The sequence below is a fragment of the Bhargavaea sp. CC-171006 genome (assembly GCF_009761675.1).
Lineage (GTDB): Bacteria > Bacillota > Bacilli > Bacillales_A > Planococcaceae > Bhargavaea > Bhargavaea changchunensis.
Genome location: NZ_QUZH01000008.1, coordinates 1 through 53,480 on the forward strand (window position 1 = coordinate 1; position 53,480 = coordinate 53,480).

Here is a 53,480-nt window from a genome sequence, read left to right on the forward strand (position 1 = left end):
AAGAGTAGGACGTCGCTGGGCACAAGGCCGTCTCCTTATGGAGGCGGTTTTTTTGTGCGTAAAAAGTCCGAAGGACTATTCACAGAAGTGCTCATAGAAACTCGGCGAGCGCTCATAGAAGACCTGCAAGCGCTCGTAGAATGGACGGAAGCGCTCGTAGAAATCAATGAGCGCTTATGTGGTGGTATCGATTTTCAAATCAATGCAAAACCATCTCCACAAGGAGATGGTGCTTTTTGTATTTTGACCTTATTTGCAGAGTGAAAAGACGGAAATTGCCGAATTATCATTCTAATAGGTCTTCCTTTATGGTATTGTGGAGGGGGATAATTCTAAAGACAGGGGGGCTTTTGAATGAAGGGGTTTAAATATCTGCTGACACTGGCGGCGCTGGTTCTGTTCCTTGCAGCTTGCGGCACCAGTGATGATGGAGCATCTGAAGAAGAGGGCAGCTCGGGTGACGGCGGCGGTGACGGCCAGACGTATACAGTCGGCATTGACACGACCTATCCGCCATTTGAGTTTGAAGACAGCAGCGGGAATTACAAGGGGATTGACGTTGACCTGATCAAGGCCATCGCAAAAAATCAGGGGTTCGAGGTAAAGCTTGAGCCGATGGATTTCGGCGGAATCATTCCGGCTCTCCAGGCAGGCCAGCTGGATGTTGCGATTGCCGGGATGAGTATTACGGATGAACGTAAGGAAATCGTTGATTTCTCCGAACCTTACTTTGAAGCGGGGCTGACGCTTGTCGCCCAGAAAGACAACAATGAGATCGAGGCACTTGAAGACCTGGAAGGCAAAACAGTTGTCGTCAAATCCGGCACGACTGGTGCCCAGTTCGCCCAGGATAATCAGGATGAATACGGTTATGAAATCACCGTGCTTGAAGACAGCCCGTCGATGTTCCAGGAAGTGTCGAACGGCAATGCGGATGTCCTTATCGAAGACTATCCGGTGATCGCGTATGCCATCGCTGAAAGCAACCTGGATCTGCAGATTGTGGGTGACCGTCTGAACGGGGACAACTATGGTATTGCCGTCCTGAAGGGTGAAAACGCGGATCTTCTCGACAAGATCAATGCGGGGCTTCAGGAACTGAAAGACAGCGGCGAGTATGACGAGATCCTGAACACGTACATCTCGGAATAAGGCGGATTGGCAAACGGCGCGCTGGTGCGCGCCTTTTCCATTTATACAACAGAGATCTGCAACGACGGGGGAGTGAATAAATGGATACGATCATTGAGTCCCTTCCCATGCTGTGGGAAGGCTTGAAAATGACGCTTTATATTTTTGCAATCGCCATAGTCCTAGGATTTCTCATCGGCTTGATCATGGCGCTTCTGCGGCTGGCGCCATTTAAGGTCCTGAACTGGATCGCCAAGATTTTCATTGACGCAATACGGGGGACGCCGTTTATTGTCCAGCTGTTCTTCATCTACTTTGGGCTGAACTCATTTTCTTGGGTATCCCTCGATAATGTTTGGGCCGGAATTGTAACCGTTGCCATCAATGCGGGGGCTTACTTCGCGGAAATCATCCGTGCCGGAATCCAGTCGATCGATAAGGGGCAGACGGAAGCGGCAAGGTCGCTGGGACTGAACCAGTCCCAGAACATGCGCTATATCATTCTGCCCCAGGCTTTCCGGCGGATGCTGCCGACGATCACGAACCAGGCGATCATTTCACTTAAGGATACTTCTCTCCTTTCAATCATCGGAGTCGCCGATCTGACACAGCGCGGGCGGGTTATCGTCAGTGCGACATTCGAGCCATTCACCATCTACCTTGCGCTCGGTGTCATGTACTTTATCATCATCTATCTGTTGTCACTCTTGTCCAGTTATCTGGAAAGGAGGTTTGTCCTGCGATGAGTATGATTCAAGTAAGCAATCTCAAGAAGTCATTCGGGGATCTGGAAGTCATAAAAGATATGTCAACTGCTGTCGAGCCTTCTGAAGTGGTGTGTGTGATCGGGCCATCCGGTTCCGGAAAAAGCACATTTCTCCGGTGCCTGAACCGGCTGGAGGAGATATCGGGCGGTCACGTCTATATCGATGGTGCAGATATCACCGATCCGAAAAACAACATCAATGAAATCCGTCAAAAGGTCGGGATGGTGTTTCAGCACTTTAACCTGTTTCCGCATATGACGGTACTGGAGAACCTGACACTCGCCCCGATCAAGCTTGGCAAGCTGAAACCGGATGCCGCCGAGAAAAAGGCGCTTGGCCTGCTGGATAAGGTCGGTCTGGGTGCCAAGGCGAAGTCTTATCCGGGTGAATTGTCAGGCGGCCAAAAACAGCGCGTGGCCATTGCAAGATCCCTTGCCATGGATCCGAAGGTGATGCTGTTCGACGAGCCGACCTCGGCTCTCGACCCGGAGATGGTAGGGGATGTTCTCGGCGTAATGAAGGACCTTGCAAAAGAGGGCATGACAATGATTGTCGTGACGCATGAGATGGGCTTTGCTGCCGAAGTCGCAGACAGGGTACTGTTCATCGACGGAGGCTACATCGTCGAAGAGAATATACCGAATGAACTGTTTGGCAACCCGCAGCATGAGCGGACCAAAGCTTTCCTGAGCAAAGTGCTATGAAAATATTCTAAAACCGTCTCCCTTGCAGGAGGCGGTTTTTCTGACTTGGCGGCAGCCGGTTAATATTAGGTTCACAAACGACCGTGAAAGCCGGCAGATTGTCGGAGTGCGCGCACCTCTCCTGCTTGTCCCGTTTCCCGCCATGTTGCACAATGGAGTCAGGAAAGAAGGGATGAACGTGAAGATTCTGGTAGTCGATGACGATCCGGGAATCCGGGAACTGGTCCGGATCACCCTGCAGGATGCCGGATACGCGGTCGCTGCTGCGGCAGAGGCCATCGGCGCACTCTCGATGCTGGAAGCGGAAAATCCGGATCTGGCGATTGTTGATGTCATGATGCCCGGCATGGACGGTTTTGCGCTCACAAGGGAATTGAAGTCGTTCAAAGATATGCCTGTGCTGCTCCTGACTGCGAAAGGAGCGCTGGAAGACAAGGAACGGGGTTTCCGGGCGGGGTCCGATGACTATGTCGTGAAGCCGTTCGAGCCGAAGGAGCTTCTGTTCCGGGTGGAGGCGATCTTGCGCCGCTATGGGAAGGAGGAGGAGGCGCCGATTTTGGCGGGTCCGCTTGAAATCGACCGGCAGAGCTATGAAGTGACATGCGGCAGCCGGACTCTTCTGCTTCCCCTGAAGGAGTTTGAGCTGCTGACGATTCTTGCATCGCGTCCCAATGTGGTATTTGAGCGAGAACGGCTTCTGGAGCTTGTGTGGGGGCTTGATTATGAAGGGGATGGCGGGACGCTGTCCGTGCATATCAAGCGCATCAGAGGACGCCTGGAGGGGCTTACGGATCGCGTCTCGATCGTAACCGTCAGGGGCGTCGGCTATAAGATGGAGATCCTCCCATGAAATCGCTCTATGGCAAATTCGTCCTGGTTTCTGTTCTCGTACTTACAGGAGGACTGGTTTTGTCGTACCTGATTGTCAACTCGGTGTATCACCGTGTGATGAAGGAAGACAATGACGCAAAACACGTTGCGATTGCAGATTCGATGGCTACATTTATCGGGGAAAACAGCAATCTCGACCTTGATCAGTATATGAGAACCCAGGCGGATGCCGGCTATATCCTCTATGTGACAGACCGTGAAGGGGACGGCAGCTTCTACGGCGGACCCTTTGATGACAAAACCCTTCCTCCCGGAACGGTCGAAAAAGTGCTGTCCGGGGAAACCTACCACGGCATGCGGGACCTGCCTGCGGAAACATTCTGGGCAGGGTATTTTGCCAATGACCTTGCAAACACAGCAGGAGTCCCATTCACATATGACGGCCGGCCGCATGCACTTTTTATCCGGCCGGATATCGGTCTCCTGTTCAGTGAGCTGCACTGGCTGACGGCGATTATGCTCGTATCGATCGCGGTGATCGGTTTTCTGGCGGTCCTGGTTACGGCCAAGCGTCTGATTCGTCCGCTCACAGAGCTGACTGAGGCGACCAACCGGGTGGCTGAGGAGCAGTTCAAGGACCTGCCCGATATCCGCCGGGCAGATGAAATCGGCCAACTGTCCGACAGCTTCCGGAGAATGGCCGATAAGCTAGCGGAAAATGACCTTGCGCGAAAGGCCTTTATCAGTGATGTTTCGCACGACTTCCAGTCACCACTTCAGAATATGAGAGGGTATGCGACCCTTCTCATGAATCCGGAGCTCTCCCGCGACCGGCGCCTGGAGTACGCCAAAATTATCCATGACGAGTCAGGAAGGCTGTCAGGACTGTCCAGGCAACTGCTTTTGCTCACTTCAATTGACCAGTTCACAGCACTTCCGGAACGGGTCAGCATCAATGTGACCCGGCAGCTCAAGGAAGCTGTTCGGAAATTCCGGTGGTCCTTTGACGAAAAAGAGCTGTCGGTCTCCATGGAAGCAGAGAATATGGAGATCTGCGGGGACCGGGAACTTCTGGAGAAAGTCTGGGAAAATCTGTTGTCGAATGCAGTGAAGTACACACCTGACGGGGGAGAGGTCGCGATTGTCCTGAAAAAAGAGGATCATCAAGTCACCGTCACAGTCGAGGACTCGGGACCGGGCATCGCGCCGGAAGACAGGCAGCGGGTTTTTGAACGGTTCTACCGGACGGAAAAAGCCAGAGGCAAGGAAGGTGGGACAGGGCTCGGCCTGTCCATCGTGAAGGAGGTTGTCGGTCTGCATGGCGGAAGTGTTGTGGCCAGTGTCAGCGATCTGGGAGGGGCCAAGTTCACGGTTACTCTTCCGGGACGGTAATCCAATAGTTTGAAAACCGGCACCCAGTACTGGATCGATGGCGGAATGGCTGCTCTCTGAACCCATCCGCCGACCAAACCGCATGGAAACATGCGGTTTTTTTCTATATTGTCACCCCGAGTTCATCTTCCGTTCAACTTGGAGATTTATAATGAAACCATCAAGTGAACGGAGGGATTCAACATGCAAGAAAAATGGAGTCTGCGCCTCATGCGCATCGCAGCCATTTTCGGGCTGATCGGTACGGTGATCGGCTCCCACATGGCAGGAGCGGGATCCTATGCGTTCCGCCCGATCCACGCTCATATCCTGCTCGTCGGCTGGCTGTCGGTGTTTTCCTGGGGCGTCTTTTATAAGCTTTACGCAGTACGGTCTCAGAAACTGGTCGCCATCCACGGCTGGACAGGAATCCTCGGGGCGATCGGCCTGACCGCGGGGATGTGGCTGCAGTTCATGCAGCCGTTCGGAATCAATGAAACGTTCTCGCTCATCTTCTACATCGTAGGTGGGACAACTCTGCTCGTCGCATTCGCATTGTTTGTTGCGATAACCTTCATGACTGAGAAAGAAGGAAATCGCCGATGAAAGGAAAACGGAAGTATTGGGCGACCCTGCTCATCTGGATCATCGCGGCGTCGGTGCTGTCCATGGTGGCACCCGGGGCAAGGGACTTTTTCGAGCCGAATGAAAACTCCGGACTTCCTGCGGATGAGCCGTCGATTGTCGCTTCCGAGCGGATCAACGATTACTTCCCTTCGGAGGAAGGGGTTCCCGCTATCGTTGTTGCAGAAAACTCGGATGGGCTGACCGAAGAACAGATCACCGCCTTTGCGGAAGCGATCGGCGGGCTTTCCGAAAACGGGTCCTATGAAGACGTGACGGTCATCCCGGCACAGGCGCTTCTTGGAACAAGGGATACGTTCCTCTCCGAAGATGGAACGGTATTTTTTGCTCCGGTCACCCTGCCTGGCCTGGAAGGGACGGAGCTGAAGGTTCTTCTGGACGACATGAAAGAAACCGTCGCCGCGGAAGCGGGAGACGGCATGGAAATCTATTGGACCGGGCCGGCGGGTATCGCTGCCGATGCTGTCGAGCTGTTTTCACGGGCGGATGTCGTCCTGATCCTGTCGACTGTCGCCATTATCCTGGTCCTGCTCCTCATCATCTACCGCTCGCCGCTTCTGGCGCTGATCCCGCTTATCGGGGCATCGATCGTCTATACGGTCGTCGATAAAGTGGTCGGACTGGGCGCGTCGGCCGGCTGGTACGTCACCGAGAACCAGTCCATCTCGATCATGCTCGTCCTGCTGTTCGCGGTCGTCACCGACTACTCGCTGCTTGTATTCTCGCGATTCCGCGAAGAATTGCGGACGCATGAGGACACAGCGGTGGCCATGGATGCCGCTGTACGGGGCGTCCGGGAACCGATCTTCTTCAGCGGAAGCACCATCTTCCTCGGTGTCCTTACTTTGTTCGTCGCGCTTTATGAGTCTTACCGGAACTTTGCGCCGGTGTTTGCCATTGCTACTGCGATTATCCTGATCGCCGGCCTGACACTGCTTCCGGCTCTGTTCGCCATTGCGGGGCGCAAGGCATTCTGGCCGAGGATCCCGGCTTACGGCGAACAGAAGTCAGACAAGAAAACCATCTGGGCGCGCATTGCCGAAAAGGTCACGGCCCGCCCGGTTGCATTCCTGATTCCTGTGCTGGCCGTGCTCGTCATCGCTTCGATCAACACGGTCAATTACAAGGAATCGTTTGACCTGATCAAATCGTTCCCGGATGATCTGTCTTCACGCCAAGGGTTTGAAGTGCTTGGTGACACGTTCGGCGAAGGGGAACTGGCTCCGGGAACGGTGCTTGTTGTGTCAAAAGACACGATCACGCCGGACCAGGCTGCGGAACTCGCAGACGCCATCGAAAAAGAACCGGGCATCGCAGGAACCTCCTTCCAGGGCATGCCGGTCTCTGAAGACGGCGAGGCGGTCCAGGTCACGGTCACGTTCGACTCGAACCCGTATGAAAGCGATGCTCTTGATGCGGCGAACCAGTTGAGGGACCGCGGCATGGACATCGCCGAAGAAGCTGGGATCGATGCCGCCGAGTTTCATCTGGCGGGCCAGAGCGCGATCAATGCGGACCTGAGGGACATCAATGACCGTGACACGCTGATCATCATGATTGCTGTCGCGCTCCTGATCACGCTCATGCTGGCGTTCCAGACCCGCTCGGTCATCGCGCCACTGTATCTGATCGGCACGCTGCTGCTGTCATTTGCGGCCACGCTCGGGCTATCGATCTTCCTGTTCGATGTGTTCTTCGGAACGGATGAAATCAGCTACCGCATCCCGCTTTACACATTTGTCTTCCTGATCGCGCTTGGCGTCGATTACTCCATCATGCTCATCGCCAGGATCCGGGAAGAGCGGAAGCATCATGAGCTGAAGGAGGCCGTCAAGCTCGGTGTCGAGAAAACGGGCGGCGTCATCAGTTCGGCAGGGCTTATTCTGGCCGCGACATTCCTTGTGCTCGGTACGATGCCGATTTATGAACTTAAGCTGTTCGGCATCATGATGGCACTCGGCATCCTGATCGACACATTCGTCGTCCGGCCGCTGCTGATTCCGGCCATCATCCTCCTGCTCGGGAAAAGGAGCGGAATCTGATTAAACGAATAAAACCGCAGGCCTCGTCACGTTGACCGGGCCTGCGGTTTTTTGCATGGTTATTCGATGATGATTTTCTTGGACGGCATCGTGTGCTGGCCGCGGGCGGTCGTATGAGGGATCACCTTATAGGTGCCCGGCTCGTCGAAGGTTTTCGTGATGGGGTAAGCTTCTTCTCCGTCGAATTCGGCCACGATCATTTCGCTTTCTCCGGCCTCGTTCTGGATCTCGTACTTCACTTCATCCGCGTCTTCAACCACTTCATCACCCAGTGTGACGACGGTGCGGATGGTCACTTCTTCCCCGACAGCCGCTTTCTCCGGCAACTGCATATCCACGGTGAGCGGGTGTACGCCTTGTGCGGCATCCGTCTCTTCGTGTCCGGCATGGTCACCACCGGTTTCTCCCGACTGGTCATCAGAGGTGCCGCACGCGCCGAGCAAGAAAATCAGGAAGGCAGACAAAAGAGTGAAAGTCATTTTTTTCTTCATGAAAGTACCCTCTTTCCATTGATCTACTGACTCTATCAAACCATATGGGCATCCGAAAAACATGACAATCAAAAGGCGATTACGGCGATTCAGTGACGATGGGCGTGGCGGAACGCCTCCGTTCGAACAGCGAGGGCACGATCATGCCGATGAGGATGACGATGATACCCACGAGCTGCACACCCGAGAACGGTTCATGCAGGAGCAGCACGGAAACGGTGACCGCGACCGGCAGTTCAGTCGAGCTCAGGATCGAGGACAGGCCGGAGCCGACATGCGGAACAGCCATTCCGAACAGGACAACGGGTGCGATGATTCCGAAGACACCGAGCAGCAAGCCGTACATCCAGAGGCCGTCAGTCAGGCTTCCGTTCCAGAGAATCTCCGGAGACTGGAAGATGGAGATGATGACAGCTGCGACAAATGATGTGATGAGCAGCCTTGTGAGCGTATCCATGCCCTCGACCGTTTTGCGATTCGAGAAGATAAAAAGAGAGAAGGTGAGTGCCGCGGCCATCCCCCACGCCCAGCCCTGCCAAGGAATGCCGGTCAGATCGGTGCCGATCAGTCCGGCTGCAAGGACCGTGCCCATAAAGAGAAGGACGAGCGAAATAACTTCCGCCCGGTTGGGCAGCCGCTTTCTGGCGATGCAGTCAATCAGCATGCCGATCCAGGTAAACTGGAACAACAGGACGACGGCAAGCGATGCGGGCAGGTAGACCAGCGATTTTCCGTATACGATACCGGTCGCCGCCGTGAAGACGCCTGCCGGGATCAGTGCCGCTGCTCCTTTCAGGCTGGGCAGCCGCCGGTTGATGACGGCAAACAGGATGAGCGCCAGGAAAAAGCCGGTCATATATTGGGCGGTTACCGCCTCGGACGCCGTAAAACCGGCGTTCATGGCGAGCTTGATATTGGTTGACAGGATGCCGTAGCAGGACGAGCCCACTGCGATCATCACGGGATAAATCCATTTAGGCATTTCTTTGTTTCCTCCATTCCAACCGATAGTATAGCATGGCCGGAGGGTATGGAGGGAATGGGAGCGTTACTGAAGCGGAGCGGCAAAATTTTCTTCCGGACGAAACTTTGCCATCCGACGGAACGTAGAATAATCATCATGATTTTGGAGGGATTCCCATGTCCTTTACGGAACAGCTTGCAGAGATTCCATGGGGGCTGATCTGGCCGCTGATCGTCATCCAGCTCATCCTCATGACGGCAGCGCTGATCGACCTCAACAGAAAGCGTTCGACAAACGGGCCGGTCATTCTTTGGGTATTCATTATCATCTTTATTAATACGCTCGGACCGGTCCTTTACTTTACGGTCGGGAGGCGGCATTCGTGAACATGGTGCTGGAGGTATCCGGGCTCACCAAGCAGTATGACGGATTCCGTGCGGTCGACGGGCTGACATTTTCGCTTGCGGAGCATACGGCGACGGCACTTATCGGGCCGAACGGCTCAGGCAAGACGACGACGCTCTCCATGCTCGCGGGACTGCTCCGGCAGTCATCGGGATCGATCCGGTTCAGCGGTACAGGGAAGGATCCGCGCAGCGCCATCGGATTTCTGCCCCAGTATCCGAATTTCTTCCCCTGGATGACAGCAACCGAGTACATGGAACTGGCGGCAGGCCTGAGCGGAATGGGGGGACGTGATGTGCGTTCCGAATGCGAGAAGACGCTTGGGTTTGTCGGGCTCGGGGATGCCGGGAAAAAGAGGATTGGCGGATTTTCCGGAGGAATGAAGCAGAGGCTCGGTCTGGCCCAGGCCATCATCCACCGGCCGGCGCTTCTTCTACTGGATGAACCGGTGTCTGCACTTGACCCGGCGGGACGGCGCGAAGTGATGGAGATGCTGAAGGAGCTCGGCGAATCCACGACGATCCTTTACTCAACCCATATCCTGAACGACGCAGAAGAAATGACCGATCAGCTGCTGTTTTTGAGGGGCGGAAAGCTGATTGAGAAGGGGCCTCTCCGTGAGGTCAGGGAAAAGCATGGCGGTTCGGGGTACAGGGTCCTATTCAGCGGGCAGGAGGCCGCGGAGCGGTTTGCAGATGCGGTCCCGTGGGCTGCAAGTGCCGACGGTTCGGCCGTCATGATTTCCGGGGAAACGGTTACGATGGAAGAACTGCTCCGGTTCGCCTCGGAACATCCGGCCGGCATCACAGACATCGGCCGGACCGCTGTCCGGCTGGAAGAAATCTTCATGAAGGTGGTGGGGAAGCCATGAGTCAGTTCAGTCTATTTCTTGGCAAGGAGTGGCGTGAGCAGGCAAGAAGCTTCAAACTTGTCTGGGTTCCGCTCGTCTTCATCTTTTTCGGTGTGTTGGAACCTCTAACCTACCACTTCCTTCCTCAGATCCTGGACAGTGTCGGCAACCTGCCTGAAGGGTCGGATTTCACACTTCCTGAAATGACGGGAGCTGACGTCTACGCTTCGCTCACCGGGCAGTATCAGACAATCGGACTGCTAGTCCTCGTTCTGGCATTCATGGGTTCGCTTTCCGGAGAACGAAAAAGCGGCACCGGCACGCTTTTATACGTGCGTCCAATCTCCTATGCGGCCTATTACATGTCGAAATGGACGGCAGCCGTGCTGCTCGCGGTCGTTTCCCTGTGGCTCGGATACGGCATGGCGGCGACCTATATCGTGCAGTTGTATGATCATGTGCCCGCTTTTTCGGATATGGTCCTGTTTCTCCTGGTCCTTGCGGTATGGATCGGTTTCGTCGTGACACTCACGCTGACGGCAAGCTCGGCGCTTCCGACGGGAGGTGCTGCCGGAGCGGCACTCGGCATCCTGTTTATCGGCATGATGATCGACAGCCTTGTCGGGACGTACTGGACATGGTCTCCGTGGAAGCTGCAGGCTTATGGTCTGGCGTTTCTCACAGGCAGTCCTGATTCCGGCGATCTGGCAGGTGCGCTCGTCATGACCGCCGTCCTGGCGGCATTATTGGTGCTTTTCGGCATTCTGCAGGCCCGAAGAAATGCGGCAAAAGCAAAAGTATAAGAGGGGGAGGAAGATGACAGCCAGAAATTCCGAACGGTTCCTGGTCGCCTTTAACCGGATCGAAAAGGCACTTGAGAAGATAACCGGAACCGGCTCTTATGTCTCTTTTTTCAAGCTGATTGACTTTGCCAAGAAGAAGAACGCCATCGTCCGCCGTTTTGAAGATGACTTGCGGGAATATGGTGACTTGCGCAATGCGATTGTCCATCACCGGACCGCCGTGGAATACGCCATTGCCGAACCGCATGATGAGGTTGTGGAGAAGATTGAGCGGATTGACCGCACGCTGACCGAACCGCCTGTTGCAGGGGATCAGTTCCGCAGGCGGGTTCACATCTTCAGTCCTGGCGATTCATTTGCGGAAGCACTCAGGATGGCAGGGAAGAAGAAGGACTTCCAGATTCCGGTTTATGATCGGGGTGAGTTCCGCGGACTGATTTCTCCTTCCGGACTCATGGAATATTTGGCGGACACAATCTCTGAAGACGTCATTTCCGGGGAAATAACGACGCTTTCCGACATTCTCCGGCACATCCATACCTCGCGCTCATATGAATTCATCCCAGCCGGCCTTTCCATTTACGCCGCCGAGGAAATGTTTTCGGAAGCCGTCGTGAAAGGCCGCCGGCTGGATGCGCTGCTCATTACGGAAAATGGCAGGGATGACGAGAAGCTCCTTGGTATCATTACGCCCTGGGACCTGGTCAAAATCGAATAACATTAAGAAAAAGCCCCCGGGTGGCGAATATGCCGCCCGGGGGCTTCCATGTCATCTGTTTTAGTTTTCGTCTTCCAGCGTTTCCTCGTTTTGCGCATAGTCGGCACCGGGGAACTTCTGGGTGGTTGAGGAATCATGTTTGCTCATCCGGTTATGATTTTCCTCGATCTCTTCCTGTTTCCGGTCCTCTATCGGTATCGCATCGACATGCTTCATATCCTCGTCCTTTTCGTAAATGCTTTTGCCTTCCAATCCTTTCATGTTTTCAGGGTTGTCCTTGTTCTCGGGAGTCAGGTCCAATTCCTCTTCGACTCCCCAAGTTTCCTCTACTTTTTTCTTTTCTTGACGATTTTCCACATTACGCACCTCTTTCCTTTATTAACCGGTTGTTACCGCGTTTTGCACGGGTATTCCGGAGGTTTTCCTACCTTTATTATTTCCTTGCGTACAGTGCTTCAAACCACAAGCGGCGGGCTTCCCGCATGACGATTCTTTCATTTTTGTAATAGTTTCAGACTCTGTCACCCGGGTAAACATCAAGTAGTCGCACCTCAACATCAACAATGAAAAGATGGAGGGATTCAGAATGGTAAACAGAAAGTATATCGGTACGTATCGCACAGAAGAAGAAGTCATGAACAAGATCGAGCAACTGAAGACGGAAGGTTACGACGAGTCAAGCCTTTACGTCGTCACAAACAACTCGGACAATCTGAATACGCTGCGGGGACGGATGGACGTCGACGCACGTGGTACGGATGATGACCGCGGCTGGCTCGACCGCTTCATGGACTTCCTCGGCGGTGATGAATCGAACCGCGGAGCTTTCAACGACATGGGCTTCACGGAAGAAGAAGCGAACCAGTACTACACTGATGCACGCGACGGCGGCATCCTGCTGTTTGCTGATGAAGAGTACGGGCATGCCGGAGGAGATATGATGGACAGCACGAACGTCGGCCATTATGACTCTGGCGTGGTCAACGAAGACGGCATGACAGTGGATACACCTCCGCTCGGCGAGGGTCGCGGTGAATCTGTAGGTTCCGGCCGCTTCACTGAAAACGCCCATCTGCATACTCATGAGCATGATCACCACGACCATCTCCATGAAGACGATGAAGCCCGCCGGCTGCGCCTTCACGAGGAGAAACTGAATGTCGACAAGGAGCGCGTGCAGACGGGTGAAGTGGATATCGACAAACATGTAGTTACAGACGAGCAGTCAGTGGAAGTTCCGGTCACCCGTGAAGAAGTATACGTCGAGCGCCGCAAAGTGGACGGCGAGATGGCAGACGGCGAAGTCTTCGAGGATGATGACAGCATCCATATCCCGGTAACGGAAGAGCGGGTCGAAGTGACAAAACGTCCAGTCGTCAGCGAAGAGATTGTTGTCGGCAAGCGTGAAATCCAGGACACTGAAACAGTCAATGAAACGGTACGCCGCGAAGAAGTAGACATTGACAAATCCGGCGATGTCCATGAAGAGTACGGACGGACAGGCGGCGAAACACGTGCGTTCAATGAATCGGCATCGGATTTCGATCTTGATGACGATCAGGATCTTGAACTGCGCAACCGCGATTTGAATAATCGCGACCTGAACGACCGTGACCGCCTGTAAATCACAGATACACATTCAACAAGGAGGAATGCAGCATGGCAGACAAAGACCACGGCTTTTCCGATAAGATGAAAGGCGCCGTCAACAAGGTGAAAGGCGAAGCGAAAGATCAGTGGGGCAATGCCACGGATGACACTTCCATGCAGGCCGAAGGCAAATATGATAAAACCAAAGGTAATGTTCAGGACAAGATCGGGGAAGTCAAAGACAAATTCTCCGACGGCGAGCGATAAACACCTTCAAACCGGGGAGGCCTAGCCTCCCCGGTTTCTTTTTGTCAGAGTGAGACGAAAGTCTGGTGTCGAGAAACCGAGAAAATGGGGGATTTTATTTAAAACGTGACTAAATATGGTTGAAAGAATTTTCAAATAAATTTATACTGGAAGAAAAAGAGAACGGGGAAAGGCGGGAGTGGAAATGAAGTTGCGTAAGGGCAGGTTTGCCAAGTGGAAAGGCGATGATTATGAACTGGCTTCTTACCAGCGGACTTATTATTTAACTACGGATGATCCTTCTCTTTCAAGTGAAGGTTTCCATCCGCAGGAAGGGCGCCCGGGCCGTTACATCCGGGAAGTGTCCGTCAAAGATCTGGAGGATGCCTATGAAATCATCCCTTATACGATCTATAAGAGTCATAGGTTTACAATCGAAGGCGAGACCAAAGACGGGAAACTCGTCTTGGTCACCAGCGATCCCTATGTCCGGAGCAAAGTGGATGTAAAGCCGTACGGCAGGCATGAATTCATCATCGAGGTTCCGGCTGCTGAAGTCGACGTCACGGAGGAGCGCAGGAGAATCCTTGGATTCAGCGGATCCCCCTCTATTTACTAACAGCGCCTAAAAGCGGAAAAACAGTATATGTTATAATAATAAAAGGTTCACCGTATCGGGTGGACCTTTTTAAGGTCTTGTATATCAATGATCAAAAAGCAGACGGGGGTTTTGGAATGCTTGTATTTGATAATGTCTCAAAAGTCTATGCAGGCGGCAAGCGAGCCGTCGACCGACTGAATCTTGAGATTGAAGAAGGGGAGTTTGTCTGCCTGATCGGCCCGAGCGGCTGCGGCAAGACGACCACCATGAAGATGATCAACCGGCTGGTCCGTCCGACGGAAGGGAAAATCCTGCTGAACGGCGAAAACCTGCTCGACAAAAATGTGGTCAACCTGCGCCGTTCGATCGGGTATGTCATCCAGCAGATCGGCCTGTTCCCACACATGACGATCCGTGACAATATCGCGCTTGTCCCGAGGCTCAAGGGCATGCCGGCAGAAGAACGATACAGGCGTGCAGAAGAACTGATGGAACTCGTCAACATGCCAAAGGAATTTCTTGACCGCTATCCGCATGAACTGAGCGGCGGTCAGCAACAGCGGATCGGAGTCTTGCGGGCGCTCGCATCTGATCCGCCGCTGATCCTCATGGACGAGCCATTCGGCGCGCTCGACCCGATCACTCGGGATTCCCTGCAGGCGGAGTTCAAGAACCTTCAGCAGACGCTCGGCAAAACCATCATCTTTGTCACACATGACATGGACGAAGCGCTGAAGCTGGCCGATAAAATTGTCATCATGCGTGCCGGAAAGATTGTCCAGACAGGATCGCCGGATGAAATCCTCCGGCATCCGGCCGATGAATTCGTCGAAGACTTTATCGGCAAGGAACGCCTTGCCCAGGCCAGGCAGCAGCTGCAGACTGTCGGCCAGATCATGAATCCTGATCCGGTGTCGGTAGGAATGGGTGAAACCCTGTCCCAGGCAGTCAGGCTTATGCGCAAGCGCAGGGTGGATTCCCTGCTTGTGACGGACGGGGCGGGCGTGTTCCGCGGCTGGGTGACGGTCGAGATGATCGACCGGCATAAAAACTGGGATGCTGCTGTAGCAGACATTATGGAGACAGACGTCCCGACCGTGCGGGCCGATACGCTACTGCGTGACGCGACGCGAAATATCCTCGTACGTGGCCTGAAATATGTACCGGTTGTGGACGAGCGAAAGCAACTGGCCGGCATCCTCACCAGGACAAGCCTTGTCGATGTCCTGTATGACTCCGTCTGGGGGGATGCGGAAGACGAATCTTCCGGCCTGCCGGCTGACGGGGAGGGAGCCTGATGGACAGTCTCCAAAATTTCTTCTCCGAATACGGAATTCTACTGCTTGAAAAGACTTGGGAGCACCTTTACATCTCCTTTGCCGCTCTCGCGTTGGGCGTGATTGTTGCGGTGCCGCTCGGCATCCTGCTCGCTCGGCTTCCGAAGGTCGCAGGGCTCATCATGGGTATCGCAGGGATTGTCCAGACGTTCCCGAGCCTCGCGATTCTCGCCTTCTTTATTCCCCTCCTCGGCATCGGAAAAGTCCCTGCAATTGCGGCGCTTTTCCTGTACTCGATGTTGCCCATCCTCAGGAATACATATATCGGCGTGAAAAATGTGGATCCGAATCTGCTCGAGGCCTCCCGCGGCATGGGAATGACCGCTATCCAGCGAACGGTCCGTGTCGAGCTTCCGCTGGCAGTGCCGGTCATCATGGCGGGAATCCGGATGTCCGCGGTTTATCTGATCGGCTGGGCGACCCTCGCATCGTTTATCGGGGGCGGCGGTCTGGGTGACTTGATCTTTGACGGATTGAACCTGTTCCGCCCTGACCTGATCATCGGCGGAGCGGTTCCGGTTACACTTCTTGCTATTTTGCTTGACTGGCTCCTGGGCAGGCTTGAGAGGACCGCAACCCCGGTCGGCATCCGAATGGAAAGGGAGGGTGCGTGATGAAGAACCGTCTTTTCAGAAACGGTCTGATGTTCATGCTTATCGTTGCTCTGCTTACAGGGTGCTCGCTTCCCGGACTGGGCGGCGGCGCAGAGGGAACTGTCCGTATCTCGACGCTGACCAGTACCGAGACCCAGGTGCTCGGACACATGCTGCGGCTTCTGATTGAAGAGGAAACGGATCTTAAAGTGGAGATGGTCGAGAACCTGGGCACATCGATTATCCAGCATCAGGCGCTCACCGACGAACAGGTCGACATCACCGCAGCGCGCTATACCGGGACCGATATGGCGTCAATACTCGATGTTGCACCTATGAAGGACCCGGACGAAGCGATGGCTTTTGTTCAGAAGGAATTCGACGAGCGCTTTGACCAGGTCTGGTATGACTCATACGGATTCCAGAACACTTACGCCTTCACCGTGACGGAGGAGTTTGCCCGACGGGAAGGGCTCAAGACAGTCTCCGACCTCGAGAAGGTAGCCGACAGCCTGAAACTTGGCGTCGACAACAACTGGCTGAATCGCCAGGGAGATGGATATCAGGGCTTTATAGAGGCTTACGGTTTTGAATTCGGTGAGGCGCTGCCTATGTCGCTCGGGCTTGTCTACCAGGCAGTCAAAAGCGGCAAAATGGATGTCGTCCTCGCCTACAGCACGGATGGACGGCTGAAGGCATTCAATCTGAAGACCCTTGAAGACGACAAGCGCTTTTTCCCTCCGTATGAAACGTCGCCAGTCACCCGCAAAGACGTGCTTGAAAAACATCCGGAACTGGACGGATTGCTTAAGCGAATGGCCGGCACGATTGATGCGGAAACGATGACACAACTGAACTACGAGGCGGACGTCAACAAAAAAGAGCCGGCCATCGTCGCAAAAGAGTTCCTCGAAGAACACAACTATTTCAGGGATAAGGGAGAGTGATGGAATGGAGACCATCCAGGAACTGTGGAATTATTACCAGGTCAACGGATCTTATGTCATGGAGCAGTTCATCCGCCATTTCCTCATGTCGGCTTACGGAGTGCTGTTTGCCGCCCTGGTCGGCATCCCGGCGGGCATCCTGATCGCCCGCTACGGCAAGCTGAGCGGCTGGGTGCTCACGGCGGCCAACCTGATCCAGACCATTCCGGCGCTCGCGATGCTCGCGGTCCTCATGCTTTCCATGGGGCTTGGCGCCAACACGGTCGTCATGAGTTTGTTCCTTTATTCGCTCCTGCCGATCATCCGGAACACCTACACCGGCATTCGGAGCGTTGACAGCTCGCTCCTGGAAGCTGGGCGCGCAATGGGTATGACAGGCGCACAGCGGCTGTTCATGGTTGAGTTGCCGCTGTCGCTGTCGGTCATCATGGCCGGCCTCCGAACGGCACTGATCATCGCGATCGGCGTCGCCACGATCGGCGCGTTTATCGGAGGCGGCGGCCTCGGATCAATCATCATCCGGGGCACGAACGTCACCGACGGTGCGGCCATTATCCTCGCCGGCGCGATCCCGACCGCCCTGATGGCGGTAATTGCGGACGTTGTCATGAGCTGGGTTGAAAAAGCCCTCTCGCCGGCCAACCAGAAACGTGCCGTCAAGGCCGGAACAGCGAATACGTAACAGTACCGCCCCCGTAAAACTTGCGGGGGCGGTTTTGTATGGTGGCCGCGATGATGTGAGTTACGAAGGGGAAAAGTGAGCCGCATCCGTGACACGTACAGCCTCCTCGAATCCAAGCGTTGCCGCCGGGAGCAGCCCCCGCTTTCCTTTCCCGGTGCGGCATGTTCAGCCGGCTATTATCGTACAATTTTGAACCCGGCTTTCATTTCCGTCATCAGTCTTCATGCGGTACAATGAGAACACTTTGAAACTCCCGTTTCCAAGGGAGAAAGGAAGACTGCAATGAAGAAATTTCTCCTGTTCGTGCTGGTGATCGCCGCAGGCGCCGCGTATATCGTCTACGATAACGGGCGGCTGTCTGTGACGGACTATATCGTGACGGATGATCAGATCCCCGAGTCGTTTGACGGATTGAAAATCGTTCAGATCTCGGATGTCCACGATGCGGAGTTCGGCGGGGAACAGGCGGACCTGATTGAGGCTGTCCGCCGGGAAAATCCTGATTATATTTTCCTGACAGGGGATTTTATCGACAGCAACCGGTACGATCTGGACCGCAGCATGGCGATGATTCCCGCTCTCACCGGAATGGCGGACGTCTTCTACGTGACCGGCAACCATGAAGTCGCGACCAATGAGGTCGATGAAATCTCATCCGCCCTCTCGGAGGCGGGTGTTCACGTGCTCCGGAATCAGGCGATGGTGGTCGGTTCGGGTAGCGACAGCATGGCGATTGCGGGCATCGACGATCCGCTTGCCGGTGTCGGCACGGAAGAGGAATCCGCCTTCACCCGAAATGCGATCGAGCAGGCGACCGCGGACGTGCCGGCGGGGATGTTCACGATGCTTCTTGCCCACCGGCCGGAGCAGTTCGAAACGTACGCCGCCATGGATATGCCGCTGGTCTTTTCAGGTCACGCACACGGCGGCCAGGTCCGCATCCCGTTTGTCGGCGGCCTCAACTCGCCAGGACAGGGCTGGTTCCCGGAGCTGACCTCGGGCATCCACAGCCAAGGCGGCACGCAGCTTGTCATCAGCCGGGGACTCGGCAACAGCCAGATTCCGCTCCGCCTCCTTAATACGCCGGAGATCGTCTCCGTCACTCTCCAATCCGAATAACGGTAGTAACACCCGGGTATGCGCTCAATCGCTGCCCGGGTGTCTGATTTCCATGAGGCGGTCATCTCCCTCCCGGGGAGTTCCGCGTCCGTCTGTATTGTTTGTGATAAAGTAAATCGAATCGCCGTCCGAGAACACATCCCGGACACGGCCGTAGCCTTCAATCCTTCTGAGCAGACTGCCGGTACCCGGGTCGAACACGAGGACCGCCTCACCCCGGAGCGCCCCCGCGTAAAGCAGGCCGTCATGATAGGCCAGTCCGGATGGGGCCCAGGTTTCATCGGCTCCGGAAGTCGCCAGCGGCCGCTCCATGCCTTCACGCTGTTCCATCCCCTGGATCACCGGCCAGCCGTAGTTTCGTCCTTCCTCAATGCGGTTCAGTTCATCATTTGCCGACTGGCCGTGTTCGGTTGCATACATCATGCCTTCTTCGTCCCATGCGAGCCCCTGCGGATTCCGGTGTCCCAGCGTATACACTTTGAATTCGCCGGCTTCATTCAGCCAGAGAATTTTGCCGTTCAGTGAATCAGGATTTTGTGCGGTGCCGGGTTCAAGCCGGTCCCCAACCGTTGCGAAAAGGGTGCCGTCGGGGGACAGGGCGAGCCGGCCGCCGTGATGCACGGGGCCCGACATCACCATGTCCAGGTGGATTTCTGTCTCATGCCAGCCGGAATCGCCTCGCCTGAGCGTGACGATCCGGTTTACCGGTCCGGATTCCCCTTCATAAGTGTAGTAGGCATAGGCTTCCCGGTTGTCGTTGAATCCGGGCTTTAGGACAAAGCCCATGAGACCCGCTTCCGACGCATCGGACAGCGGAGCGGAAAGCCCGGCTTCAAGCCGCCTGACCGAACCGTCCGGTCCGATTTCCGCAATGGTCCCGTCCCGCTCTGAAATATAAAAGGTATCTCCGAGCCGGTTGATGGACCATGGAGACTGCAGCCCCGCCGCAATTTCCCTGATCTCTTCCTTCAGCCCATCCTGTTCCTGATCAGCACGATCTTCAACGGGTCCAACCGCTTCCTCCGTTTTGTCCGAACAACCACCCATTAATAGGAAAACAAGGACAACCGCTATCTTTCTCATCCGTACCCTCCTTTAGAGGTGTTTTCTTTATCATACCCGTTGCGCATTTTTCCGTACCGCCAGCACTTTGCTATAATGGGAGAATCAGTGGATGGGAAGTGTTGTGGATGGAGAACCGGACGGAACGACCCGCATATACGATGAGGGATGCTGCTTTCTGGAAGATTATCGGTGCCCTCGGGTTTGCTTCGCTGTTTGTGTTTGCGGCGATGTACACGACGCAGCCGCTTCTTCCGCTTTTTACGGAAGAATTCGGCGTATCCGTCTCCTCGGCCAGTTTGTCGGTCTCCCTCACGACGCTTGGCCTGATCATCGGCCTTCTCGTAATCAGCTTTCTCTCGGACCGCCATGGGCGGACGCTCTACATCAAATGGTCGGTCGCGCTTTCGGTCATACCATTTTTCATCATGCCTCTGACCGATTCATTCTGGCTCATCCTCACCCTCCGCTTCCTGCAGGGCTTCACGCTTGCCGGGGTTCCCGCGGCGGCAATCGCCTACATCAGTGAGGAAGTGGACCGGAAAAGCGTCAGCTTCGCGACCTCGCTCTATATCTCGACAAACGCGCTCGGGGGGATGGTGGGGCGGGTTCTGACGGGATATGTAACCGAGCATTACTCCTGGCAGATGGCGTTTTACGGCCTGGGCATCGCCGGGGCGCTGATCGCCGCGGCCGTCATCTTCCTGCTGCCGAAGTCGAGGCGGTTTGAGGCGGCGGACGGCACCGCCCGGCAAGACATGGAAGCGTTCCTGTACCATCTCAAGAACCCGCTCCTGCTTATCTCGTTCGGCCTGGGGATCGTCCTTCAATTAAGTTTCACGGGCGTCTGGACCTTCCTGCCGTTCCATCTGCAGGGAGATCCGTTCCGGCTGTCACTTGAAGCCATCTCCTATACATACTTTGCCTACGGCATCGGCGTGATCGGCTCGCCGCTGGCCGGCTGGCTATCCGACAGGCTCGGCATCCGTCCGGTCCGGATGGCGGGCGTGCTGATCCTTTCATCCGGGATCCTGATCACACTCTCAGAAAGCGTCACCATGATTGTCGTCGGCCTTTGTGTGATCTGCCTCGGTTTCTTTACTGCCCATTCGCTTACAGCAGCCACTGTCGGCCGGGATGCGGCCCATCACAAGGGCAGCGCCTCAAGTCTTTATCTTGTTTCTTATTATGTCGGCGTCGCCGCGGGCAGCACCCTGTTGTCGCCGCTCTGGACGGCTGGCGGCTGGACGCTCCTGATCCTGTTCACTGCGATCATCCCGGTGATTTACCTGGCATTTGCCATTGCCGCAAGGAAACGGTTCGCAGCACGCGCATAATGCCCTATGAATACATACGAAAGCCATGCACCCTAAAAAACAGGTGCATGGCTTTTTCATTTCTTATTTGAGGAACTCCGGCAGCGTGTTCAGGTCAATGCCGAACACGGCCGGCAACAGGAACCAGATAAACAGCGGCACAAGGATGATGCCCATGATGTTGAGAGCGAGTCCCGCCTTCGCCATATCAGGGATCCTGAGATAACCGGAACCGAACACAACCGCGTTCGGCGGCGTCGCGACCGGCAGCATGAATGCGCAGGAGGCAGCAACGCCGGCAGCGACCATGAGAGCGAACGGATGGACGCCGAGGGCGATGGCGAGAGCGCCCATGATCGGGTACATCATCGCGGCCGTCGCCGTATTGGATGTGATCTCCGTCAGGAAAATGACGAGTGCCGTGACGACGATGATGACGACGATGAGCGGCACATTCTGCAGTGCCGTCAATTGGCTTCCGATCCACTCGGACAGTCCGGAGCCGACGAAGCCGGCTGCAATTGCAAGTCCGCCCCCGAAGAGAAGCAGGATGCCCCAAGGAAGTTTGGCCGCTGTCTCCCAGTCGAGCAGCCGGTCACCTTTCACGTTCACCGCAGGGATGACGAACAGGGCAATTGCGAAGAACATCGCGATGACACCGTCGCTGATTCCCGGCAGGAAATTCTGCAGGAAGAATGAGCGTGTGATCCAGGACAGCGCGGCGAGGATGAACACTGTGAAAACCAGTTTCTCCTCGGTTGAGGCACTGCCGAGTTTTTCTTTCTCGGCATGGATCATCCCGCGTCCGCCGGGCAATTCTTTGATCTTCTGAGGGAAGGCGATTTTCACAAGGTATAGCCAGATCAGGATAATGAACAGCCACGCGAACGGTGTTCCGAAGAGCATCCACTGGCCAAACGAAATTTCGATACCGTACATCTTTTCCATGGCCGCGGCAAGTGCTGTGTTCGGCGGTGTACCGATGAGTGTCGCGATCCCGCCGACTGAAGCGGAGTAGGCGATTCCCAGCATAAGTGCCTTGCCGAAGCCGAAGTTCTCCTTGGATGTATCGACAGACTTGTCATCCTTGAGCGCGTCTGCGACCTGATACGTGATGGCAAGTCCGATCGGCACCATCATCATGGCAGTCGCGGTGTTGGAGATCCACATCGACAGGAAACCGGTCGCGACCATGAAGCCGAGGATGATTTTGTTCATGTTCGTGCCGATCGCCGAGATGATCGTGAGCGCGATGCGCCGGTGAAGGTTCCACTTTTCCATTGCGAGCGCGATCATGAAGCCGCCCATAAAGAGGAAGATGTTTTCATCTCCATACGCGGATGCGGTTGCCTTTACATCCAGCCCGCCCGCCAGCGGGAAGAGGACAAGCGGCAGGAGTGATGTCACCGGAATCGGAACCGCTTCGGTGATCCACCAGGCGGCCATCCAGACGGTCCCCGCCAAGATGGCGCGAGCTTCTGGCGAGAGCCCCTCGGGATTAAAGAAAAGCAGGATCAGGAAGAAGAGAAGCGGTCCTGCAATGAGGCCGATCATCTGTGCGGTGGTGTAGCTCCGCTCGTTCCGCTTGTTTTCCGGATCTTTTTCGGTATAGCCGAACGGTGCCCCCGAACCTTCGGCGTTCATCATGACCTGATTGGGCCGGATAAAGAAGGTAAAAAGGCGTTTGGCTTCATCGTGCCAATCCCACATGCGGGACCAGGTGTTTTGGAACATATGTAAGACCCCCTTAAATAGATAGTCTGCTGTAACTTAACAGTCGTAATTATTATACGTTTGTTGCATCACAGAAAACAATCAGACTTTTAGTAGTGACCTGACTTTTATAATAATTGACCCATTTGCTTAATAGCTAACAAGACCTAATGGCATGTTTGTGTCATCTGTTGGTTTAGGGGGCGGGGGGGGAGGGAATGGTCATGTAGAAGAATATGGGTGAAAAGCATGCAGTACCGGTATAAAACGGATAACCGGGAGGGCATGCTCGTTGTAGATTTCTCATATTCAGAGAACCCACAAAGGAGGAACAGACATGGCGGATGAAAAGAAAGACGTCTCCCGTCGCGATTTTCTCAAGACGGCAGGCGTGGCGACCGGTGCTCTGGTCGGAGGCGGCGTCATCGGCGGTCTTATCGGATACAACGCTAAGGACGGCGGCAACGCGACCAAAGATGGGGAACGGAGCGGGGGCAGGGCCGACCAATCGGCAGGTTCACCGGGCGGCCGGATGTTCTTCACGAACGACCATGACTTCAATGTCCTCTCCGAGGCGACAGAGCGGATCTTCCCTGAGGATGATCTTGGACCGGGTGCGATCAAGCTTGGAGTCCCCTACTTTATCGACCATCAGCTGGCCGGCGCATATGGCAACAATGAAAAAGAATATATGCAGGGGCCGTTTTACGGTGGTGAGGTGACTCAGGGTTATCAGAGCCGTCTCCGGCGTAAGGAGATTTTTCTCCAAGGCATTAAAAAGATGGAGCAGGAAGCAAAGAGCCGGTTCGACAAGGACTTTACTGACCTCGAGGGCGATCAGATGGACGAAATCATCACCGCCTTCCAGAAAGACGAGGTTGAGATGGAAGGCGTCACTGCGGGCTTCTTCTTCCGGCTTCTTCGTTCAGCCGTGCTGGAAGGCGCATACTCCGATCCGATGTATGGCGGCAATGTCGGCATGGAAGGTTGGAAGATGAAAAACTTCCCGGGCCACCAGGCTTCGTACATCGACAAGATCGACAGCAAGGAATTCGTGGAAATCGATCCGCAGTCCCTTGGCGGACACCACTGATTGAGGAGGGAAATAAATGGCGAAAACATTGGATAAAGTAGATGTCGTGACAGTGGGAGCCGGCTGGACTGGCGGCATCGTGGCCGCGGAGGCGGCAAAAGCGGGTCTGAAAGTCGTAAGTATTGAAAGGGGCCGCGAGCGGGGAACAGAGGATTTTCTGCGCGTCCACGATGAATATAGGTACGCCTTCAGATACGAACTCATGCAGGACCTTTCAAAGGAAACGGTCACTTTCCGCAACCGTCGCGACCAACGTGCGCTTCCAATGCGGACGATGGGCTCGTTTTTGCTGGGTGAGGGACTGGGCGGTTCCGGAACTCACTGGAACGGCCACACGTGGAGGTTCCTTCCATATGACTTCGAGATCAAGACGATAACCGAGAAAAAGTACGGCAAGGACAAGCTTGGCCCGGAATACCAGCTCCAGGACTGGGGAATTACATACGACGAACTGGAGCCATACTTTGATAAATTTGAATACACCGCGGGAATTTCCGGTGATGATAAAAACCCATTCGCCGGAAAACGGTCCAACCCATACCCCACGGGGCCGATGAAAAAGACTCCAATTCTGGAAAAGTTCGAGAAGGCGACAAGCGATCTTGGCTATTCGCCGTTCATGCTTCCTTCGGCCAACTTGTCGGAAGCCTATACGAACCCTGATGGCCAGACAATCAATGCCTGCATGTACTGCGGGTTCTGCGAGCGTTTCGGCTGTGAATACGGGGCGAAGACTTCCCCAGAGATCACGGTCATTCCGGCTGCCAGAGAGACCGGAAACTATGAAGTCCGTTTTCACTCGAATGTAGTGGAAATTCTCCACGAAGGCGGCAAGGCAACGGGTGTCCGTTACATCAACTGGATGTCCGGAGAGGAATACATCCAGCCGGCGGAAGTTGTCGTGCTCAACAGTTATGTCATGAACAATGCCAAACTCCTCATGGTATCCGATATCGGTGAAAGGTATGATCCCGAAACAGGTCGTGGCACGCTCGGCAAGAATTACTGCTACCAGATCCTTCCCGGAGCGACGGGCTTCTTCGACGAGCAGTTTAACACGTTCATGGGAGCCGGCTCGCTCGGCATGACAATCGATGACTTTAATGGAGACAACTTCGACCACGGGGACCTAGACTTTATTCACGGCGGCAGCCTATCGATCACCCAGACAGGCGCGCGACCGATTGCAACCAACCCGGTTCCTCCTGATACGCCTGCATGGGGAGCCGAATTCAAGAAGGCATCGATTGAAAACTACACGAGAAGCCTCAGCATCGGTGCCCAGGGTGCCTCGATGCCTCACCGTGACAATTACCTGACTCTCGATCCGACGTACAAAGATGCCTACGGCGTTCCGCTTCTGCAGCTGACGTATAACTTCACTGACCAGGACAAGGCACTCCACAAGTACATTTCCGAGAAAGCGACTGAAATCATTGAAAAAATGGGTGCCAAGCAGTCGGTGGGCAGAGCACCGATTACCGACTACGACATTGTGCCTTACCAGACCACGCACAACACGGGCGGTACTGTCATGGGGGCCGACCCGGCAAACAGCGTTGTGAACACGTGGTTGCAGCACTGGGACATGGAGAACCTGTTCGTCGTCGGTGCGGGCAACTTCGCCCATAACGGCGGCTACAACCCGACAGGAACGGTTGGTGCTCTTGCCTACCGTGCGGCCGAAGGCATTATCAAATACAGCAAAGAAGGCGGCTCGCTAGTCTAAGTGCTGAAGGCGGCTGCCTAGCTCCGACAGGCATAAGACGGTCTGCGCAGCAAGGCCTGCCTTGCGGAGCGGAACGGCTTATGACCCGAGGAGCTGCCGCCAGAAGCCGGATAATCTAAGTGCTGAAGGCGCCGTTCAGGGGCGACAGGCATAAGGCATCCTGCGCAGCGAGGCCTGCCTCGCGGAGCGGGAAGACTTATGCCCCGAGCTCCTGGCGACAGAAGCCGGATAAGTCCAAGCAAGAATAACGGGAGGTTTACCTTTTCCTTCCGGGTGGAATTCTACAGTTAAAAGGAGGCGATCCGCATGGGTGGAATCGCAAGTATCGGTGTTCCGGGGCTGATCATCATCCTCGTCATCATCCTGATCCTGTTCGGTCCGAGGAAGCTCCCTGAAGTCGGTTCAGCCGTCGGCAAGACGCTATCCGAATTCAAGAAGTCGGCGAAAGACATCATGGACGACGACGATGACAAGCCAAGAAAAGATGAGTTGAAGGAAGAGCGTAAAGAAGCGTGACGGCAGGACCGGCCGGGCCGCCCGGCGGCTTGGACCCGGTCTGCCGTTTTTGGCGCTTCTCTGTGAATCATGAGGCGTTCAAAGACAGGAAGTGATCGATATGGATCCGTACGGAAATGATTATAATGCCACATTAAGCCCGGTTGACAAACGGAAAGCCGAGGCAAAAAAGGCTGAAATCGAGAAGCGGGAAAAGGTATCCGAAGAGGAGGCTGAGACGGAAGCAACTGCCGAAACACTTGTTCAGACGGCCCAGGAACAGGGCGCCGGAACGCCTCCGCCGAAAAAGCCGCCGCAGGAAAGGCCTGCGGACGGGGAGGGGGAAAACTACATCACCCATCTCTCCGACCTCAGGAAGTCACTGATCAAGGGTATCAGTGTTTTCCTGCTTGTATTCTTTGCGGTCTTTTCGACAATCAACCTGTGGTTTCCGTATGTCACAAAGGGGCATGACCTGGTTATCCTCGGTCCCCTTGAGGTCATAAAGTTTTACATGACCATGTCAGCGGCGATTGCCCTGGGGCTCTCTCTTCCGTTCCTTTGCCACTTTATCTGGCAGTTCGTGAAGCCGGGCCTGAATGAAAAAGAGTCAAAGTTCATCGGTCTATACTCACCGGTGATGCTGCTGCTCTTTCTCGGGGGCGTGTCATTTGGGTACTTTATCATCCACCCCCTGAGCTATGATTTCCTCCTCGGCTTCGGGGCGGCCAATTTCGATATCATGGTGTCTGCGCAGGAGTATATGCGTTTCCTGCTCATGACGACAATGCCGGTCGGCCTGCTGTTCGAATTGCCGATTGTGGCGCTTTTCCTCGGTTCCATCGGCCTGCTGACGGCAGATACGATGAAAAAGGTCCGCAGATGGTCTTATGTCGCGATTGCGGTCATCTCGGCCCTGATCACACCTCCGGATTTTATCAGCCAGCTGCTTGTCCTCATTCCGATGGCGATCCTATATGAAGCAAGCATCTGGCTGGTCCGGGGTGCAGAGCGCAGGCAGGAACAGGCTGTCGTGGCAGAATGAATAGCAGCGATTTAAAGGAGCGGTTCCCAATGGGGAGCCGCTTTTTTTCAGCTTTTCATGAGAGAAAGGAACCTGTTAAATAATTCTGATAGAAAATTCGACTAATATATTGCATTCTTCCTGAATCGATAGTAGGATATAAAGCATCCCCACAAAATCAATTTTCCGAATATTAAAAGACATCGTTAGAAAGGAATTTGCCATCATGAAAGAAAACTTGTCGTTTTCTAAGTTTATCGCTGTTGGAGTCATGCTTTTTGCTTTATTCTTCGGAGCAGGCAACCTAATTTTCCCCGCACAGCTCGGACAACTGGCCGGCGATAATTTCTGGCCTGCCATTATCGGATTCCTGATTACAGGCGTTGGCCTGCCGTTCCTCGGCGTCATCGCCATCGGCTATTCCGGAAGCAGCCACTTGCAAGATCTTGCAAGCAGGGTACACCCGGTTTATGCAGTAATTTTCACATCCGTTCTTTACCTGACAATCGGACCGTTCTTTGCAGCACCCCGTACAGGTACGGTCGCATTTGAGGTCGGCATCACTCCATATGCGAGCGGGCCTCTGGCTCTTCTGCTTTTCACGGCTATCTTCTTCGGTATCACATTGTGGCTGTCGCTCAACCCGGCGAAAATTGTCGACCGGGTCGGGAAAATCCTGGCACCCGGCATTGTCATCCTCCTGCTGGTCCTGATCGCGGCGTCCCTCTTGAATCCAATGGGCGCAATTCAGCCGGCGACTGAAGGGTACTTGGGGAATGCATTTGCCAAGGGCTTCACGGAAGGCTATAACACGATGGATGCCCTTGCAGCGCTCGTATTCGCCATCATTGTGATCAATGCCGTCAAGGCAATGGGACTGAAGACAAAACAGGGGATTATGAATGCGACCTTCAAGGCGGGAGTTGTCGCTGCATCACTTCTCGGCATCCTCTACGTCGGAATCGCCTATATCGGTGCGACAAGTGTCGAGCAATACGGCCTGTTTGATACGGGCGGTCCAGTCCTCAGCACTTCGGCCGAGCACTTCTTCGGGGCATTCGGTACGGCACTTCTTGCCATCATCATCACGCTGGCTTGCCTGACAACGGCAATCGGACTGATGATTGCGAATGCCGAGTATTTCCACTCGCTGTTCCCAAAAATCAGCTACAAAGTATTTGTCACGATCTTTACAACGTTCACGTTTGTGGTATCGAACTTCGGACTCGCAAACATCATCACCTACTCGGTGCCGGTTCTCATGCTTCTTTACCCGCTGGCCATCTCCCTGATTCTGATGGCATTCACTTCAAAGCTGTTCAACCATTCGCGCCTGGTTTATGTATCGGCAACAGTTGTCGCATTGGCGATCGGCATTGTGGATGGCCTGAAGACACTGGCGGGCACGCTCGGCACGGAGTTTGCATGGCTCCAGCCGGTTGTGGACTTCTACACTGCTTACCTTCCGTTCTACACGGATGGCCTTGGCTGGCTGATCCCGGTTGTCGTCGTCATGATCCTTACAGGCGTCGTCGCACGGGTCATGGGGCCTGCTGCCAGCACGGCAGAAGCTTAAATCTATCAAAACGAACATCCGGCGGGTTTTGTCCGCCGGATTTTTTTTATTCCATAAAAAACCCCGGAGCGGAACCCCCGGGGATGGCGGCTGCCGATCAACTGAAGAAGTTGGTCAGCAGGCCGCCTTTTTTATTGTTATTGGCAGTTTGATGCTTGTTGCTGTTGTTCTTCGCCGTTCCGGAAAAGTCGTTGAACTGGCCTTTTAACTTGTCGCGTGATTCTTTGTTTCTCATCAGATAAGCGGCACCCAATCCGAGGGCAGTCATCATCATCTTGTTACGATTCATGTTGGTTTCCTCCTTATATGGTGCGTCTGTCCGTTATATTCCCGCATGACAAAATGCTAAACAGGTCCAAAACACACACACAGAAGAAAAGTCAGACATTGGATGTTGTCATTTTGCAGAAAATACAGTAGGATGAGAAACATTGGTTTGATAACCGACAAAAGTCGATACAATCTGACAAAGCAGCAAATATACAGACCAAACAGAAAGGATCTTGTCTTATGCAGGAAAAAATGTCTATATCTAACTATATTGCAGTAGGCTCCATGCTGTTCGCTTTGTTTTTTGGTGCGGGTAACCTGATCTTCCCGGCGCAATTAGGCCAGCAGGCGGGCGAAAACTTGTGGCCGGCGATGATCGGCTTCCTGGTTACAGGGGTGGGCCTGCCGTTTCTTGGTGTCATCGCCATCGGTTACTCCGGAAGCAACCATCTCCAAGAGCTTGCGAGCCGTGTTCACCCGCTTTACGGGGTGCTGTTCACATCGATCCTTTACCTGACGATCGGGCCTTTTTTTGCGGCTCCCCGTACAGGGACAGTCGCTTATGAAATCGGAATCACGCCTTATGTAGGAACGGATGCGGGAGGAACGCCGCTCTTCCTGTTCACATTGGTATTTTTTGCAGTTACACTCTGGCTTTCTTTGAATCCTGCCAAAATCGTTGACCGGGTAGGGAAAATCCTCGCACCCGGGATTGTAATCCTCCTTGCCATTCTGATCATCATGGCTGTCATCAAACCGTTGGGGGACATTCAGCCCGCGGCGGAGGCCTATGCAGATGGTGCTTTCACCAAAGGATTTACGGAAGGCTACAATACGATGGACGCGATTGCAGCGCTGGTGTTTGCCATCATTGTCGTCAATGCAGTTAAAGCCATGGGCATGAAATCCAAAACAGCGATCACCGGTGCCACGTTCCGGGCTGGCCTTATTGCCATCCTGCTGCTTGCGGTCCTCTACATCGGAATTGCCTATATCGGAGCAACAAGCGTCCAGACTTTCGGTATGTTCGAGACCGGAGGACCGGTGCTGAGCAGTGCAGCCACGCACTTTTTCGGTTCGTTTGGAACGATTCTCATGTCAGTGGTCATCATTCTGGCCTGCCTGACAACGGCCATCGGTCTGATCACGGCAAATGGCGAGTACTTCCATTCACTGCTGCCGAACATCAGCTATAAGGCATTTGTATGGATCTTTTCGGTGTTCACATTCACGATCGCCAACTTTGGGCTTTCGAATATCATCAAATTCTCAGTTCCAATGCTGATGTTGCTTTACCCGCTCGCGATTTCGCTGCTGCTTCTGACGTTTACGTCAAAGCTGTTCCATCACTCACGGCTCGTCTATGTGGCAGCGACTGCCATGGCTCTGCTCATCGGCATCATTGACGGACTGAAGGCACTTGCGGGATCGCTGGATACGGAGTTTGGCTGGCTTGTTCCTGCAGATGAATTTCTCACAGCCAACCTGCCGCTTTACGCGGAAGGACTGGGCTGGCTGCTCCCGGTAGTCGCCGCGCTGGTCATTACCGGCATCATCGCCCGGCTGGCCGGGCCGGCCCCCGATAAAAATCCGGATCTATAAAATAACCCGCAGGGAAGCCGATCCGGCGTTCCTGCGGGTTTATCATTTCCTCATTATTGGCCTCTTAGTGCACGGAGCTCTTCGATTGCGGTAATCCAGTTTTTGGTCATTACGCTGTTCACCTTCCCGGCATCCCCGTCTTTCATGGCCCGGATAATGTCGGTGTGCTCCTTATACGACTGCTCCCGCAGAACGATGGCATCGTGGTAGAATTGACGCCGTACATGTGCCTGAAGGTTTCCGGCAATGCTGGTGATATACGGGTTTCTCGCCGCTTCGATGATAATCTGGTGGAATTCTTCGTCGATCCGGATGGCGGACAGTTCATCGCCTCCCCGGATCGCATTTCCGAACCGTTCGTTCGTTTCAATGAGCCGGTCGATGATTTCATCAGTCAAATGCGGGATTGCGAGTTCCGCTGAGAGCGCCTGAAGGACGGCAAGCGGCGGAAGCAGGTCGTTGATCGCTTCAGGATCGATTTCCGTCACCTGGGTCGCCTTGCCGGGATACATTTTCACGAAGCCCTGTGTCTCGAGCAGCTGGAGTGACTCCCGGACCGGCGTGCGGCTGACACCAAGTGCTTTGGCGATTTCCATATCGTTTAACTTTTCTCCGGGACGAAGCGTCCCGTCGATGATCCAGTTCTGAATCTGGTTGAATGCGGTTTCTTTTGCCGTCATGCGAACCGGCTTGGACAGTTGAGTAGGCAGTGGCATATCCCTGTTCCCCCAATCGGAAAACTGTGTTTCATCCATTATACATGAAACCCAATAAAAGGGGTATACAATATATCGCGTATACAAAAACCTGTATTCAATCAGCTAAAGCCTGCCCGAATAAGAAAAAGCCGACATCAGCCGGAGCTTCCCTGCTTTTTCAGGTCACTCGGTTACGGCAGATGTCAGCTGGATCTTCCATCCTGTTCAGTTGGATGTTTAGCGTACAGAAGGTTCCTGAGCGTCTTCGGAGGCTTCCTGAACAGGCAGCCATTCTTGGGACCATTTCTGGATTTCTTGCATGACCGGTGCAAGGGCGCGGCCCTTTTCGGTCAGACTATATTCAATGCGGACTGGTGTTTCCGGATAGACGTTCCGTTCGACGATGCCGTCCTTTTCCAGCTCCTTCAGTCTCTCCGACAGCAGCCGGTTGCTGATGCCGATCGACTCGGTCATCGTGCAGAACCGCTGTGATTCGCCGAGAAGGGAAAAGATGATCAGCGCATTCCACCGCCGGCTCAGCATTCCGACCGCCTGTTCAAAACGGGGACATAGTTCTGGCTGTACCATAGGGCATTCACTCCTTGTAAATATTGTATCACAGGAATTAATAGCGCGAAAGTAATTGAGTTACTTGAAATAACCTAGGGAATCCGATATGATGGTTACAATTCGTAACTAAGAGAGGGGAACCACGATAATGACATCTTTCCACCAGGCACCGGCCATCTATACCGGTGCAGTTTATCTGAATGTACTTGATCTGGAAGCCATGAAGGAATTTTATACCGACATCATCGGTTTCCGTGTGCTGAACACGTCAGATGGCCGAATTGAACTGACGGCCGACGGCAAGACGCCGCTTCTCGTTCTGGAGAACCGGGAAGGCCTCCATCCGAAGCGGCCGAACCGCGCAGGGCTCTATCACTTCGCGATCCTCCTTCCGTCACGCGAGGACCTGGGCGCAGCCATTCTTCACTTTATCCAAAAAGGCGTGCGCATGGGTGCAAGCGACCATTATGTGAGCGAAGCCCTTTATCTGAACGACCCTGAAGGCAACGGCATCGAAGTGTACCGTGACCGTCCGGCAGGCGAATGGAACTGGAACGACGGACAGGTCGACATGGCCACCGTCGCGCTCGATGGGGAAGGCGTCGTGCAGTCCGCGCAGGAAGCGGGACGGACATGGAACGGCCTCCCTGAGGAAACCGTCATGGGACACGTCCATCTGCACGTTTCGGACCTTGCCGCAACAGAGCGGTTCTACCGTGAAGGGCTCGGGTTTGAAGTGGCTACGTACTACCCGGGCGCACTCTTTATGTCGACGGCACGCTATCACCACCATCTCGGGCTGAACGTCTGGAACGGCCAGGGCATCCCGGCGCAGGAAAATGACAGCGCCGGACTCAAAGCCTATACGCTCGTTTTCCCGGACAGCGATGCCGTACAGAAGGCTGTGGAACAGCTCCATTTGGTCGGAGCGGAAGTCAGCGAAGAAGGCGGGCATACCGTGACTGCTGACCCGTCCGGCAACCGCATTATCCTGCAGGCAGGAGCCTGAACCGAGCCGCCCCGATTCGTAGGGGCGGTTTTTTTAAGTCCTAATGTCGGGATTTTCAGCAAGAATAGGGCGGGGCATGCGATTTGTGCATGGAATCGGTTATACTGGGAATAGGATTGGTAGAAAGCTATATAGCAAAGGGGTTCCTATGACTAAGAAACTCTGGTTCCAGGCGGGAGTCGGTATTCTTCTCGCACTGCTCATCATTCATTTCTTCATTGATATCAAAGGCCTGTTCGCACCGATCGGCATCATTCTGAGGACAATCTTCCTCCCGCTTCTCGTGGGCGGACTCCTGTTTTATCTGACGGAGCCCGTGCAGCGCTATCTCGAGAAGCGCAATTTTCCGAGATGGGCAAGTATCCTCAGCGTATTCGTGCTGCTCGTCGGCGTGTTCTGGGGCCTTTCCGCCATGATCGGTCCGATGATCACGAAACAGGTGAATTCCTTCACGAACAATCTTCCGCAGATTACCGAAGATGTCCAGGAGAACGTCAGTTACTGGCTGAACCGGCGGGATGAACTTCCGGAGTTCATGGAAAACGCGATCGACAATGCGCAAAGCCGGGTGAACGAAATCGCCGTCAACCTCGGCGGGGGGATGGTCAACTTTATCACGGGCTTTTTCCAGACCATCTTCATGCTTGTCCTTGCACCGTTCTTCCTCATCTACATGCTGAAGGACCATGAGCGCTTCATCCCGTTCGTTTCCCAATTTTTCACGGGGAAGAAGAAAGGCTTCGTCATCAAGACGTTGGAAGATGTCAACAGGACGATTTCGAACTATGTACAGGGCCAGATGCTCGTCAGTCTCTGTGTCGGCATTATGCTGCTTATCGGCTATCTCATCATCGGCCTGGAGTATGCGCTGATCTTGGCAATTTTCGGTCTCTTCATGAATCTCATTCCGTTTATCGGGCCGTGGATTTCGGTTATCCCGGCGCTTCTCATCGCGCTTATCCAAGATCCGAAGCTCCTGATTGGGGTCAGCATCGTCATGATTGTCGCCCAGCAGGTCGAGAGCAACTTCATTACACCAAACATCATGGGCAAAACGCTTGAAATCCATCCGCTTACTGTCATTACGGTCATTCTCGCCGCAGGGAACATTGCCGGGTTCGTGGGCGTGCTCCTTGGTGTTCCGATATACGCGGTCGGCAAGACGATCGTCAAGAACTTCTATGAAGAAAGAACGAAGATCAGGAAAGCTGCGACGAGTGACGTGGCGGAGGAATAGGCAGATGAAAGCCCGCGGCAAATCCGCGGGCTTTTGCATGTCAATCTTCAAAATACAGATGGTGGTGGAGCTTGCAGCCCGGATTGAAGGCAGCACCGCAGGAAGGGCAATTAGAGGCTCCGTCCAGGTATTCTGCCACCGTCAGCTCATGTCCGCAGGCACCGCAGAGGACGGCTTTCTCGGAAAATCGGTCCTCCGGCCAGATTGCATGCCCGCCACAGCCGGATTCCGCATGGCAGGCATGGCAGGGAAACCACTTTCCGCAGCAGAAAAACTTGATCGCAATCCGGTCGGTTTCACCGTGATAATGGCGGCATCGGGTCTCTTCGTCAATCACTGCGCCTTGAATGTGATGCCCATGAATATTCAACGTTAACCCCTCCTCCAAAACAGGTTGACTGAACGTCTTCCCATTATATATGATAGATTCAGTCAACTAAAGAAGAAATGAGTTAACCAAATGGGGGATGGAACAGATGGGGAACGAACGACTGAAAATGATGATCATGGCCGCTTTGTTTGCGGCAATCATGGGGATCGGGGCGCAAATCATCATCCCGATACCGCCGGTGCCATTCACTGCACAGACTTTGGCGCTTGCGCTGGCCGCAACGATTCTCGGCAAACGCTACGGAACACTTGCGGCTGCACTCTACGTATTGATCGGCGCAATCGGCGTCCCGGTGTTCGCGGGGATGAAATCGGGTCTCGGCATTTTGATGGGGCCGACCGGCGGCTATATCCTGAGCTATATACCAGCGGCATTCATTATCGGGTGGGTTTCTGAGAAGGGCGGTTTCCGAACGCCTGCTGTGGTTGCGGCAAACATCATCGGGGCATTGGTGATTCTCGTGATCGGCACCGTGTGGCTGAAGTTCATGGGCAGCCTGTCCTGGACAGGTGCATTTGCCGGCGGCATGCTGCCGTTTATCATCCTTGACAGCATCAAGGCCGTGGCAGCGGCTATTCTCGGTGTCATGGTCCGGAACCGTCTGGCCTCTGCCCGGCTGCTGCCGGCTGTGACATAATTCCTGATTGGATCAACCTGACTGCAGAAAAAGGAGGACTCTCACTGTCTCCTGATCTGCAGTTTTTTGATTCTGGAAAGATTGTGTGAAGAAAATCCTTTAATTAAATTTGGCGTGGGTCATCCGCCTGGAGAATGCCAAAAGAGAACTTCCCTGGACACTCATGGGAGTTCTTTTGTGTTTTTAATAAAGAAATTTCATGAGCAAAAAACAACTGTTTCAGGAGATGTTGGTATAGAATAGACCGCTGGAAGGAACAATTAATTGTGATGACAAACACTTTTTGAATGAGGAGAGTTAAATACATGCAATTGATCGGGATGTCCATTTTGCTCGTGCCGATTCTGATGTTCACATTTGCGCTTGAGGAACGTGGAAGGAAAATGATGAAGCAAATTGAGCAGTTGGACAACTTCGGGGTAGAGACGGACGCGGTAAAATGGGTGGAAGAAGCGGACGCGGGTGAGAAGTGGTCCAGCAAGGAACTGGCACTTGGCATGATGATATCTCTTGTCGGCTTTGGCAGCTATGTGTTCACTATGCTGTTGGGTTGATACCGGGCATACAAAAGGGCTTATATAAGTCCTTTTTTATTTTTGCCAATTACTGAAGCTGCCGTCTTCGGTGTCTAAGCGGCGGGGCATTCTCCCATAATGAAACAAAATGCAGTTTCAGGGAGGAATCCGGCATATGACGGAGTTTCCGGAGATCAGCACAAATGTCTGGGATGTGTTTATTGCCGTCCCGCTGGTGCTCATAGCTACACAGATACTGAAGAAAGTATTTTCGATTCCGCCCGCTTTCGTGCCGTCAGTTGCCACGCTGATCGGTCTGATCATCTCGGTGTTTGTCAGTCACAGAGGAGACCTGCCGGCGGGGATATTCATGGGCGTGCTGTACGGAGCCGCGGCGGTTTCTTTCTACGTTTCGACGAAGCTTTCCATCGGGGCATACCGTTCCCACTAGATTAGTTCTCCTGATAACGGGAATGAATAAGGTGATTTCATCGCAGGAGGGATCACTGATGGATATGGAGAGAAGTTCGTCAACCGAGCGGTTTCAGCCAATGACGTCTGTGAACAGCGGAGATGGCATCCCGGTCGGGGAAGACCTGTACAGCTATACGAACCAAGTTGTGAATGTCATTTTCTTCGGAAAGCCGGGTGTCGGGAATGAATGGGTACTGATTGACGCGGGCATGCCAAAGTCCGGCGGCAAGATCATGGAGGCCGCAGCAGCCCGTTTTGGTGACAACAATCCGCCAAAGGCGATCATCCTGACGCATGCGCATTTCGACCATATCGGCGGATTGATTGATCTGCTGGAGAATTGGGACGTCCCGGTCTATGCTCATCCGCTTGAGATTCCGTACATTACGGGCAAACGGGATTACCCGGACCCGGATATGACAGTAGAAGGCGGCATGGTCGCAAAATTGTCCAGTATGTTCCCGCATGAGGCGATTGATATCGGCGCGAAGGCATATGAGTTGCCTTCCGACGGCACGGTGCCGCATATGAACGGATGGCGTTGGATCCATACGCCGGGACACACCGAAGGCCACGTTTCTCTGTTCCGGGAGTCCGACGGCTCGCTTATTGCAGGTGATGCATTCGTCACGGTCAGGCAGGACTCCCTGTATAAAGTCATGACCCAGGAGCTCGAGGTCAGTGGTCCGCCGGTTTATCTGACCCCTGACTGGGAAGCGGCCGAGCAGTCCGTCAAGACACTTGCCCAACTGCAGCCGCAGGCCGCACTCACCGGCCATGGAGTTCCGGCAACGGGAGAATACCTTCAGAATGAACTGGCTGCACTCGCAGAGCATTTCAAGGAAAAGGCCGTCCCGGATCACGGAAAGTATGTGGACGGCGAAAAATGATCGCAATCTACCCCGCCGGGTATCCGGCGGGCTTTTATTTTTTGTTCATGCGGGTATGGTAAAGCAAGAAAATCCGAATCATTTGCTTCGCTTTCGATACACTGTGGCGGGACCGGACAAGCCTGAAGATGGGTTCAGGCAATCTTACCTGTTGACGAGATTATACCCCCGGTGGTATATTACAAATACCCCAACGGGTAATTAGAAAGCGAAAGGAATGAAGCGGAACATGTTTTTCCAATCATTTTTTGATGACCGCCTCGCTCAATACGCCTATCTTGTAGGCTGCCAGCGCACGGGTGAAGCGATTGTCATTGATCCGCCCCGCCATTCGGAGGCCATCATTGAGCGCGCCAAAAAAGAAGGCCTCAACATCACGGCTGCCGCGGAAACCCATATCCATGCCGACTTCACTTCCGGTGCCCGCCAGCTGGCCGAGGACCTTGGCGCCAAACTGTATTTGCCGGGTGAAGGCGGAGAAGACTGGACGTACCAATATACAGACGGACTGGATGCCGTTCTTCTGAAAGACGGAGATACGTTCTCGATCGGAAACATCGACTTTAAAGTGATGCACACACCGGGCCATACGCCGGAAAGCGTGTCTTACGTTCTGACCGACCGCGGAGGCGGTGCGACAGAACCGATGGGCATCTTCACGGGTGACTTCGTCTTTGTCGGAGACATCGGCCGTCCGGACCTTCTCGAAAAGGCTGCGGGCATAGCTGATACCGCGGAAAAAGGCGCGGTCCAGATGTTCGACTCGGTCCAGAAGTTCAAAAAGCTCCCTGACCATATGATCGTCTGGCCTGGCCATGGTGCGGGTTCCGCATGCGGCAAGTCGCTTGGTGCGGTTCCCCTCACGACAGTCGGCTACGAAAAGCAGTTCAACTGGGCGATGAAGGAAAACGACCGAGATGAATTTGTAAAGCAATTGCTGGAGGGCCAGCCGGAAGCACCGAAGTACTTTGCGATGATGAAGAAAGTGAACAAGGAAGGCCCCGCGCTCCTGAACCGTGAAGACATCAAAGTGGTCGGAGACATGGTTGAATTCAACCGGCTGCGCGAACAGGATGGCGCACTCGTGCTGGATACACGCCCGGCGAAAGATGCGGAAAAAGCGCTCGTCAAAGGCTCCATCAATATCCCGTTCAATAAATCCTTCACGAACTGGGCGGGCTGGCTGATCGGATACGACCAGGATCTCCTCGTCATTGCCAAAGAAGGCAAGGAAAAGGAAATCCGTAAAGCGCTTGAATCGATCCACCTGGACCGGGTCGTCGCATTTGTCCGTCCGGAAACTGCAGTTTCTGGAGCTGAGACGGATTCGTACGAAACACTGACCGTTGAAGAGTTCACGGAAGCGAAGAAAGACGGGAATACGTATGTCCTGGACGTCCGGAATGATTCCGAATGGGAGGGCGGACATATGCCCGAAGCCACCCATCACTTCCTCGGACATCTCTGGGATGAGGAACTGCCTCGGGACAAGGAACTCCTTGTCCACTGCCAGAGCGGCGCGCGCTCCGCGATCGCGTCCAGTATCCTGAAGGCACGCGGATTCGATCAAGTCTCCCACATGGCAGGCGGATTCGGCGAGTATGAAAGAAAAGGTTATGATACAGTGAAGTAAAACCCGACCGCCCGGGCTGGACGGTCCGGAAAGGAGAACAGAAGATGGAATATGATCAGAAAGTCAAAAACCGGATGAGGCGCGTGGAGGGGCAGGTCAAGGGTGTCCTCCAGATGATGGAGGAAGGCCGGGACTGCCGGGAAGTCGTCATGCAGCTCCGGGCGGTCAAGAGTGCCATCGACCGGACCGTCGGCGTGGTCGTCAGTACGAACCTTGAAGCCTGTGTACGCGAAAGTATTGAATCAGGTGAGGAAACAAGCGAAAAGGTCCAGGAAGCGATCGACCTGCTCGTAAAATCGAACTGATCGTCGCTGAAGGGCTACGAAAGGAAGTCAATCAAATGGAATGGATCATCATCTTGATCATTGTCGCCTTTTTCGCCTGGCGGATGATGCCGGCGAAGGGCGTACGGACCATTGACGCGGCAGGGCTGAAGGACAAGCTCGGTGACAAGTCGGTGCAGTTTGTCGATGTCCGGACCCCTGCGGAATATAAAGCCCGCCATATCAAGGAATTCAAAAACATCCCGCTGAACACCTTGCCATCCAAAACGGATTCTCTCGACAAGTCCAAGGAGACTGTCGTGATCTGCCAGAGCGGCATGCGGAGCGGGCAGGCGGCACGGGTTCTCAAGAAAAACGGCTTTGAGAACGTCGTGAATGTCCGCGGCGGCATGGGAGCCTATAACGGGTGAGCGGCGCGGAACTGACGCTTCCGTTCATCCTGACCCTGTTTGCGATCGGGTTTGCCGGATCATTCATCTCCGGCATGGTCGGAATCGGCGGGTCGATCATCAAATACCCGATGCTCCTCTATATCCCGCCGATGCTCGGCTTTGCGGCCTTCACGGCCCATGAAGTCGCCGGCATCAGCGCGGTACAGGTGATCTTCGCGACAATCGGCGGGGTCTGGGCCTACCGAAGCAGCGGCTATCTGAACAAAAAGCTGATTATTGTCATGGGCGCGGCCATTCTGGCCGGCAGCTTCATCGGAGGATTCGGATCTTCCGGTATGAGTGAAATGACGGTGAACGTCGTCTACGGTGTTTTGGCAGCCATTGCCGCCGTCATGATGTTCATCCCGAAAAAGGAAGTGCCGGACACGCCGGGGGAAGACGTTTCATTCTCGATTCCGCTGGCGGCAGTGCTCGCGTTTGTCGTGGGCATCGGCGCCGGCATCGTCGGTGCGGCCGGTTCATTCCTGCTTGTGCCGATTATGCTGACGGTGCTGAACATCCCGACACGGATGACCATCGCGACCTCGCTTGCAATCACGTTCATCTCATCGATCGGCTCGACTGCCGGCAAGGTGTTAACCGGACAGGTTTTGCTTTGGCCCGCGGTCATCATGATCGTGGCAAGTCTCATTGCTGCGCCACTCGGTGCAAAGGCAGGCCAGAAAATGAATACCAAGGTCCTCAAGTGGATCCTGGCAATTCTGATTGCGGCGACCGCTATCAATATCTGGCGCGACCTGTTCATGCAGATGCTGTAATCTGATATTTTTTTGAATGGATATATACCCATACGGGTAACTGTATATTAGGAGGAACTCACAAATGAAAGTAGCCATCATCGCAGCAAACGGCGGCATGTTTGACGCCTACAAAGTATTCAATATCGCAACCGCGGCAGCGGCAACGGACGGGGAAGTCGAGATCTTCTTCACATTCGAAGGGCTGAACCTGATCCACAAGGAAGGCCTGAAGCAGCTTCCGATGCCGGAAGGCAAGGAGCATTTCGCGGAAGGATTCGCGAACGCGAATGTCCCGTCGATCGAAGAACTCGTCGGCGTGGCACAGGAACTCGGCGTCAAATTCATCGCCTGCCAGATGACGATGGACGTCATGGGCCTCAAGAAAGAAGACTTTGTGGATGGCACCGAAGTGGGCGGAGCGGTGACGTTCCTCGGCTACGCAAAAGATGCGGACATCACACTGACGTTCTGATTTAGGGATGAAAAAAGATTGAGCCGATGCTCAGGAGGGAATGCAATAATGAAAAACGTGACGAAGACATTGGACGCAAAAGGGTTCGCATGCCCGATGCCGGTCGTCCGGACGAAAAAAGCGATTGAAGAGCTGTCGGCCGGAGAAATACTGGAAGTGGTGGTGACCGACCGCGGATCGATTGCGGACATTCCCATGTGGGCAAAGAACACGGGCCATGAATACCTAAAGCTCGTCGAAGAAGACGACGTACTGAAGCACTATGTCCGCAAAGGCGGGGAACAAGCATCAGACAAGGAGGAAACCCCATTGAAAACCATTACGAACGAAGAATATCTGGAGATTGCTGATAAAGGCCAAGTCACACTGATTGATGTTCGTGAGCCGGACGAGTTCGCGGCAGGCCACGCACCTGGCGCGAAAAACATCCCGCTCGGCCAGGTCGAACAGCGCGCGGATGAAATCCCGGCAAAAGGCGATGTCTACATCATGTGCCGCTCCGGCGGCCGTGCAGGCATGGCGTGCGACACGCTGGAAACACTCGGACGCAAGAACCTCATCCGTGTTGCACCGGGCATGGGTGACTGGGACGGTCCGGTCGAGTAACAACAAAATCATCGGGACGGCAACGGAATGGATCCGTTGGCCGTCTTTTTTGTTGGTGATTATTAGGGGACAGGAGATGGCAAACGGCGTGTTGGTTCGTTTTGATCAGGCATAGATGAGCGGGGATGCGCTGCATATAGGCTTTCCGTCATCCGTCAACTTAACATTAGGATGATTCACTCCTAACATTAGCCTGTTTCCGTGCTACAATGGGAGACGGGGAATGACTAACATAAGCAATCAATCGGAAAGAGGAGGACCCATGGTTAAATACATAGGAGATGTCACGAAGGAATTCGGCATTGAATCTCATACACTGCGCAACTGGGAAGACCGCGGCCTCATCGGTGATGTGGAGCAGGATTTCGTCCACGGACGCATGTACAACGAGGAGCAGATCGAGCGGATCAGGACCATCCAGGAAGTCATCAACGCCCAGCGTGAAAAGGGCATGAAGAGGACCGACTACCGGGAAGTGGAAGACGTCCTGCTGGACCGGTTTGGCGGCCTGGTCGTAGAGCGCCAGGAAAACATTCCGGCAACCCCGGAAACATTCATCAACCTGCTGAAGAAGCTGGAGAAGCAGGAGCAGGCCAATGAGCAGCTGAAGGAACTGCTGATGACGATGGCGAAAAGCCAGGTGGAAGGAAACGACCGGATCCATCAGGCACTGGTCGAAAATACCGCCAGGCAGGAAGAAGAGATGAAGGAGATCCGTGAAGTCCGCGAAATGATCGGCGAGCTGAACAAGGACCTTCCCGCACGCACAAGCGAAGCGTTGAGCAAAAACCTTCCTGAAGCCCCGGCGATCTCCAAGGAACAGGCAGAGACCGTCATCAAGGAAAACCAGTCGCTCAAACAGGAAGTCCAGCTCATGAAGAAAGTACTGGACGAAGTCCTGCTGCAGATCGAGGAAGACAGGGAAAAGCAGGCAGGCATGATGACCGTGCAGACAGAAGAACCAAAAAAGGGATTTTTCGCAAGGATATTCGGATAAATAAAAGGAGCTGCGGGGATGGAGTTAAATCCCCGCAGCTCCTTTTACCTTCCGGTGATCCTTAGCCCATAAAGGACTACCGCTTGAGCGGACAGTAGCCGCACTGCATGAGGCCGGGAACATCCTTTGAGTGACAGCATGTCGTTCGGACGGTCGTGTTGAGGAGGACTGACGGATGCGAGCCGCGGAGATACTTGGCGAAGAGCGATTCCTTCGCAAGGCCCTCCCATGTCCGGCCGTCTTTCAGGATGTCCATGACCGCCTCCGCGTCAGCCGCCATCCACGGGTCTGACAAAAGAACATGCAGATGGTAAAGCAGGAAACCGAACATATTCTCCCAGTGGGTGAGGGACGGAGCGGACGAGACGGTCCGGAGTGCATCGGACACCTCTTTCGAATAGATCCGCAGAAGATTCCGGATCATGCCGGTGCGTTCCGCTTCTTCTGCCATGACGTATCCGCCCCCGCGCAGGAACATGCTGACAGAAAGCTTGCCGTATTCCTCGACGGCGCCGAATTGCAGGGCGTCATCAGGCCCTTGCCACAGTTCCTCATAGACAATCAGAGTATACAGCTGCATCGCCGTGAACATGCCCACCCGCCTGCTGAAGTAGGAAGCAGCGACGGCCGGGTTATCCGTCCCGCTTACGGCACGCACAAGCTTCAATGCGCTTTCCGGGTCGGATTTCAGTGATTGGAGGGTAAACAGAGGGTGCGCAGGTTGATCCGTATAGATGCTATAGCTATTCAGTTGGCGCTTTTGTTCATGTGTCAGGTTCATCATATCGTTAGTATACCGCACCGGGACGGGGTTCCGGAATGCACCCTGCATCCCGGTGTGCTATCTTGAAACTATTCAGGAAGGGGGGCGGCCGGCATGCGATTGGCCATCATGACGGTGGGGAAGACACATAGCGGGAAGACCACATTTGCAAACCGGTTGGCAGAAGCGCTTGCCGGTTCGATTGTCGTCGACCAGGATCTGCAGGCGGAATTTCTGAACCGGAATTATCCGGAGCTTCTTCCGGAAAAGGGGCCCAATACGATTAAGTATGCCCTCACGCAGACACTGGTCGACCACGCTGTCCGTAATACCGGACTCCATCTAATTATATCCAACTCGAACCTGGGCCGTGAAGCGCGTCTGGAATGGCTGGATTATTACAGGAAACACGGTTTTACTACGGTGTTGGTCTTTTTCAACATCCCTGAAGACCATCTTCGGATCCGCATCAGGGAAAGCGGCAGGAGCACGAAAATCTTCCGTGTGAGCCTGACCTTCGATGAACTGCTCGACCGTCAGAAGGCGGCTTTTCCGGTTCTCGCTCCGGCGGAAGGTGAGGCGGACCATCTGTTCACGGTCCGTCTTCCGGATGACACGGACTCCGTCATCCGGAAAATTACCGGGCTAATGGAAACGGGGGACGGCCGATGAAGATTCTTGTGGATGCGGACGGCTGCCCGGTCGTGGCTGAAACGATCCGTACGGCGAAAAAGCATGAAATTCCGGTCACTTTGCTTTGTGATACTGCACACGAGATGCACCGGGAAGGAGCCGAGACGGTCATCGTCTCAAAAGGCGCTGATGCAGTGGATTTCCTGCTTGTGAACCGTGTGAGTCCGGGTGACATCGTCGTGACCCAGGATTACGGCCTTGCTGCCATGGTCCTCGCCAAAGGCGGGCGTCCGATCGACCAGAACGGCCGTCTCTACACGGAAGACAATATCGACAGCCTGCTCATGAGCAGGTATGTCTCGAAAAAAGTGCGCGATGCGGGCGGCCGCATGAAGGGGCCCAAAAAACGCAAGCCGGAAGCCAATATCCGGTTTGAGCGCAATTTGGCAGTGCTCCTTTCCGGATATTCCGGCAAAGCGGCACTTGGAGAAGGGAACGAAGAGTAAATGGCATTTGTCTGGTTTACACTGGCTGCTGCCGTTACGGTATTTGCGGCTATCAAACTGTCCAATTACGCCGATGTGCTCAGTGCAAAGACGGCGATGGGCGGCCTTCTTGTCGGGACGCTCCTCCTTGCGGGGGCGACATCGCTCCCGGAAGTGACGACAAGCGTTTCTGCAGTTCTGATCGGCAACCCCGACATTGCGATCGGCAACGTTGTCGGTTCCAATATGTTCAACCTGTTCATTTTTGCCTGTTTTGACCTGGCCTACCGGAGGAAACATCTGTTGGAGCTGGCAGGCCGAAATCATCTTTATACCGCCGGGGCCGGATTGGTCCTGATGGCGGTTGCCTACGTTTCGCTGCTGCTGCGTCCTGAATGGCAGGTGTTCGGTGTCGGGCTGGACTCAGTCGTCATCGTTGTGCTGTACGCCATCGGAATCAGTGTTGTCGGGCGCGTTTCCAAAAGCGGAGCTGCAGGCCCCACCGTACCGGAACCGGACGAAACGGTGCTGTCCGAGGAAGACAACGGCATCACCGTCCGACGCGCCGTCATCGGCTTTTCTCTCGCGGCTCTGCTGATCATGGCTGCAGGAACGGTCCTGTCGGTCATGGGGGACAGGATCGCGGTCATCACCGGACTTGGCTCAAGCTTTGTCGGCAGCTTCCTGATTGCCGCGACCACATCGCTTCCGGAAGCCGTCTCGGTTTTTGTCGCGCTCCGGGCGAAGAACGTCAATCTCGCCCTCGGATCGATTCTCGGAAGCAACATGTTCAACATGCTCATCATTTTCCTTTCCGATCTGTTTTACAGCGAAGGACCGGTGCTCTCGGTGGCCGATCCGTCCCACCGGATCACCGCATTTGTCGTTTTGGTGCTTTCCGTCATCATCCTGCTTGCGCTTGCCAGGAAAAAGACCGTCTCCCATGCTTCTTATATGGTCCCGTCCATCCTGATCGTGGTCGGCTATTTTATTGCATCTTACCTCATGTTCCAGGGATAAGAGGAAGAATAATCCGGGTATAGAGTCTAAGAGACCTTCCTGGCGGCCATGATAGGGACAGACGCGGTTTTGTGCCGCGCCGAAGCATTCATCCGCAGGGAGATGCGAATCTTCTTGGAGAGGGACGGAGATGAGTGAAATGGCCGGTATCTTCGATGAGTTCATGATCATGGTCTATTGCCTGGTGGTCCTCTGGATCAACATGGGCTATCTGCACGATCAGCCGGAAGAAGCAAGGGGAATTGCCGAGCTATCGCCCAGTGAGGACCTTGCCATCAAACAGGACAGCCTTCCGCTGCTGACCCTTTCACTTGCGCTTAATTTCAGCCGCAGGTGGCTGTTTTATATGCTGGCGTCGATTGTCACCGGCAATCTGTTAGTCAAGACTCTGTCGGTAGCCCTTTTTGCCGTCAGCCTGCACAACAGCATGCCCCGGCAGAAGACGTCGGTATGGAAAAGGAAACGAAAGCGGGACCTTGGCCTATTTTTGGCGATTGCCGATGCTTTCTTCATCACGGGTTTCCTGATCTGGCTGATCTGGACATGAAACCTGAGCCGGAAGCTCCCAAACAGCCGTGCAGCCCACTGCCGCCTCAAAAAAGAGGCGGTTTTTTTGTGCCCAGACATCTATCCGGGCGGGCTCATATCCTGTACGGGAAGGGGTGAAGGCGTATGGCATCAGACCATAACCCGGTCGCGGTCGAACGGGCCGAATGGAAAAAACGGCAGATGAAGGAACGGATGAAGCAACTCCTCACCGTCTCCTCCCCGATCTTCATGCTGCTCCTCTGGGAATTGCTGTCCCGGACAGCCGTCATCGATCCGAGGTTCTTTCCGCCGCCGACAGCGATCCTTGAGACGTTCTGGAACCTGGCGGCAAGCGGGGAACTGCTCACGCATATCGGGGTTTCGCTCTACCGGATATTCGGCGGCTTTCTGCTCGGGGTCATTCCCGGCGTGGTCATCGGCCTCCTAATGGGGCTCTACTCACCGATCCGGCATTTTGTCCAGCCGATCGTCATGGCACTCATGCCGATTCCGACGCTGGCGCTGTTGCCGATCATCATCATCCTGTTCGGCATCGGTGACCTGTCAAAGGTCGTGACCATCGCGGGAAGTGTATTTTTCCCGGTCGTCATCAACACGGCGGCGGGCGTCATGAACATCGACCCGATCCACATGGACCTCGCGAAAAACTACGGGGCCGACTCAAAAGACTATTTTCTCAAGATCGCCTTCCCCGGTGCGCTCCCTGTCATGCTGGAAGGAATCCAGATGGGCCAGGCGATTGCCCTGCTGACGATTGTGGCAGCAGAGATGATGGGGTCGGTATCGGGGATCGGATTCCTGATCTGGACTTCCTACAAGGCGTTCCTCCTGCAGGAGATGTACGTCGGACTTATCCTGATCTCTTTCTTCGGCTATCTGTTCTCGCTCCTGCTGCGCGGGCTCCAGAGAAAAATCCTGAGGTGGAGGTGACGGGATGAAAAACGACGTGAAAATCCGCATCCGCAACCTGACGAAGGTGTTCTATCAGAAAGGCGAAAGCATCACGGCGCTAGACAACGTCACGCTCGACATCCAAGACGGGGAATTTGTCTGTCTGGTCGGCCCGAGCGGCTGCGGCAAGACGACCCTCCTCCGGATTCTGGCAGACCTCGAACAGCCCAGTGCCGGCGAATATGAAATTGCCCGGGAAAAAGAGGAACGGCCGCTCCAGTCGATGGTGTTCCAGGAGCGGGGGGTCATCCCGTGGCTCACCGTCCGTGACAATGTCGCGTTCGGCCTCGAAATGCGGAAGCTGCCGAAAAAGGTCGTGAAGGAGCGGACCGACTATTATCTGGAGAAAACCGGACTCATGGCGTTTGCGGACCGTTTCCCCAAGGAGCTGTCCGGAGGGATGAAGCAGCGGGTCGGCATCGCCCGGGCCTTTGCAAACGATCCGGAAATCCTCCTCATGGATGAGCCGTTCGCCGCACTTGATGAGCAGAACAAGTTCATCCTCCAGGAAGAGCTCCTGCAGATATGGGCGGAGACGAGGAAAACGGTGCTGTTCATCACACACAGCATCGACGAAGCGCTTCTTTTATCTGACCGGATCCTCCTGATGAGCGCCCAGCCGGGAAGAATCTCCGAGGAGATCCGGGTGGCGGCACCAAGGCCGAGGACAATGGAAGCCATACGGGCAGATCCGGACATCGCGGAGCAGTTCGTCCGGGTGCTGAAGCATCTCCAGGATGAAGTGCAGCGGTCAAGAGGGTGAATGCTGGTTTTTCTGAGCTGACTAGGTGATTTTGCAATTGCGGCATGCAGTTCGGCCCGTTGGGAAAAAGACAGAGAGATGGGGGATCGGTATGGGGAAACACAAATTGAAGGCGGGCATCGCCGCGGCTGCGGCTGCCCTCCTGCTATTGGCAGGCTGCACACAGAAAGAGCCGGCGCCGCCGAAGGAAACTGCGGATCCGCCGAACGGGGAGCATCCGTCCGGAGACCTGGCACCGCTTAAAGAGCGCGTGACGGTCACGATCGCGGAAGACGGTGCAGCATCGGGGGCCGGATTCTATATCGCGAAGGAAAAGGGTTATTTCGAGGACTATAACATCGACGTGGAGTTTGCCCAGTTCGCCAACAGTGATGAGATGCTGCCTGCGGTCGCTGCGGGCGAGGTGGACATTGCGGGCGGCGTTTCGACCGCATCGTTCTTCAACGCGATTGCCCAAGGCATCGATGTCCGGATCATCGCCGACAAAGGACATAATGTCCCCGGAAAATCGTACTTCACATTCGTCAGGGGTGTAGACAGCGGCATTGAGGAATACGCCGACATCAAGGGTAAGAAAATCGCCGTGTCGTCGCGCAACTCGATTGACAGCTATTTCTTCGATAAGCTTCTCGAGCATGCCGGCTTCACGGAGGAAGACGTTGAATTCGTCCTGATCGGCGACTTCGGCAGCATGCTCGGAGCGGTCGATAACGGCACCGTGGACATGGCACTCAGCATCGAGCCGCTTATCGCACAAGGCGTCCTTCAGGGTATGCACGAGCGCTTCCGCGACGCAACTGAGTTTGCGCCGGACACCCAGGTGGCGATGGTGCTCGGTTCCCCTCAGTTCATGACGCAGGAAAAAGACATCTCACTGCGCTTCATGCTCGCTTACCTGAAGGGTCTGCGTGATTATAACGATGCGTTCCAGAAGGATGAGGGCAAGGATGAGATCATCGACATCATGGTGAAGCATACCGCGCTGAAGGATCCGGAAATGTGGGAGCAGGTGCAGGTGACGGGCCTTGACCCGGACGGCAAGATGTTCATCGACAACATCCGTGAGCAGTACGAACACTACAAGGCGGCGGGTGCCATCTCGGGCGAGATCGATTTTGATAAGGCGATCGATACTTCGATCACAGAAGAGGCGCTAGAGATCCTTGGATCGTATGACAGCGACTGACCCCCTGTTTCAAAAACCGGAGTTTTCTTGAGGCAACCGGAGCGATAAGGTATAATGACATGAGAAAGAGGAACTACGAAAAGGACCGGATGCGCAAACATCCGGCCCGGTGCAGCCTGTGCCCGGACGGGGCAGGCGGATACGACGAGAGCCGTCCCAACCTTGGCCGAGGGGGGACGGCTATTCTTTTTTGCTGATGGCGACGATCAGTGTTACGACAAGCGTCAGCAGGCCGACGATGGCGCCGGCCACCTGAATGATCAATCCGGCCGCTTCGGCGACGGTCAAAGGCATCACCCCCTCCCAGGGGAATGCCGTCCGGGCCAGGCTGCTACTTATTATACCACAAAACAGAACGAGTGTTCCCCTATTGAGTCGGGGTTTTTACATAAGGGGTCTATTTACCCCCGAGAACAGCCGTTTCGATTACCAAGAGAAATGATTTCCTCCAAAAGTCTACGTGTATCAACTGTGATCGCCGGGAATGCGAGTAGCAAGACACCGGAGGAGGGATCAGGGTGAAGGTGAAATTTGCATGCCCGGTCGTCATTGCGGGGGCGCTCGCATTGGCGGCGTGCGGTTCGGATGGAGCGGAGGAAGCGGTGCAGGAGGAAGAAGCGGAGGCGGCTGAAACCCAGGCTTCGGATGGCAGCGGACAGGCCAACATAAGGAAGCAGATGCAGGCATTGGATTACACGGAATTTGAACTGGAAGTCGAATACGACAATGACGAGGAGTACGAAGCCGAGCTTGAGCTGAAACCGGACGACTCGGTCGTGGCCGGCTATGAAGACGATATGAACGGCATCAAAAAACAGGGAATCGAGGCATTCAATGATCTATATCCGCTCGTCGAACAGCTGGAGCTGACACCATCTTCCAATCAGGAGGAAGAGGTCCAAAAGGTTCTTTCGACGTTCAGCCTTCCGGACAATTTCACCGACTTTTCCCTGGAGCTCAGATTCAGTGACGGGACCAAGCGTGATTTTGAAGTGGAACAATAATCAAGGAACGTTCGCCACTGGCATAGTGAGCGGACATTTTTTTTGGTGCCTGAAAACAAAATTTTCAAACTCCTGTCGCGAGGAAAGCGGAGGGGATGCTAATATTAGACGAAAGGGAAATATTGGAGGGTCTATGATTTTACTGGCGTCAATCTGCAGTCTCGTGCTTTTTACGGCAGGGATACTTGCCTTGTACAAGCTGAATCAGGCATGGTTATCCGTGACTCTGTTTGTTTTCACGGTTCTGGCCAGTGCTGCACTGCTGGTTATGGCAGCAATCTTATCAATCGAATGGCCGGAGCGGACCGGCCGGGTGCTGGAATCGGGACAGTACACGATTTTATATCGTGAGGACGAGGGGCAGCTGGCTGATGAGGTGCGTTCTGAACTGCATCAGGTCGAGCCAAAGGTCTCCGAGCTATTGGGTGAAGCTCCGGAAGCACGGCTGACTGTCCGTTTCTCGGATCGTCTTTTGGGAGAAGTTGCTGATCAGTCAGCGGGAATATATAACTGGGAAGCGTCTACTGCCACGCTGCTCTCCGGCACTTCCGACTGGAGGTCCGTTCTGCTCCATGAATATGTCCACTATCGTTCGCACCAGTATCAGACCCTTCACGGGACTCCGCGCGGATCCATGCCAAGTTGGTTTGAGGAAGGCCTGGCGATGTATGTTCAGCATCCTCTCGCCCCTGCCGACCCAGATGAAGTGGAGATTTCAGGTGACCTACGGGAATTCGCCAGCCACAAAGACTTCTTGGCGGCCCCTGAGCATACCGACATTTATGCACAAAGCTATTTTGCGGTAGCCCATCTGATCGAGCGTTATGGAAAAGAGCCCGTTTTGCTTCTCCTTCATTCATCTTCGCAGGACCAGTTCTATGCCAGGTTGGAAAAGCTGACCGGCAAAAGCAGTGCGGATTTCAGTGATTCACTGATGAATGCCTATAGGAAAGATGGAAAACAAATGCAGGAAACGGTTAGGCATTTTCAAGATCGCCTGTTCAAAGAAGACTTTGAAGGTGCCGCGCAGGTGCTGGCTGACTGGTCAGCCGCGGAAGGCAGCCGGACAGCCAAAGAGGTGGAAGATTATCGGCGCATCCTTTTACTGCATGCAGAGGAATGGAAGGAACTGATGTACAGCCTCGAGCAAAAAAGGGCGTTCCGCCCTTATGACATGGATTCCTTCGACTATGCCTTACTGGCGGAGCTGACTCTGCTGTTTCATTCGGAACGGGCGTCAGGTTTGGTTCAAGAAGCACTGACCAATCTTCCGGAAGACGCCACGTCTTCTCACATGATCCGTCAGTGGGAAGAACCGTATGAACAGGTTGCCGGTACTCATCCGTTACAAGGCTATCGGGCTTTGTTTGAAAAAGAGCTGTTTTTCAATCAGGCAATTAGGGCGGAACTGCTCGCGAAATGGCAGAAGGAATTCCCAAATGAAGATTTTGGAGAGAGGAGCGGGGATTAAGATGTGGAAGGGCGCAGCGGCGGTCTGTTTGGATGAAGAGGGCCGGCTCCTGATGGTGCTTCAGGGAACACCTGAAGAGGAGAAGAAGTGGGCTGTGCCATCCGGAGGGAAGGAAGCTGGGGAAACATTTGAATCCTGCTGCCTCCGTGAGCTGAAAGAAGAAACCGGATATGAAGGAAAGGTGCTCCGTCCGCTTTTCGTGAAGTCGGACGGAGCGGTCGAAGTCCGGTATTTCGAAGTGGCCATCACCGGCGGCCGGATGGAAATCTGTGACCCGGATGAACTGATCCATGAGATTGGCTGGAAGGAAAAAGAAGAGGTGGGCACCCTTGAACTTTCTTTCCCGGAAGACCGTCCGTTTTTGCTGTCCTTGTTCGGTGAAGCAGCGCCTTCTCAAACTGTATAAGTTTTCATGACAAAGGACCGCTCCGAATGAATCGGAGCGGTCCTTTTATGTCTGGATTATGAAACCTGTGCGACGGCTTTCCGCTTTGCGATCATGGTCTGAAAGCTGTGCAGCGACATGCCGATGATGATGACGGCGATGCCGCCGAGGGCGACCGGGCCGGGAAGCGGGAGCGACAGCAGGATCATCTCTCCGCCAAGGGCGAAGACGATTTCAAGCGACTGGGTCGCTTCGACCGCGGCGAGACGGCCCTGGTCATGCCGGGCAAGATCGGTCGCCATGAAAAACAGCGTCGTCGCGATGACGCCGGATGAGACCGCGACGATAAACGACTGGACGACCTGTCCCCATGATGGCCACCCGACCGTCGCAATGGCAATTCCGGCAAGCAGCACCCAGAACGGAAGCGAGACAAGTGTCATCGCCAGCACCCGCTGAAATGTATCGAGCCGTCCTCCGAGCGCCTCCATCATCTTCCGGTTGCCGAGCGGGTAAGCTAACGCCGCGACGGCAATCGGCAGAATGCCGAGCAGAATTGTCCGGCCGTCGACAGTACCGGCATGCGGCAATTGGATCAGAACGACGCCAAGCAAGATGATGCAGGAAATGCCGAGCGAAATGAGGGGAATCCGGTGCCTGGCCGTCTTTTCACCGTCCGCCGTTTTTACGGTGAATAAGAACAGCGGAGCGAGCAGGACGCCCGCAACAATTGTCAGCTGCCACGTTCCCGCGACGAGCCAGCCCGGGCTGTATGCTGCCGCAAACGTGAGCGGCGCGTAGAACAGCACAAATGCGCAAAAGCTCCAGAGCATGAACGGACCGGGGATGCGCTTCATTTCAGCGAATGAGGTTCCCAGCCCCCTTCGGAATGCAACTATCAGAAGCAAAAACGGCACCATGAAGAAGAAGCGGAGTGAGGCACTCCACATCCAGCTGCCGCCGTCCAGCTCCATCGAGCGGTTCAGGACGAACGTCACTGCAAAAAACAGAGAGGCCAGGATGCCGAGCGTGATCTCCTTCATGATGCGACCTCCTTACGCGCGCTCTTCGTACAGTTTCACCATCTCGATGATGACATTCGACGCTTTTTCCATGTTGTCGGCGGAGATGAATTCATACTTGCCGTGGAAGTTTTCGCCGCCTGTGAAGATGTTCGGTGTCGGCAGGCCCATGTAGGAAAGCTGAGAGCCGTCCGTGCCGCCGCGCACCGGGATGATGTTCGGTTCGATGCCGAGGTTCTTGAAGGCATCGGATGCGATGTCAACGATATGCATGACCGGCTCGATTTTCTCCGCCATGTTGTAGTACTGGTCGTTCAGCTCGAGCTCGACCGTGCCTTCGCCGTATTGGCTGTTCAGCTTGGCGGCCGTTTCCTCGATCAGCTGCTTTTTCGCTTCGAACTTCTCGCGGCTGTGGTCCCGGATGATGTAGGAGAGTGTGGTCTTCTCGACCGTTCCGTCCACGTACATGAGGTGGATGAAGCCTTCGTAATCATCAGTTTTCTGCGGAATCTCATCCGCTGGCATCGCTGCCTGGAACTCATGGGCGATGAGGATCGAATTGACCATCTTGTCCTTCGCGGAGCCCGGGTGGATGTTCGTGCCTTTGAACGTCACTTTGGCTGCGGCCGCATTAAAGCTTTCGTACTGGAGCTCCCCGAGCGGGCCGCCGTCCATTGTGTAGGCGTAGTCCGCGCCGAATGCTTCGACGTCGAACTTATGCGGGCCACGTCCGATTTCCTCATCCGGCGAGAAGGCCACGCGGAGCTTGCCGTGTTTGATTTCCGGGTTTTGCGCGAGGTATTCCATCGCGGTCATGATCTCCGCGATGCCGGCCTTGTTGTCGGCGCCGAGAAGCGTCGTGCCATCTGTTGTAATCAGCGTGTGGCCTTTGTAATTGTCCAGCTGCGGGAACACGGATTTGGCCA

Annotated in this window: 63 protein-coding genes; 50 read left to right on the plus strand and 13 right to left on the minus strand. The window is 54.6% G+C overall.

Annotated elements, in window-relative coordinates; translation table 11 throughout:
• From DZC51_RS04050 to DZC51_RS04085, 8 genes are all read left to right on the plus strand, one after another.
• On the plus strand, positions 1 to 264 hold a 264-nt coding region (locus DZC51_RS04050; protein WP_232524055.1), incomplete at its 5' end, for a hypothetical protein.
• Positions 265 to 354: 90 nt separating this feature from the next.
• Positions 355 to 1,152 (plus strand): transporter substrate-binding domain-containing protein, encoded by a 798-nt coding sequence (locus tag DZC51_RS04055; RefSeq protein WP_157294098.1) that lies wholly within the window; start codon positions 355 to 357, stop codon positions 1,150 to 1,152.
• An 80-nt stretch (positions 1,153 to 1,232) separates the two neighbouring features.
• Positions 1,233 to 1,877, plus strand: a complete 645-nt coding sequence (locus DZC51_RS04060) for an amino acid ABC transporter permease (protein ID WP_157294099.1) — start codon at positions 1,233 to 1,235, stop codon at positions 1,875 to 1,877.
• A complete protein-coding gene (locus DZC51_RS04065; protein WP_157294100.1) occupies positions 1,874 to 2,602 on the plus strand; it encodes an amino acid ABC transporter ATP-binding protein in 729 nt (242 codons plus the stop codon). The genes DZC51_RS04060 and DZC51_RS04065 overlap by 4 nt, the downstream gene beginning before the upstream one ends.
• 178 nt (positions 2,603 to 2,780) lie before the next feature.
• A complete protein-coding gene (locus DZC51_RS04070) occupies positions 2,781 to 3,452 on the plus strand; it encodes a response regulator transcription factor (RefSeq protein ID WP_157294101.1) in 672 nt (223 codons plus the stop codon).
• Entirely contained in the window at positions 3,449 to 4,825 is a 1,377-nt protein-coding gene (locus tag DZC51_RS04075; RefSeq protein ID WP_157294102.1) for a sensor histidine kinase, read from the plus strand. The genes DZC51_RS04070 and DZC51_RS04075 overlap by 4 nt, the downstream gene beginning before the upstream one ends.
• A 183-nt stretch (positions 4,826 to 5,008) precedes the next feature.
• On the plus strand, positions 5,009 to 5,410 hold the full coding sequence (locus DZC51_RS04080; protein ID WP_157294103.1) for a hypothetical protein: 402 nt from the start codon (positions 5,009 to 5,011) through the stop codon (positions 5,408 to 5,410).
• Complete coding sequence (locus tag DZC51_RS04085) at positions 5,407 to 7,491, plus strand: MMPL family transporter (RefSeq protein ID WP_157294104.1); 2,085 nt, start codon at positions 5,407 to 5,409, stop codon at positions 7,489 to 7,491. The genes DZC51_RS04080 and DZC51_RS04085 overlap by 4 nt, the downstream gene beginning before the upstream one ends.
• Before the next feature lie 59 nt (positions 7,492 to 7,550).
• On the opposite strand, the gene DZC51_RS04090 is transcribed toward DZC51_RS04085, so the two are convergent.
• Both DZC51_RS04090 and DZC51_RS04095 read right to left on the minus strand, forming a co-directional pair.
• Positions 7,551 to 7,982, minus strand: coding sequence for a FixH family protein (locus DZC51_RS04090; protein WP_157294105.1), 432 nt, complete (start codon positions 7,980 to 7,982; stop codon positions 7,551 to 7,553).
• A gap of 79 nt (positions 7,983 to 8,061) precedes the next feature.
• Positions 8,062 to 8,964 (minus strand): EamA family transporter, encoded by a 903-nt coding sequence (locus DZC51_RS04095; protein ID WP_157294106.1) that lies wholly within the window; start codon positions 8,962 to 8,964, stop codon positions 8,062 to 8,064.
• Between the two features lie 158 nt (positions 8,965 to 9,122).
• On the opposite strand from DZC51_RS04095, the gene DZC51_RS04100 reads away from it, so the two are divergent.
• The 4 genes from DZC51_RS04100 to DZC51_RS04115 are packed head-to-tail and all read left to right on the plus strand — an operon-like array spanning position 9,123 to position 11,722.
• A complete protein-coding gene (locus DZC51_RS04100; protein WP_157294107.1) occupies positions 9,123 to 9,332 on the plus strand; it encodes a PLD nuclease N-terminal domain-containing protein in 210 nt (69 codons plus the stop codon).
• Positions 9,329 to 10,222, plus strand: a complete 894-nt coding sequence (locus DZC51_RS04105) for an ABC transporter ATP-binding protein (RefSeq protein WP_198304054.1) — start codon at positions 9,329 to 9,331, stop codon at positions 10,220 to 10,222. Before DZC51_RS04100 ends, DZC51_RS04105 begins: the two co-directional genes overlap by 4 nt.
• Positions 10,219 to 11,004, plus strand: a complete 786-nt coding sequence (locus DZC51_RS04110) for an ABC transporter permease (RefSeq protein WP_157294108.1) — start codon at positions 10,219 to 10,221, stop codon at positions 11,002 to 11,004. The genes DZC51_RS04105 and DZC51_RS04110 overlap by 4 nt, the downstream gene beginning before the upstream one ends.
• A gap of 13 nt (positions 11,005 to 11,017) precedes the next feature.
• A complete protein-coding gene (locus DZC51_RS04115; protein ID WP_157294109.1) occupies positions 11,018 to 11,722 on the plus strand; it encodes a CBS domain-containing protein in 705 nt (234 codons plus the stop codon).
• A gap of 60 nt (positions 11,723 to 11,782) precedes the next feature.
• On the opposite strand, the gene DZC51_RS04120 is transcribed toward DZC51_RS04115, so the two are convergent.
• Positions 11,783 to 12,079: a hypothetical protein gene (locus tag DZC51_RS04120; protein ID WP_157294110.1), complete on the minus strand. Its 297-nt coding sequence runs from the start codon at positions 12,077 to 12,079 to the stop codon at positions 11,783 to 11,785.
• Between the two features lie 229 nt (positions 12,080 to 12,308).
• On the opposite strand from DZC51_RS04120, the gene DZC51_RS04125 reads away from it, so the two are divergent.
• The 8 genes from DZC51_RS04125 to DZC51_RS04160 all read left to right on the plus strand — a co-directional run bounded on the left by DZC51_RS04125 (position 12,309) and on the right by DZC51_RS04160 (position 18,837).
• Positions 12,309 to 13,346: a YsnF/AvaK domain-containing protein gene (locus DZC51_RS04125; RefSeq protein ID WP_232524056.1), complete on the plus strand. Its 1,038-nt coding sequence runs from the start codon at positions 12,309 to 12,311 to the stop codon at positions 13,344 to 13,346.
• A 35-nt stretch (positions 13,347 to 13,381) separates the two neighbouring features.
• Positions 13,382 to 13,579, plus strand: coding sequence for a CsbD family protein (locus tag DZC51_RS04130; RefSeq protein ID WP_157294112.1), 198 nt, complete (start codon positions 13,382 to 13,384; stop codon positions 13,577 to 13,579).
• Positions 13,580 to 13,763: 184 nt separating this feature from the next.
• On the plus strand, positions 13,764 to 14,177 hold the full coding sequence (locus tag DZC51_RS04135) for a hypothetical protein (protein ID WP_157294113.1): 414 nt from the start codon (positions 13,764 to 13,766) through the stop codon (positions 14,175 to 14,177).
• 116 nt (positions 14,178 to 14,293) lie between these two features.
• Positions 14,294 to 15,457, plus strand: a complete 1,164-nt coding sequence (locus DZC51_RS04140; RefSeq protein WP_157294114.1) for a betaine/proline/choline family ABC transporter ATP-binding protein — start codon at positions 14,294 to 14,296, stop codon at positions 15,455 to 15,457.
• On the plus strand, positions 15,457 to 16,110 hold the full coding sequence (locus DZC51_RS04145; RefSeq protein WP_157294115.1) for an ABC transporter permease: 654 nt from the start codon (positions 15,457 to 15,459) through the stop codon (positions 16,108 to 16,110). Before DZC51_RS04140 ends, DZC51_RS04145 begins: the two co-directional genes overlap by 1 nt.
• The gene (locus DZC51_RS04150; protein WP_157294116.1) at positions 16,110 to 17,036 is read left to right on the plus strand and encodes an osmoprotectant ABC transporter substrate-binding protein; all 927 of its coding nucleotides are present in this window, start codon (positions 16,110 to 16,112) and stop codon (positions 17,034 to 17,036) included. Before DZC51_RS04145 ends, DZC51_RS04150 begins: the two co-directional genes overlap by 1 nt.
• 4 nt (positions 17,037 to 17,040) lie before the next feature.
• On the plus strand, positions 17,041 to 17,718 hold the full coding sequence (locus DZC51_RS04155) for an ABC transporter permease (RefSeq protein ID WP_157294117.1): 678 nt from the start codon (positions 17,041 to 17,043) through the stop codon (positions 17,716 to 17,718).
• A gap of 282 nt (positions 17,719 to 18,000) precedes the next feature.
• Complete coding sequence (locus DZC51_RS04160; RefSeq protein ID WP_157294118.1) at positions 18,001 to 18,837, plus strand: metallophosphoesterase; 837 nt, start codon at positions 18,001 to 18,003, stop codon at positions 18,835 to 18,837.
• Positions 18,838 to 18,861: 24 nt separating this feature from the next.
• On the opposite strand, the gene DZC51_RS04165 is transcribed toward DZC51_RS04160, so the two are convergent.
• A complete protein-coding gene (locus DZC51_RS04165) occupies positions 18,862 to 19,920 on the minus strand; it encodes a PQQ-dependent sugar dehydrogenase (RefSeq protein ID WP_157294119.1) in 1,059 nt (352 codons plus the stop codon).
• Between the two features lie 107 nt (positions 19,921 to 20,027).
• On the opposite strand from DZC51_RS04165, the gene DZC51_RS04170 reads away from it, so the two are divergent.
• Positions 20,028 to 21,236, plus strand: coding sequence for an MFS transporter (locus DZC51_RS04170; protein ID WP_157294120.1), 1,209 nt, complete (start codon positions 20,028 to 20,030; stop codon positions 21,234 to 21,236).
• Positions 21,237 to 21,299: 63 nt separating this feature from the next.
• On the opposite strand, the gene DZC51_RS04175 is transcribed toward DZC51_RS04170, so the two are convergent.
• The gene (locus tag DZC51_RS04175) at positions 21,300 to 22,949 is read right to left on the minus strand and encodes an SLC13 family permease (protein ID WP_157294121.1); all 1,650 of its coding nucleotides are present in this window, start codon (positions 22,947 to 22,949) and stop codon (positions 21,300 to 21,302) included.
• A 316-nt stretch (positions 22,950 to 23,265) separates the two neighbouring features.
• Here DZC51_RS04175 and DZC51_RS04180 point away from each other — a divergent pair, with 316 nt between their 5' ends.
• From DZC51_RS04180 to brnQ (DZC51_RS04200), 5 genes are all read left to right on the plus strand, one after another.
• Positions 23,266 to 24,021, plus strand: coding sequence for a gluconate 2-dehydrogenase subunit 3 family protein (locus tag DZC51_RS04180; protein WP_157294122.1), 756 nt, complete (start codon positions 23,266 to 23,268; stop codon positions 24,019 to 24,021).
• A 16-nt stretch (positions 24,022 to 24,037) separates the two neighbouring features.
• On the plus strand, positions 24,038 to 25,750 hold the full coding sequence (locus tag DZC51_RS04185; protein WP_157294123.1) for a GMC family oxidoreductase: 1,713 nt from the start codon (positions 24,038 to 24,040) through the stop codon (positions 25,748 to 25,750).
• A 306-nt stretch (positions 25,751 to 26,056) separates the two neighbouring features.
• Positions 26,057 to 26,266, plus strand: a complete 210-nt coding sequence (gene tatA / locus DZC51_RS04190; RefSeq protein WP_063183093.1) for a twin-arginine translocase TatA/TatE family subunit — start codon at positions 26,057 to 26,059, stop codon at positions 26,264 to 26,266.
• A 100-nt stretch (positions 26,267 to 26,366) separates the two neighbouring features.
• On the plus strand, positions 26,367 to 27,290 hold the full coding sequence (tatC, locus tag DZC51_RS04195) for a twin-arginine translocase subunit TatC (protein ID WP_157294124.1): 924 nt from the start codon (positions 26,367 to 26,369) through the stop codon (positions 27,288 to 27,290).
• 205 nt (positions 27,291 to 27,495) lie between these two features.
• Positions 27,496 to 28,845, plus strand: coding sequence for a branched-chain amino acid transport system II carrier protein (brnQ, locus tag DZC51_RS04200; protein WP_157294125.1), 1,350 nt, complete (start codon positions 27,496 to 27,498; stop codon positions 28,843 to 28,845).
• Positions 28,846 to 28,942: 97 nt separating this feature from the next.
• Here brnQ (DZC51_RS04200) and DZC51_RS04205 read toward each other — a convergent pair whose 3' ends face one another.
• Positions 28,943 to 29,134, minus strand: coding sequence for a hypothetical protein (locus tag DZC51_RS04205; RefSeq protein WP_157294126.1), 192 nt, complete (start codon positions 29,132 to 29,134; stop codon positions 28,943 to 28,945).
• Positions 29,135 to 29,355: 221 nt separating this feature from the next.
• Between DZC51_RS04205 and brnQ (DZC51_RS04210) the strand changes: the two genes are divergently transcribed.
• Positions 29,356 to 30,717, plus strand: coding sequence for a branched-chain amino acid transport system II carrier protein (brnQ, locus tag DZC51_RS04210; protein WP_157294127.1), 1,362 nt, complete (start codon positions 29,356 to 29,358; stop codon positions 30,715 to 30,717).
• A gap of 53 nt (positions 30,718 to 30,770) precedes the next feature.
• Here the strand turns inward: brnQ (DZC51_RS04210) and DZC51_RS04215 are convergent, their stop codons facing one another.
• Positions 30,771 to 31,433, minus strand: a complete 663-nt coding sequence (locus DZC51_RS04215; protein ID WP_157294128.1) for a GntR family transcriptional regulator — start codon at positions 31,431 to 31,433, stop codon at positions 30,771 to 30,773.
• 219 nt (positions 31,434 to 31,652) lie between these two features.
• Positions 31,653 to 32,003, minus strand: a complete 351-nt coding sequence (locus DZC51_RS04220; protein WP_157294129.1) for a winged helix-turn-helix transcriptional regulator — start codon at positions 32,001 to 32,003, stop codon at positions 31,653 to 31,655.
• A 130-nt stretch (positions 32,004 to 32,133) separates the two neighbouring features.
• On the opposite strand from DZC51_RS04220, the gene DZC51_RS04225 reads away from it, so the two are divergent.
• Complete coding sequence (locus DZC51_RS04225; RefSeq protein ID WP_157294130.1) at positions 32,134 to 32,994, plus strand: VOC family protein; 861 nt, start codon at positions 32,134 to 32,136, stop codon at positions 32,992 to 32,994.
• 148 nt (positions 32,995 to 33,142) lie between these two features.
• Entirely contained in the window at positions 33,143 to 34,231 is a 1,089-nt protein-coding gene (locus DZC51_RS04230; RefSeq protein WP_157294131.1) for an AI-2E family transporter, read from the plus strand.
• Positions 34,232 to 34,271: 40 nt separating this feature from the next.
• Here the strand turns inward: DZC51_RS04230 and DZC51_RS04235 are convergent, their stop codons facing one another.
• Positions 34,272 to 34,601 (minus strand): CHY zinc finger protein, encoded by a 330-nt coding sequence (locus tag DZC51_RS04235; protein WP_157294132.1) that lies wholly within the window; start codon positions 34,599 to 34,601, stop codon positions 34,272 to 34,274.
• A gap of 106 nt (positions 34,602 to 34,707) precedes the next feature.
• On the opposite strand from DZC51_RS04235, the gene DZC51_RS04240 reads away from it, so the two are divergent.
• The 11 genes from DZC51_RS04240 to DZC51_RS04290 all read left to right on the plus strand — a co-directional run bounded on the left by DZC51_RS04240 (position 34,708) and on the right by DZC51_RS04290 (position 42,322).
• Positions 34,708 to 35,259: a biotin transporter BioY gene (locus DZC51_RS04240; RefSeq protein WP_157294133.1), complete on the plus strand. Its 552-nt coding sequence runs from the start codon at positions 34,708 to 34,710 to the stop codon at positions 35,257 to 35,259.
• 305 nt (positions 35,260 to 35,564) lie between these two features.
• Positions 35,565 to 35,813 (plus strand): hypothetical protein, encoded by a 249-nt coding sequence (locus tag DZC51_RS04245; RefSeq protein ID WP_157294134.1) that lies wholly within the window; start codon positions 35,565 to 35,567, stop codon positions 35,811 to 35,813.
• Positions 35,814 to 35,949: 136 nt separating this feature from the next.
• Positions 35,950 to 36,225 carry a hypothetical protein gene (locus DZC51_RS04250; protein ID WP_157294135.1) on the plus strand — a complete coding sequence of 92 codons (276 nt, stop codon included), beginning with the start codon at positions 35,950 to 35,952 and terminating at the stop codon, positions 36,223 to 36,225.
• Positions 36,226 to 36,283: 58 nt separating this feature from the next.
• Positions 36,284 to 37,138 carry an MBL fold metallo-hydrolase gene (locus DZC51_RS04255; RefSeq protein WP_198304055.1) on the plus strand — a complete coding sequence of 285 codons (855 nt, stop codon included), beginning with the start codon at positions 36,284 to 36,286 and terminating at the stop codon, positions 37,136 to 37,138.
• Between the two features lie 229 nt (positions 37,139 to 37,367).
• On the plus strand, positions 37,368 to 38,771 hold the full coding sequence (locus DZC51_RS04260; RefSeq protein WP_157294154.1) for an MBL fold metallo-hydrolase: 1,404 nt from the start codon (positions 37,368 to 37,370) through the stop codon (positions 38,769 to 38,771).
• A gap of 44 nt (positions 38,772 to 38,815) precedes the next feature.
• The gene (locus DZC51_RS04265; protein ID WP_157294136.1) at positions 38,816 to 39,076 is read left to right on the plus strand and encodes a metal-sensitive transcriptional regulator; all 261 of its coding nucleotides are present in this window, start codon (positions 38,816 to 38,818) and stop codon (positions 39,074 to 39,076) included.
• Between the two features lie 35 nt (positions 39,077 to 39,111).
• Entirely contained in the window at positions 39,112 to 39,465 is a 354-nt protein-coding gene (locus DZC51_RS04270) for a rhodanese-like domain-containing protein (RefSeq protein ID WP_157294137.1), read from the plus strand.
• Positions 39,462 to 40,265, plus strand: coding sequence for a sulfite exporter TauE/SafE family protein (locus DZC51_RS04275; RefSeq protein WP_157294138.1), 804 nt, complete (start codon positions 39,462 to 39,464; stop codon positions 40,263 to 40,265). The genes DZC51_RS04270 and DZC51_RS04275 overlap by 4 nt, the downstream gene beginning before the upstream one ends.
• A gap of 64 nt (positions 40,266 to 40,329) precedes the next feature.
• Positions 40,330 to 40,719 (plus strand): DsrE/DsrF/DrsH-like family protein, encoded by a 390-nt coding sequence (locus DZC51_RS04280; protein WP_157294139.1) that lies wholly within the window; start codon positions 40,330 to 40,332, stop codon positions 40,717 to 40,719.
• A 48-nt stretch (positions 40,720 to 40,767) separates the two neighbouring features.
• Positions 40,768 to 41,325: a sulfurtransferase TusA family protein gene (locus DZC51_RS04285; protein ID WP_157294140.1), complete on the plus strand. Its 558-nt coding sequence runs from the start codon at positions 40,768 to 40,770 to the stop codon at positions 41,323 to 41,325.
• A gap of 262 nt (positions 41,326 to 41,587) precedes the next feature.
• The gene (locus DZC51_RS04290; RefSeq protein ID WP_157294141.1) at positions 41,588 to 42,322 is read left to right on the plus strand and encodes a MerR family transcriptional regulator; all 735 of its coding nucleotides are present in this window, start codon (positions 41,588 to 41,590) and stop codon (positions 42,320 to 42,322) included.
• A 76-nt stretch (positions 42,323 to 42,398) separates the two neighbouring features.
• Here DZC51_RS04290 and DZC51_RS04295 read toward each other — a convergent pair whose 3' ends face one another.
• Positions 42,399 to 43,106, minus strand: a complete 708-nt coding sequence (locus tag DZC51_RS04295) for a hypothetical protein (RefSeq protein WP_157294155.1) — start codon at positions 43,104 to 43,106, stop codon at positions 42,399 to 42,401.
• Between the two features lie 93 nt (positions 43,107 to 43,199).
• Here DZC51_RS04295 and DZC51_RS04300 point away from each other — a divergent pair, with 93 nt between their 5' ends.
• From DZC51_RS04300 to DZC51_RS04330, 7 genes are all read left to right on the plus strand, one after another.
• Complete coding sequence (locus DZC51_RS04300) at positions 43,200 to 43,757, plus strand: ATP-binding protein (protein ID WP_232524057.1); 558 nt, start codon at positions 43,200 to 43,202, stop codon at positions 43,755 to 43,757.
• Positions 43,754 to 44,224, plus strand: a complete 471-nt coding sequence (locus DZC51_RS04305; protein WP_157294142.1) for a YaiI/YqxD family protein — start codon at positions 43,754 to 43,756, stop codon at positions 44,222 to 44,224. The genes DZC51_RS04300 and DZC51_RS04305 overlap by 4 nt, the downstream gene beginning before the upstream one ends.
• A complete protein-coding gene (locus DZC51_RS04310) occupies positions 44,225 to 45,223 on the plus strand; it encodes a sodium:calcium antiporter (RefSeq protein ID WP_157294143.1) in 999 nt (332 codons plus the stop codon).
• Between the two features lie 130 nt (positions 45,224 to 45,353).
• On the plus strand, positions 45,354 to 45,770 hold the full coding sequence (locus DZC51_RS04315; RefSeq protein WP_157294144.1) for a hypothetical protein: 417 nt from the start codon (positions 45,354 to 45,356) through the stop codon (positions 45,768 to 45,770).
• Between the two features lie 125 nt (positions 45,771 to 45,895).
• Positions 45,896 to 46,702, plus strand: coding sequence for an ABC transporter permease (locus tag DZC51_RS04320; RefSeq protein ID WP_157294145.1), 807 nt, complete (start codon positions 45,896 to 45,898; stop codon positions 46,700 to 46,702).
• Positions 46,703 to 46,706: 4 nt separating this feature from the next.
• On the plus strand, positions 46,707 to 47,486 hold the full coding sequence (locus DZC51_RS04325; RefSeq protein ID WP_157294146.1) for an ABC transporter ATP-binding protein: 780 nt from the start codon (positions 46,707 to 46,709) through the stop codon (positions 47,484 to 47,486).
• A gap of 91 nt (positions 47,487 to 47,577) precedes the next feature.
• A complete protein-coding gene (locus tag DZC51_RS04330) occupies positions 47,578 to 48,672 on the plus strand; it encodes an ABC transporter substrate-binding protein (protein WP_157294147.1) in 1,095 nt (364 codons plus the stop codon).
• A 180-nt stretch (positions 48,673 to 48,852) separates the two neighbouring features.
• On the opposite strand, the gene DZC51_RS16260 is transcribed toward DZC51_RS04330, so the two are convergent.
• Positions 48,853 to 48,960 carry a putative holin-like toxin gene (locus DZC51_RS16260; protein ID WP_221761803.1) on the minus strand — a complete coding sequence of 36 codons (108 nt, stop codon included), beginning with the start codon at positions 48,958 to 48,960 and terminating at the stop codon, positions 48,853 to 48,855.
• A gap of 230 nt (positions 48,961 to 49,190) precedes the next feature.
• Between DZC51_RS16260 and DZC51_RS04335 the strand changes: the two genes are divergently transcribed.
• Genes DZC51_RS04335 through DZC51_RS04345 form a run of 3 tightly spaced genes read left to right on the plus strand, consistent with a single transcriptional unit; the run spans position 49,191 to position 51,553 of the window.
• Entirely contained in the window at positions 49,191 to 49,676 is a 486-nt protein-coding gene (locus DZC51_RS04335) for a YusW family protein (protein ID WP_157294148.1), read from the plus strand.
• Positions 49,639 to 51,147, plus strand: a complete 1,509-nt coding sequence (locus DZC51_RS04340) for a peptidase MA family metallohydrolase (RefSeq protein WP_157294149.1) — start codon at positions 49,639 to 49,641, stop codon at positions 51,145 to 51,147. Before DZC51_RS04335 ends, DZC51_RS04340 begins: the two co-directional genes overlap by 38 nt.
• The gene (locus DZC51_RS04345; RefSeq protein WP_370513672.1) at positions 51,116 to 51,553 is read left to right on the plus strand and encodes an NUDIX hydrolase; all 438 of its coding nucleotides are present in this window, start codon (positions 51,116 to 51,118) and stop codon (positions 51,551 to 51,553) included. Before DZC51_RS04340 ends, DZC51_RS04345 begins: the two co-directional genes overlap by 32 nt.
• A gap of 56 nt (positions 51,554 to 51,609) precedes the next feature.
• Here DZC51_RS04345 and DZC51_RS04350 read toward each other — a convergent pair whose 3' ends face one another.
• Positions 51,610 to 52,575 carry a DMT family transporter gene (locus DZC51_RS04350; protein WP_157294150.1) on the minus strand — a complete coding sequence of 322 codons (966 nt, stop codon included), beginning with the start codon at positions 52,573 to 52,575 and terminating at the stop codon, positions 51,610 to 51,612.
• Between the two features lie 12 nt (positions 52,576 to 52,587).
• Positions 52,588 to 53,480 (minus strand): peptidase T (gene pepT / locus DZC51_RS04355; protein ID WP_157294151.1); only part of this gene is annotated, 893 nt, incomplete at its 5' end.

Coding starts and splice junctions, on each gene's coding strand:
- DZC51_RS04055 (WP_157294098.1), top strand. CDS start 355: ATGAAGGGGTTTAAATATCTGCTGACACTGGCGGCGCTGGTTCTGTTC.
- DZC51_RS04060 (WP_157294099.1), top strand. CDS start 1,233: ATGGATACGATCATTGAGTCCCTTCCCATGCTGTGGGAAGGCTTGAAA.
- DZC51_RS04065 (WP_157294100.1), top strand. CDS start 1,874: ATGAGTATGATTCAAGTAAGCAATCTCAAGAAGTCATTCGGGGATCTG.
- DZC51_RS04075 (WP_157294102.1), top strand. CDS start 3,449: ATGAAATCGCTCTATGGCAAATTCGTCCTGGTTTCTGTTCTCGTACTT.
- DZC51_RS04080 (WP_157294103.1), top strand. CDS start 5,009: ATGCAAGAAAAATGGAGTCTGCGCCTCATGCGCATCGCAGCCATTTTC.
- DZC51_RS04085 (WP_157294104.1), top strand. CDS start 5,407: ATGAAAGGAAAACGGAAGTATTGGGCGACCCTGCTCATCTGGATCATC.
- DZC51_RS04090 (WP_157294105.1), bottom strand. CDS start 7,982: ATGAAGAAAAAAATGACTTTCACTCTTTTGTCTGCCTTCCTGATTTTC.
- DZC51_RS04095 (WP_157294106.1), bottom strand. CDS start 8,964: ATGCCTAAATGGATTTATCCCGTGATGATCGCAGTGGGCTCGTCCTGC.
- DZC51_RS04100 (WP_157294107.1), top strand. CDS start 9,123: ATGTCCTTTACGGAACAGCTTGCAGAGATTCCATGGGGGCTGATCTGG.
- DZC51_RS04110 (WP_157294108.1), top strand. CDS start 10,219: ATGAGTCAGTTCAGTCTATTTCTTGGCAAGGAGTGGCGTGAGCAGGCA.
- DZC51_RS04115 (WP_157294109.1), top strand. CDS start 11,018: ATGACAGCCAGAAATTCCGAACGGTTCCTGGTCGCCTTTAACCGGATC.
- DZC51_RS04125 (WP_232524056.1), top strand. CDS start 12,309: ATGGTAAACAGAAAGTATATCGGTACGTATCGCACAGAAGAAGAAGTC.
- DZC51_RS04130 (WP_157294112.1), top strand. CDS start 13,382: ATGGCAGACAAAGACCACGGCTTTTCCGATAAGATGAAAGGCGCCGTC.
- DZC51_RS04135 (WP_157294113.1), top strand. CDS start 13,764: ATGAAGTTGCGTAAGGGCAGGTTTGCCAAGTGGAAAGGCGATGATTAT.
- DZC51_RS04140 (WP_157294114.1), top strand. CDS start 14,294: ATGCTTGTATTTGATAATGTCTCAAAAGTCTATGCAGGCGGCAAGCGA.
- DZC51_RS04145 (WP_157294115.1), top strand. CDS start 15,457: ATGGACAGTCTCCAAAATTTCTTCTCCGAATACGGAATTCTACTGCTT.
- DZC51_RS04150 (WP_157294116.1), top strand. CDS start 16,110: ATGAAGAACCGTCTTTTCAGAAACGGTCTGATGTTCATGCTTATCGTT.
- DZC51_RS04155 (WP_157294117.1), top strand. CDS start 17,041: ATGGAGACCATCCAGGAACTGTGGAATTATTACCAGGTCAACGGATCT.
- DZC51_RS04160 (WP_157294118.1), top strand. CDS start 18,001: ATGAAGAAATTTCTCCTGTTCGTGCTGGTGATCGCCGCAGGCGCCGCG.
- DZC51_RS04165 (WP_157294119.1), bottom strand. CDS start 19,920: ATGAGAAAGATAGCGGTTGTCCTTGTTTTCCTATTAATGGGTGGTTGT.
- DZC51_RS04170 (WP_157294120.1), top strand. CDS start 20,028: ATGGAGAACCGGACGGAACGACCCGCATATACGATGAGGGATGCTGCT.
- DZC51_RS04175 (WP_157294121.1), bottom strand. CDS start 22,949: ATGTTCCAAAACACCTGGTCCCGCATGTGGGATTGGCACGATGAAGCC.
- DZC51_RS04180 (WP_157294122.1), top strand. CDS start 23,266: ATGGCGGATGAAAAGAAAGACGTCTCCCGTCGCGATTTTCTCAAGACG.
- DZC51_RS04185 (WP_157294123.1), top strand. CDS start 24,038: ATGGCGAAAACATTGGATAAAGTAGATGTCGTGACAGTGGGAGCCGGC.
- tatA (WP_063183093.1), top strand. CDS start 26,057: ATGGGTGGAATCGCAAGTATCGGTGTTCCGGGGCTGATCATCATCCTC.
- tatC (WP_157294124.1), top strand. CDS start 26,367: ATGGATCCGTACGGAAATGATTATAATGCCACATTAAGCCCGGTTGAC.
- brnQ (WP_157294125.1), top strand. CDS start 27,496: ATGAAAGAAAACTTGTCGTTTTCTAAGTTTATCGCTGTTGGAGTCATG.
- DZC51_RS04205 (WP_157294126.1), bottom strand. CDS start 29,134: ATGAATCGTAACAAGATGATGATGACTGCCCTCGGATTGGGTGCCGCT.
- brnQ (WP_157294127.1), top strand. CDS start 29,356: ATGCAGGAAAAAATGTCTATATCTAACTATATTGCAGTAGGCTCCATG.
- DZC51_RS04215 (WP_157294128.1), bottom strand. CDS start 31,433: ATGCCACTGCCTACTCAACTGTCCAAGCCGGTTCGCATGACGGCAAAA.
- DZC51_RS04220 (WP_157294129.1), bottom strand. CDS start 32,003: ATGGTACAGCCAGAACTATGTCCCCGTTTTGAACAGGCGGTCGGAATG.
- DZC51_RS04225 (WP_157294130.1), top strand. CDS start 32,134: ATGACATCTTTCCACCAGGCACCGGCCATCTATACCGGTGCAGTTTAT.
- DZC51_RS04230 (WP_157294131.1), top strand. CDS start 33,143: ATGACTAAGAAACTCTGGTTCCAGGCGGGAGTCGGTATTCTTCTCGCA.
- DZC51_RS04240 (WP_157294133.1), top strand. CDS start 34,708: ATGGGGAACGAACGACTGAAAATGATGATCATGGCCGCTTTGTTTGCG.
- DZC51_RS04245 (WP_157294134.1), top strand. CDS start 35,565: ATGCAATTGATCGGGATGTCCATTTTGCTCGTGCCGATTCTGATGTTC.
- DZC51_RS04250 (WP_157294135.1), top strand. CDS start 35,950: ATGACGGAGTTTCCGGAGATCAGCACAAATGTCTGGGATGTGTTTATT.
- DZC51_RS04255 (WP_198304055.1), top strand. CDS start 36,284: ATGGATATGGAGAGAAGTTCGTCAACCGAGCGGTTTCAGCCAATGACG.
- DZC51_RS04260 (WP_157294154.1), top strand. CDS start 37,368: ATGTTTTTCCAATCATTTTTTGATGACCGCCTCGCTCAATACGCCTAT.
- DZC51_RS04265 (WP_157294136.1), top strand. CDS start 38,816: ATGGAATATGATCAGAAAGTCAAAAACCGGATGAGGCGCGTGGAGGGG.
- DZC51_RS04270 (WP_157294137.1), top strand. CDS start 39,112: ATGGAATGGATCATCATCTTGATCATTGTCGCCTTTTTCGCCTGGCGG.
- DZC51_RS04280 (WP_157294139.1), top strand. CDS start 40,330: ATGAAAGTAGCCATCATCGCAGCAAACGGCGGCATGTTTGACGCCTAC.
- DZC51_RS04285 (WP_157294140.1), top strand. CDS start 40,768: ATGAAAAACGTGACGAAGACATTGGACGCAAAAGGGTTCGCATGCCCG.
- DZC51_RS04290 (WP_157294141.1), top strand. CDS start 41,588: ATGGTTAAATACATAGGAGATGTCACGAAGGAATTCGGCATTGAATCT.
- DZC51_RS04295 (WP_157294155.1), bottom strand. CDS start 43,106: ATGATGAACCTGACACATGAACAAAAGCGCCAACTGAATAGCTATAGC.
- DZC51_RS04300 (WP_232524057.1), top strand. CDS start 43,200: ATGCGATTGGCCATCATGACGGTGGGGAAGACACATAGCGGGAAGACC.
- DZC51_RS04305 (WP_157294142.1), top strand. CDS start 43,754: ATGAAGATTCTTGTGGATGCGGACGGCTGCCCGGTCGTGGCTGAAACG.
- DZC51_RS04310 (WP_157294143.1), top strand. CDS start 44,225: ATGGCATTTGTCTGGTTTACACTGGCTGCTGCCGTTACGGTATTTGCG.
- DZC51_RS04315 (WP_157294144.1), top strand. CDS start 45,354: ATGAGTGAAATGGCCGGTATCTTCGATGAGTTCATGATCATGGTCTAT.
- DZC51_RS04320 (WP_157294145.1), top strand. CDS start 45,896: ATGGCATCAGACCATAACCCGGTCGCGGTCGAACGGGCCGAATGGAAA.
- DZC51_RS04325 (WP_157294146.1), top strand. CDS start 46,707: ATGAAAAACGACGTGAAAATCCGCATCCGCAACCTGACGAAGGTGTTC.
- DZC51_RS04330 (WP_157294147.1), top strand. CDS start 47,578: ATGGGGAAACACAAATTGAAGGCGGGCATCGCCGCGGCTGCGGCTGCC.
- DZC51_RS04345 (WP_370513672.1), top strand. CDS start 51,116: ATGAAGATTTTGGAGAGAGGAGCGGGGATTAAGATGTGGAAGGGCGCA.
- DZC51_RS04350 (WP_157294150.1), bottom strand. CDS start 52,575: ATGAAGGAGATCACGCTCGGCATCCTGGCCTCTCTGTTTTTTGCAGTG.